This window comes from Ensifer sp. CCNWLY38 (genome assembly GCF_037120565.1).
Taxonomy (GTDB): Bacteria; Pseudomonadota; Alphaproteobacteria; order Rhizobiales; family Rhizobiaceae; genus Ensifer; species Ensifer adhaerens_H.
On sequence record NZ_JBBBBO010000018.1, the window covers coordinates 1 to 57,400 of the forward strand.

Annotated in this window: 52 protein-coding genes and 3 pseudogenes (1 of these 55 cut by a window edge); 23 read left to right on the forward strand and 32 right to left on the reverse strand. The window is 61.3% G+C overall.

Features of this window, described 5'->3' with window-relative positions:
- Positions 1–294: 294 nt before the first annotated feature.
- Both V7S54_RS29630 and V7S54_RS29635 read right to left on the reverse strand, forming a co-directional pair.
- Positions 295–804 carry a PTS sugar transporter subunit IIA gene (locus V7S54_RS29630; RefSeq protein ID WP_065375101.1) on the reverse strand — a complete coding sequence of 170 codons (510 nt, stop codon included), beginning with the start codon at positions 802–804 and terminating at the stop codon, positions 295–297.
- A 565-nt stretch (positions 805–1,369) separates the two neighbouring features.
- Positions 1,370–2,011: a peroxiredoxin-like family protein gene (locus V7S54_RS29635; protein WP_336409642.1), complete on the reverse strand. Its 642-nt coding sequence runs from the start codon at positions 2,009–2,011 to the stop codon at positions 1,370–1,372.
- A gap of 836 nt (positions 2,012–2,847) precedes the next feature.
- Between V7S54_RS29635 and V7S54_RS29640 the strand changes: the two genes are divergently transcribed.
- Positions 2,848–3,024, forward strand: a complete 177-nt coding sequence (locus tag V7S54_RS29640) for a hypothetical protein (protein WP_336409641.1) — start codon at positions 2,848–2,850, stop codon at positions 3,022–3,024.
- Positions 3,025–3,348: 324 nt separating this feature from the next.
- Here V7S54_RS29640 and V7S54_RS29645 read toward each other — a convergent pair whose 3' ends face one another.
- Positions 3,349–3,849 (reverse strand): hypothetical protein, encoded by a 501-nt coding sequence (locus V7S54_RS29645; RefSeq protein WP_336409640.1) that lies wholly within the window; start codon positions 3,847–3,849, stop codon positions 3,349–3,351.
- A 501-nt stretch (positions 3,850–4,350) separates the two neighbouring features.
- On the opposite strand from V7S54_RS29645, the pseudogene V7S54_RS29650 reads away from it, so the two are divergent.
- The 3 genes and pseudogenes from V7S54_RS29650 (at position 4,351) to V7S54_RS29660 (ending at position 6,011) form a co-directional block, all read left to right on the forward strand.
- Positions 4,351–4,553 (forward strand): annotated as a pseudogene (locus V7S54_RS29650) (CsbD family protein).
- Positions 4,554–4,761: 208 nt separating this feature from the next.
- Complete coding sequence (locus tag V7S54_RS29655) at positions 4,762–5,013, forward strand: hypothetical protein (RefSeq protein ID WP_336409639.1); 252 nt, start codon at positions 4,762–4,764, stop codon at positions 5,011–5,013.
- Positions 5,014–5,048: 35 nt separating this feature from the next.
- Complete coding sequence (locus tag V7S54_RS29660; protein WP_336409638.1) at positions 5,049–6,011, forward strand: complex I NDUFA9 subunit family protein; 963 nt, start codon at positions 5,049–5,051, stop codon at positions 6,009–6,011.
- Positions 6,012–6,315: 304 nt separating this feature from the next.
- Here the strand turns inward: V7S54_RS29660 and V7S54_RS29665 are convergent, their stop codons facing one another.
- Positions 6,316–7,173, reverse strand: coding sequence for a LysR family transcriptional regulator (locus V7S54_RS29665; protein WP_336409637.1), 858 nt, complete (start codon positions 7,171–7,173; stop codon positions 6,316–6,318).
- Positions 7,174–7,287: 114 nt separating this feature from the next.
- Between V7S54_RS29665 and V7S54_RS29670 the strand changes: the two genes are divergently transcribed.
- Positions 7,288–8,301, forward strand: a complete 1,014-nt coding sequence (locus V7S54_RS29670) for a zinc-binding alcohol dehydrogenase family protein (protein ID WP_336409636.1) — start codon at positions 7,288–7,290, stop codon at positions 8,299–8,301.
- Between the two features lie 23 nt (positions 8,302–8,324).
- Positions 8,325–8,726, forward strand: coding sequence for a nuclear transport factor 2 family protein (locus V7S54_RS29675; RefSeq protein ID WP_336409635.1), 402 nt, complete (start codon positions 8,325–8,327; stop codon positions 8,724–8,726).
- A 276-nt stretch (positions 8,727–9,002) separates the two neighbouring features.
- On the opposite strand, the gene V7S54_RS33355 is transcribed toward V7S54_RS29675, so the two are convergent.
- The 7 genes from V7S54_RS33355 to V7S54_RS29710 all read right to left on the reverse strand — a co-directional run bounded on the left by V7S54_RS33355 (position 9,003) and on the right by V7S54_RS29710 (position 16,606).
- A complete protein-coding gene (locus V7S54_RS33355) occupies positions 9,003–9,302 on the reverse strand; it encodes a hypothetical protein (protein ID WP_442892630.1) in 300 nt (99 codons plus the stop codon).
- A gap of 817 nt (positions 9,303–10,119) precedes the next feature.
- Positions 10,120–10,689, reverse strand: a complete 570-nt coding sequence (locus V7S54_RS29685) for a type II toxin-antitoxin system VapC family toxin (protein WP_336409634.1) — start codon at positions 10,687–10,689, stop codon at positions 10,120–10,122.
- A 1-nt stretch (position 10,690) separates the two neighbouring features.
- On the reverse strand, positions 10,691–11,038 hold the full coding sequence (locus tag V7S54_RS29690; RefSeq protein ID WP_336409633.1) for a hypothetical protein: 348 nt from the start codon (positions 11,036–11,038) through the stop codon (positions 10,691–10,693).
- Positions 11,039–11,301: 263 nt separating this feature from the next.
- On the reverse strand, positions 11,302–12,123 hold the full coding sequence (locus V7S54_RS29695) for a response regulator transcription factor (protein WP_065375102.1): 822 nt from the start codon (positions 12,121–12,123) through the stop codon (positions 11,302–11,304).
- A gap of 183 nt (positions 12,124–12,306) precedes the next feature.
- On the reverse strand, positions 12,307–13,383 hold the full coding sequence (locus tag V7S54_RS29700; RefSeq protein WP_336409632.1) for a hypothetical protein: 1,077 nt from the start codon (positions 13,381–13,383) through the stop codon (positions 12,307–12,309).
- A gap of 32 nt (positions 13,384–13,415) precedes the next feature.
- Complete coding sequence (locus V7S54_RS29705) at positions 13,416–14,747, reverse strand: HlyD family type I secretion periplasmic adaptor subunit (protein WP_336409631.1); 1,332 nt, start codon at positions 14,745–14,747, stop codon at positions 13,416–13,418.
- A gap of 20 nt (positions 14,748–14,767) precedes the next feature.
- On the reverse strand, positions 14,768–16,606 hold the full coding sequence (locus V7S54_RS29710; RefSeq protein ID WP_336557484.1) for a type I secretion system permease/ATPase: 1,839 nt from the start codon (positions 16,604–16,606) through the stop codon (positions 14,768–14,770).
- Positions 16,607–17,087: 481 nt separating this feature from the next.
- On the opposite strand from V7S54_RS29710, the gene V7S54_RS29715 reads away from it, so the two are divergent.
- The gene (locus V7S54_RS29715; protein WP_065375106.1) at positions 17,088–17,801 is read left to right on the forward strand and encodes a hypothetical protein; all 714 of its coding nucleotides are present in this window, start codon (positions 17,088–17,090) and stop codon (positions 17,799–17,801) included.
- Between the two features lie 63 nt (positions 17,802–17,864).
- On the opposite strand, the pseudogene V7S54_RS33360 reads toward V7S54_RS29715, so the two are convergent.
- The 4 genes and pseudogenes from V7S54_RS33360 to pedF form a co-directional block, all read right to left on the reverse strand.
- Positions 17,865–18,107, reverse strand: a pseudogene (locus V7S54_RS33360) (transposase); the annotation flags it as partial.
- A 91-nt stretch (positions 18,108–18,198) separates the two neighbouring features.
- Positions 18,199–18,783, reverse strand: coding sequence for a hypothetical protein (locus tag V7S54_RS29720; protein ID WP_336409630.1), 585 nt, complete (start codon positions 18,781–18,783; stop codon positions 18,199–18,201).
- 645 nt (positions 18,784–19,428) lie between these two features.
- A complete protein-coding gene (locus V7S54_RS29725) occupies positions 19,429–20,187 on the reverse strand; it encodes a substrate-binding periplasmic protein (RefSeq protein ID WP_336409629.1) in 759 nt (252 codons plus the stop codon).
- Between the two features lie 147 nt (positions 20,188–20,334).
- Entirely contained in the window at positions 20,335–21,021 is a 687-nt protein-coding gene (pedF, locus tag V7S54_RS29730; protein ID WP_065375109.1) for a cytochrome c-550 PedF, read from the reverse strand.
- 149 nt (positions 21,022–21,170) lie between these two features.
- Between pedF and V7S54_RS29735 the strand changes: the two genes are divergently transcribed.
- From V7S54_RS29735 to V7S54_RS29750, 4 genes are read left to right on the forward strand one after another with little or no spacing between them, the layout of a single operon-like run.
- The gene (locus V7S54_RS29735) at positions 21,171–22,364 is read left to right on the forward strand and encodes an ABC transporter substrate-binding protein (protein ID WP_336409628.1); all 1,194 of its coding nucleotides are present in this window, start codon (positions 21,171–21,173) and stop codon (positions 22,362–22,364) included.
- Complete coding sequence (locus V7S54_RS29740) at positions 22,361–23,329, forward strand: YVTN family beta-propeller repeat protein (RefSeq protein ID WP_336409627.1); 969 nt, start codon at positions 22,361–22,363, stop codon at positions 23,327–23,329. Before V7S54_RS29735 ends, V7S54_RS29740 begins: the two co-directional genes overlap by 4 nt.
- Positions 23,330–23,360: 31 nt before the next feature.
- Complete coding sequence (locus V7S54_RS29745; RefSeq protein WP_336409644.1) at positions 23,361–24,077, forward strand: ABC transporter ATP-binding protein; 717 nt, start codon at positions 23,361–23,363, stop codon at positions 24,075–24,077.
- The gene (locus V7S54_RS29750) at positions 24,074–24,865 is read left to right on the forward strand and encodes an ABC transporter permease (RefSeq protein ID WP_336409626.1); all 792 of its coding nucleotides are present in this window, start codon (positions 24,074–24,076) and stop codon (positions 24,863–24,865) included. Before V7S54_RS29745 ends, V7S54_RS29750 begins: the two co-directional genes overlap by 4 nt.
- A gap of 104 nt (positions 24,866–24,969) precedes the next feature.
- Here the strand turns inward: V7S54_RS29750 and V7S54_RS29755 are convergent, their stop codons facing one another.
- From V7S54_RS29755 to V7S54_RS29775, 5 genes are all read right to left on the reverse strand, one after another.
- A complete protein-coding gene (locus V7S54_RS29755) occupies positions 24,970–25,407 on the reverse strand; it encodes a pseudoazurin (protein WP_065375113.1) in 438 nt (145 codons plus the stop codon).
- 222 nt (positions 25,408–25,629) lie between these two features.
- Positions 25,630–27,837: a hybrid sensor histidine kinase/response regulator gene (locus V7S54_RS29760; protein WP_336409625.1), complete on the reverse strand. Its 2,208-nt coding sequence runs from the start codon at positions 27,835–27,837 to the stop codon at positions 25,630–25,632.
- Positions 27,834–29,012 (reverse strand): FIST N-terminal domain-containing protein, encoded by a 1,179-nt coding sequence (locus V7S54_RS29765; RefSeq protein ID WP_065375114.1) that lies wholly within the window; start codon positions 29,010–29,012, stop codon positions 27,834–27,836. Before V7S54_RS29765 ends, V7S54_RS29760 begins: the two co-directional genes overlap by 4 nt.
- Before the next feature lie 82 nt (positions 29,013–29,094).
- Complete coding sequence (locus V7S54_RS29770; RefSeq protein ID WP_336409624.1) at positions 29,095–29,817, reverse strand: response regulator transcription factor; 723 nt, start codon at positions 29,815–29,817, stop codon at positions 29,095–29,097.
- A 75-nt stretch (positions 29,818–29,892) separates the two neighbouring features.
- Positions 29,893–31,659: a PQQ-dependent methanol/ethanol family dehydrogenase gene (locus V7S54_RS29775; RefSeq protein WP_336409623.1), complete on the reverse strand. Its 1,767-nt coding sequence runs from the start codon at positions 31,657–31,659 to the stop codon at positions 29,893–29,895.
- A gap of 499 nt (positions 31,660–32,158) precedes the next feature.
- On the opposite strand from V7S54_RS29775, the gene pqqA reads away from it, so the two are divergent.
- The 5 genes from pqqA to pqqE are packed head-to-tail and all read left to right on the forward strand — an operon-like array spanning position 32,159 to position 35,402.
- Positions 32,159–32,254 (forward strand): pyrroloquinoline quinone precursor peptide PqqA, encoded by a 96-nt coding sequence (gene pqqA, locus V7S54_RS29780; RefSeq protein ID WP_065375116.1) that lies wholly within the window; start codon positions 32,159–32,161, stop codon positions 32,252–32,254.
- Between the two features lie 43 nt (positions 32,255–32,297).
- Entirely contained in the window at positions 32,298–33,209 is a 912-nt protein-coding gene (gene pqqB / locus V7S54_RS29785) for a pyrroloquinoline quinone biosynthesis protein PqqB (RefSeq protein WP_065375117.1), read from the forward strand.
- The gene (pqqC, locus tag V7S54_RS29790) at positions 33,206–33,976 is read left to right on the forward strand and encodes a pyrroloquinoline-quinone synthase PqqC (protein WP_336409622.1); all 771 of its coding nucleotides are present in this window, start codon (positions 33,206–33,208) and stop codon (positions 33,974–33,976) included. The genes pqqB and pqqC overlap by 4 nt, the downstream gene beginning before the upstream one ends.
- Entirely contained in the window at positions 33,973–34,269 is a 297-nt protein-coding gene (gene pqqD / locus V7S54_RS29795) for a pyrroloquinoline quinone biosynthesis peptide chaperone PqqD (protein WP_065375119.1), read from the forward strand. The genes pqqC and pqqD overlap by 4 nt, the downstream gene beginning before the upstream one ends.
- Positions 34,266–35,402, forward strand: a complete 1,137-nt coding sequence (gene pqqE, locus V7S54_RS29800) for a pyrroloquinoline quinone biosynthesis protein PqqE (RefSeq protein WP_336409621.1) — start codon at positions 34,266–34,268, stop codon at positions 35,400–35,402. The genes pqqD and pqqE overlap by 4 nt, the downstream gene beginning before the upstream one ends.
- 383 nt (positions 35,403–35,785) lie before the next feature.
- Here the strand turns inward: pqqE and V7S54_RS29805 are convergent, their stop codons facing one another.
- From V7S54_RS29805 to V7S54_RS29820, 4 genes are all read right to left on the reverse strand, one after another.
- Positions 35,786–36,583, reverse strand: coding sequence for an inositol monophosphatase family protein (locus V7S54_RS29805; protein WP_065375121.1), 798 nt, complete (start codon positions 36,581–36,583; stop codon positions 35,786–35,788).
- 323 nt (positions 36,584–36,906) lie between these two features.
- Complete coding sequence (locus V7S54_RS29810) at positions 36,907–38,424, reverse strand: sulfatase-like hydrolase/transferase (RefSeq protein ID WP_065375122.1); 1,518 nt, start codon at positions 38,422–38,424, stop codon at positions 36,907–36,909.
- A 252-nt stretch (positions 38,425–38,676) separates the two neighbouring features.
- Positions 38,677–39,501 carry a glycerophosphodiester phosphodiesterase gene (locus tag V7S54_RS29815; protein WP_336409620.1) on the reverse strand — a complete coding sequence of 275 codons (825 nt, stop codon included), beginning with the start codon at positions 39,499–39,501 and terminating at the stop codon, positions 38,677–38,679.
- A 34-nt stretch (positions 39,502–39,535) separates the two neighbouring features.
- Positions 39,536–40,522: a LacI family DNA-binding transcriptional regulator gene (locus V7S54_RS29820; RefSeq protein WP_234793091.1), complete on the reverse strand. Its 987-nt coding sequence runs from the start codon at positions 40,520–40,522 to the stop codon at positions 39,536–39,538.
- A 150-nt stretch (positions 40,523–40,672) separates the two neighbouring features.
- Here V7S54_RS29820 and V7S54_RS29825 point away from each other — a divergent pair, with 150 nt between their 5' ends.
- From V7S54_RS29825 to V7S54_RS29850, 6 genes and pseudogenes are all read left to right on the forward strand, one after another.
- Positions 40,673–42,046 carry an ABC transporter substrate-binding protein gene (locus V7S54_RS29825; protein WP_065375125.1) on the forward strand — a complete coding sequence of 458 codons (1,374 nt, stop codon included), beginning with the start codon at positions 40,673–40,675 and terminating at the stop codon, positions 42,044–42,046.
- 74 nt (positions 42,047–42,120) lie between these two features.
- Positions 42,121–43,074: a carbohydrate ABC transporter permease gene (locus tag V7S54_RS29830; protein WP_065375126.1), complete on the forward strand. Its 954-nt coding sequence runs from the start codon at positions 42,121–42,123 to the stop codon at positions 43,072–43,074.
- 1 nt (position 43,075) lies between these two features.
- Positions 43,076–44,176 (forward strand): carbohydrate ABC transporter permease, encoded by a 1,101-nt coding sequence (locus V7S54_RS29835; protein WP_336409619.1) that lies wholly within the window; start codon positions 43,076–43,078, stop codon positions 44,174–44,176.
- 4 nt (positions 44,177–44,180) lie between these two features.
- Positions 44,181–45,245 carry an ABC transporter ATP-binding protein gene (locus V7S54_RS29840; RefSeq protein ID WP_336409618.1) on the forward strand — a complete coding sequence of 355 codons (1,065 nt, stop codon included), beginning with the start codon at positions 44,181–44,183 and terminating at the stop codon, positions 45,243–45,245.
- Positions 45,246–45,295: 50 nt separating this feature from the next.
- On the forward strand, positions 45,296–46,171 hold the full coding sequence (locus V7S54_RS29845; protein WP_336409617.1) for a glycerophosphodiester phosphodiesterase: 876 nt from the start codon (positions 45,296–45,298) through the stop codon (positions 46,169–46,171).
- 265 nt (positions 46,172–46,436) lie between these two features.
- Positions 46,437–47,722: pseudogene (locus V7S54_RS29850) on the forward strand (diguanylate cyclase domain-containing protein).
- 434 nt (positions 47,723–48,156) lie between these two features.
- On the opposite strand, the gene V7S54_RS29855 reads toward V7S54_RS29850, so the two are convergent.
- Positions 48,157–49,458 carry an alpha/beta hydrolase gene (locus V7S54_RS29855; RefSeq protein WP_065375131.1) on the reverse strand — a complete coding sequence of 434 codons (1,302 nt, stop codon included), beginning with the start codon at positions 49,456–49,458 and terminating at the stop codon, positions 48,157–48,159.
- Positions 49,459–49,926 carry a carboxymuconolactone decarboxylase family protein gene (locus V7S54_RS29860; protein WP_336409616.1) on the reverse strand — a complete coding sequence of 156 codons (468 nt, stop codon included), beginning with the start codon at positions 49,924–49,926 and terminating at the stop codon, positions 49,459–49,461.
- A 252-nt stretch (positions 49,927–50,178) separates the two neighbouring features.
- On the opposite strand from V7S54_RS29860, the gene V7S54_RS29865 reads away from it, so the two are divergent.
- The gene (locus V7S54_RS29865; protein WP_336409615.1) at positions 50,179–51,699 is read left to right on the forward strand and encodes a PAS domain-containing sensor histidine kinase; all 1,521 of its coding nucleotides are present in this window, start codon (positions 50,179–50,181) and stop codon (positions 51,697–51,699) included.
- 9 nt (positions 51,700–51,708) lie between these two features.
- Here V7S54_RS29865 and V7S54_RS29870 read toward each other — a convergent pair whose 3' ends face one another.
- From V7S54_RS29870 to V7S54_RS29895, 6 genes are all read right to left on the reverse strand, one after another.
- Positions 51,709–52,902 carry an MFS transporter gene (locus V7S54_RS29870; RefSeq protein ID WP_336409614.1) on the reverse strand — a complete coding sequence of 398 codons (1,194 nt, stop codon included), beginning with the start codon at positions 52,900–52,902 and terminating at the stop codon, positions 51,709–51,711.
- 301 nt (positions 52,903–53,203) lie between these two features.
- Positions 53,204–53,962, reverse strand: coding sequence for an SDR family oxidoreductase (locus V7S54_RS29875; RefSeq protein ID WP_057248352.1), 759 nt, complete (start codon positions 53,960–53,962; stop codon positions 53,204–53,206).
- Positions 53,963–54,020: 58 nt separating this feature from the next.
- Positions 54,021–54,431 carry a cupin domain-containing protein gene (locus tag V7S54_RS29880; protein ID WP_058323728.1) on the reverse strand — a complete coding sequence of 137 codons (411 nt, stop codon included), beginning with the start codon at positions 54,429–54,431 and terminating at the stop codon, positions 54,021–54,023.
- Positions 54,432–54,576: 145 nt separating this feature from the next.
- Positions 54,577–56,064, reverse strand: a complete 1,488-nt coding sequence (locus V7S54_RS29885) for a mechanosensitive ion channel family protein (protein WP_336409613.1) — start codon at positions 56,062–56,064, stop codon at positions 54,577–54,579.
- 144 nt (positions 56,065–56,208) lie between these two features.
- The gene (locus tag V7S54_RS29890) at positions 56,209–57,156 is read right to left on the reverse strand and encodes an MBL fold metallo-hydrolase (RefSeq protein WP_065375137.1); all 948 of its coding nucleotides are present in this window, start codon (positions 57,154–57,156) and stop codon (positions 56,209–56,211) included.
- Positions 57,157–57,270: 114 nt separating this feature from the next.
- Positions 57,271–57,400: the final stretch of an MFS transporter gene (locus V7S54_RS29895; protein ID WP_336409612.1), read on the reverse strand. The gene runs 1,466 nt beyond the window's last position; the window shows 130 of its 1,596 coding nt (coding positions 1,467–1,596); the start codon falls outside the window, past its right edge; the stop codon is at positions 57,271–57,273.

The window sequence follows — 57,400 nt, forward strand, 5'->3', positions numbered from 1 at the left end:
TCACACCCCTTGGCTCAGCGTTAAGGGCTGATACAAGCCGACTGGCGTCTCTTTCCTCCACTGAAGGATCCTACTCTTATTTTCACAGCCTCGGGTACCACTCTCGGGACTGGTCGCGACGACATTTGCGAACCCAATAAGAGCTGCGTGACGTCAGCAGGTTCGTACGCCTCCCAAACCCGCGTCCATGGCCCATGCCTAGCCGGCTACCGGCGCTGGAAACGTATGCCGAGCCAGCCAACACTCGTCGCGAAGCGACGACCGAACGCGCCTCATGCGATTTAGGGCACCGAACTACCGCACGAGGGGGCCATGGAAGGCTGCGACAGTACTTTGTGCACTTGGAGCATATGTGCAAACGGCCGCCGAAATCACGATCAAGGCCTCTGTTTCAGATCGTATCCCCCGCAGTGCCACCAACAACTTCTTTGAGCGAAAGACACGACAAAGCTTGGAGAGGTATTGCAAGAAACCTTCATATTGGCCGTAGGGCCATATCACCGCGAGAAAGACATCGACTGGCTCGTCGTCGGGTGCGTTGAACTCAATCGGTTCGCGCAGGGTAACAAGGACTTTAGCCGGAGCTACCAAACCCTGAATAAGCGCGTGCGGCAGGGCAAAGCCTTCCCCGAAACCCGTCGAACCAAGAGCCTCCCGGTCAAGCAGGCCGTCTAGAATGACACTGGCTGGGACGAGAGTGCGCTGCGCCAGGTGCGATGAAATGGCCTGGAGAACCGCCCGCCCGCCACCCGCCGGCACGCCGAGCATCAAGTCATCTTTAAAGCAGAGTTTTTCATCATTCATGTTCTCCTCGCCCCCGCTTCTCTCTGGCCGGCAAAGATCGCGCTGGTTTCACTCCATATTGCCGAATTTTGAACTGGTGCCTTGTGCCGCCACTTTCAAGCAACGTCGCATGCAGCTCACGCTCAATTGTCGGCCAGACACGTGGAAGCAGGTCAAGTACCAGTCGATACATTATGCGACCTTTTTAGCACAGAACAGGAACATCCGGCTGGTTCTCGCCACCTAGAGCCGGCTCGTCCTAGACGCGCTACGCGCGATGAGGAAGGTGAAGAATCGACCCAATCCTGACCTCCCACTTCGCCAAGGAAAATCAGGAAAGGGTGTGGAAACTTGCCATATGGCGCGCCCGTCGGACCGGCGTGACTGCGGCAAGGAGGGGACGTCGCCCCGCCCGTGCGCGAGGCCTGCTCACTCTAGCGTCTGGTCGCTCCGCGGCCGTTGAATGGAAATCGCTACGAGGCCCACGGGCAGACTTTAACCCTCTGCGAGCATCATCTAAATTTACAGAATCACCACCGGACGGTGGTCGTCGAGCGATTTTTCAGCAGCCTATTTCCGCCGCCTATTAATGTGTAACTTGGGAAGCTGCCGACATCAATTCCTCAGGATTCGGTGCCCTGAACGTATTGAGGCCAGCCTCCAGAACTTCAGTGAAGCTCCAGCGTACGATGCCCCGTCGGTCGATCAGGAACTGACCGACAAGCTGCCCCTGGCTGGAAGCCATCGCCTGCTGATCGGCTTCCGTAATCTCATATCCTTCCTTCTTGTTGAGAAACTCGTCCATTGCCATGACATCCATAGGCTCGGGCAACTCGCCCGGGAGATGGACCCGTATCGCCATGACCGTGCCCATCCCGACCTCGCGCAAGCCGAAAGCACGGTGCGAGGCCCGCTCCGGGTCGGATGCGGTGAGAAGATCGGGCGCCGGGTGGTAACGGAAATAGAGCCGCGCCCGCTCGACCGGCGTAATGACGACTGCTAGGCATTCGACGCCTTTCTCACGCAGAGCCGGCTTAAGTTGCGCCATCGCCGCGACATGGCGCCGGCAGAACGGACAATGCAGGCCGCGAAACATACCGATCAACAACGGGTTACGGCCTCGAAAATCATCGAGCGCGATCTTGCCGTCGCGCGATATCGCATCGAGTTCTATATTCGGGGCCTGGTCGCCCGGCTGCAGCGGGCGGTCGACACTGCTCGTGGACATGGACTACCTCCTCGCCCTGGATCAGTCAGGAAAAGGCAGCACATCCAGCTTCGGCGTTGGACCTATGCTGGGGACGTAAAACTTCCTGCGCCAGAGCAAAAATAGCGTTCGGCCTCTGCCATATTGTCGAAGGTCGTGATTACGCGCTGCAAACCCATCATAACACGAAAAGAGCATCCGCGGGTCGCCCGCTAGCCGTCTCGCGCGCCGCGGTAAACTGTGGGTCGTCTCATCCGTGCCATGGGACGATACAGCGGCGAGACCGATTTGGATCTTCCACATACGCACGTCCTAGCGGCGTTCAACGTCTTGAAACTTGGGCGGCCCCGATGTGACCGGACACGAAATGTGGTGAATAAACCCAGACGAGCGCACGCCCGAATGCTCTTAAGCTGAAGGTCAGGTTTCGACCTCGTTTATGACGTTCAGTCTGCAACGACCAAGGTTGTCAACGGGGTCGGATCACCACACTCGCAATGTCAGACGATGGCGCTGCCTGCACGTTCCGATCGGAAGGCAGAAAACCACCCCGACTGAGACGATCGGAAGCCGGCAACGTGCCGCCCAGTCGGGGATGTCGACTCTTATCCCTCGCCTTGAAGGGATCCGAACCGTCGGCACGGGAAAAACGCGTTTCTCCGCACCTGTGCCAGTAGCGCCCGGTGTTGCGTACGAAGTTATGCCAATGGCGAGAATCGCTGAGAATACGGGTCTTTGTCACCGTTCATAGGTATCTGAGGCCACCTGATGGCCCTATGTTTTTTTGCTTTGATGCAATGGTTGCATAATGGATCCATTGCGCAACGGCACTGGGGGAGATCAAAGACCGAAACGACATGAAGTCGGCTGCCTATAAGGCGGCGAACGAAAAGCAGTATGACGTCAAAGCTATGCAGGCCACGATCACGATAAGGCGCAAGAGCCGGGAAGACGATGGCGCGCGCAAGCTTGAGGAACATGAACGCAAGGTCGAAGAATATCTCGACAGCTTGATTGAAGGCGGCCAAAGCTAAAGAGCGGGTTTTCCGCAGGCTCCGGCAAACCCTTCGGCGCAATCGGATAGCGCGGGTTGCCTCCGCCCGCTCCGCTCGCCAGACGGCTCGCTCCGGACGCTGACGCCCCGTATCACGGGGCTGTGGCTGGAAAACCTTGCATCTCCTCCCATCCGGCAAAAATTGGGCCCCGTGGTCGACGGGGCCCAAGCATGCATTGCAACGGGCTCCACTCCAATGGGGACAGAACAATGGAGCCCCGCCTTGATCCGCAGGGGTGTGGATCGTTGGCGGTATCAAAACCGCTATCGATGCGGAATGTTCCCCGTTGCGGTGGTGTGGCGTTTATGCGTCTGGGCGGTATCGGGCGGCGTCGGTATTCTTCTCCAGCCACATGGCGTTCTCGAAAAGCGCTGCCTCGTCGCTCAATCCCTTGCGGAATTGATCGGTGATATGCCGGGCTAGCCGATCGGCGCGCTTGCCGTAGCGCGGGATACTGCACCAGATGCATACTCGATCGAAGGTCCGTTGAAGCATGTCGAGCTCATCCGGGCTGATCTGAGCGCCCTTCTCTCGTGAAATATGCAGCATTGAGACCTCCTCGACGAGTGGGCGCGCGTTCTGCCAGGGGCGACTTGCTACCGGCTCGTCGAGATAGGCCAGGTACCTGAGAGCAACGCTCTCGCGGACGCCGCTTAGGTAAAGATCCATAAGTCGTTTTGCGATGGCTTCGGCCGACTTGCACTGCCGAGTCAATCCGCGTTCGCGCAGGACTTCTCCGAAGATCTGTTCGATTTGATTCATTTCGTGAGGGAGGAGTACCGTTGGGTTCGTCGCGAGGTACATCGCGCGACCTCCGGAGTTGGGGCGAAAGCGCGATGATCTTCCAGCCGCCGGGGCCCGTAGCAACCGCCCAGCGATGGCGCAGTATGCGCCAATCCATGGACAAAACAAGGCACGCGCGAGGTAGGCTGCAGCGGGTCCGCGGTTACTGGCGTCGTGTTAGTGCCGTGTGATCGGCCAGTTGATGTCGACGAACCTGCCGATCGACCGGAGGTAGTCGATGAACTCCAATTTCAGAGGATCGCGGTCGCCGTGCTTCCCTCCTGGGGTCAGGAAAAGAAATGGCCCTCCGGGAGGGGGGCCGGAGGGCGGCGTTGCGTGAAAGACTCCAATCGGCGGGACCTATCGATGGAGCTAAGCCGCGATCCGCGGGGGCATGCGTCGGCGATCAAAAACGCGTTCTGACCGCAAAAGTTCCCGGAACTAAGCGTCACCACGGCGGTTGGAGTGCGGGCTCTAAAGAGAGCCGCTAGGCCCTCTTTGAAAAGTTAGAGGAGACTTACAATGGACTGGGAACGTGTTGAAGGCAACTGGAAGCAGGTAAGGGTATGATCAAGGAACAATGGGGGCGTCTGACGGACGACGATTTGGATGAAATTGCTGGGAGGCGCGACCAACTCGAAGGCAAGATCCAAGAGCGGTATGGGATTGAGAAGGATCGCGTGCGCCAGGATATCGACGATTGGTATTCGCAACAGACGTGGTAGCCCACACCGCACTCCACATGTCCTCCTTAGCTGCCGCTACGTGGGGCGGCACTGGAAACCGCACGACAACCCGGTCGCCGCCCCGCAAGGCGGAACCCGGAGACAATACCCTTAAGGGCGATGTGGCGAACGATGCGACGAACCAAGGGCGGAGCGATTCCTGGCCATCGCGGTCGGGTGAACAAATAGGACAGCAGGAGATCTGATCATGGTCGGCAGGAAGACGCACGAACAGCAGCAGCGCATAATTCAGGGCCGCGAGAAGACTTCGAACGCGGGCAAGGATTTCAATGCCGAGGCGGACCTCAAGCGCTCCGACGCGCTGCGTAAGGCCCAGGGCGATGGACAGGACCTGGACACGGCGCATGCAGATGCGCGTGAAGACAATGAACGCAAAATCGTGAGAGGCGAAAATCAGGAAAGCAGACACCACAGGAAGAGCGGTAATAGTCCAGGGTGAACACGTCGCCTGCAGCATTTCACGGAAAGGAATGATTGATCAAGAACGCGACGGCCGTCGCTAACCAGGAGAGCCTTAAGAGCACGATGACTGACCACGAGAACATTGTGACGGTGTTCGGCGGAACGGGGTTCCTTGGACGGCGGATCGTGAGCAGGCTTCTCGACAAAGCTGTCGATGTTCGTGCCGCCTCGCGTCATCCGCACAAGATTTCGGGCGGCGCATCCGGCAAGTGGCCATCTCAGCAGATCGAGGCGGACATACTAGATCCATCCTCGATCGCCGCTGCCGTGGTTGGATCTCGCGCGGTGGTGAATGCGGTCAGCCTCTATGTTGAGCGCGGTGAGCAGACCTTCGAGCGCGTCCATGTCAAAGCTGCGACCGATCTGGCGACCGCATCGCGCGATGCCGGCGCCGAGAGGTTCGTCCAGATTTCGGGCATCGGCTCGGATCCGCAGTCCCGTTCTAACTACATCCGCGCCCGGGGCCGCGGCGAGGAGGTTGTGAAGGCGGCATTTCCAGGCGCGATTATCGTCCGTCCCGCTGTCATGGCCGGCCCCGGTGACACATTCATCACAACGATCGCGAGGCTGGTACGCCTCCTCCCGATTTATCCGCTGTTCGGCGACGGCCGCACTCGCTTGCAACCGGTTCATGTCGAGGACGTGGCGGAGGCCGTGAGCCGCTTGGCCGCGGGGCAGAATGCCACGAGTGCTTCGATCTTCGAGTGCGCCGGTCCGCGCATTTATGCCTATCGGGAACTCGTCCAGGAGATCGCCACTCAGCTCGAGACGCGGATCAGGCTGGTGCCGGTGCCTTTCGCGATGTGGAGCATGTTGGCGACTGCTGCGGAGTTTCTTCCGGCCGTGTCTCTGACGCGCAACCAAGTCGACCTCATGCGTCGTGACAATGTCGCGGCAGTTGATCTGCCGGGCCTGGAAGAACTGGGCATCCAATCGCGCGGCATCGAGGACGTCATCCGAATGCACGAGACTTGAGCCGGAACCGATCGCCGCTCGCGCGGTTCGTCGGACTGAACACGAGGACTACAGCCATGGCCAGATGCTACCTGTGCGGAGTTTCGAATGCGCCATCCAGAAACTCGCTCCGACTTTCCACATTGCGGCGTTAGGATTATCGGGCATGGTGTCGAGCAGGAGGGAGCCGACGCTCTCACCGATCGCGCGCCTTGAGGCCGTCACCGTGCAGCCCTAACGGACCAAGAATTCATCAAAAAAGCCCAGCGTTACCTTTAGGAAGGTGACGGCTCCCCCAGCCCGGGCTGGGCTGTCCCGGCGCGACTTAGTTCAGCGCCCTCGCACGACCCTTGAAGAGTTCGACGAGAGCATCCGCCACGGCGCGGACACGCTGGGAGCGGCGAACGTCGGCGTGCAGGAGGAGAAAAATTGGACGATCGGGGGGCTTCACTCCCCCGGTTGCCTCCACCAGCTCGGGTGCGGTTTGAGCAAGAAAGCGGGGAAGGAGCGCAATGCCCCAGCCGCTCTTCGCCGCCTGCATCATCGTCATCATGTCGTTGGAGCGGAGGCAGTAGCCGCGCTCACCCACATAGTCGTCGAGCCAGAGTTTTTGCGGCAGATCGGGCATGCTGTTATCGAAGCCGATAAATGTCTGCGCGCTTTCGGCCCGATCGACCATCTCGGGCGCGCCGTAAAGTCCGTAGGAGACGTTCCCCAGTGCGCGTACGACAAGCTCTGAGTCCTCCGGTCGTCCCAGTCGAATTGCGATGTCGGCTTCACCACGTACCAGATTGGCCTCACGGCGCTCGCCGACGAGTTCCAGCACAATGCCGGGGTAGCGCGTGCGGATTGCATCCGCTCCGGCCAGGATGAAGTGGCTGATGAGGATGGGAGGCGCTGATATGCGCACAGTTCCGGACAAGGCGCTGGTTCCGAGGGCCACCCGCTGGAAGGCGAGGGCCTCGTCCTCGATCAGACGCGCGCGCTGGTGGAGCTCCCGGCCTTCCGGTGTGAGAGTCCAGCCGCGTGGCAGCCGGTCGAACAATTTCACCTGGAGCTCGCTTTCCAGATTGCCAACCCGACGCGAGACCGTTGAGTGCTCGACGTCCAGAGCGCGCGACGTCGCCGAAAGAGAGCCATGGCGCGCGAGTGCCAGGAAGTAGCGAACATCATCCCACTGCATTGCGTGATCTTCATCCGGTTATTTTTGCACAGATCATGCCATAATATTCCGAATTCCGGTCGTCGATAGCCAAACGTATCTTCCCGCGCAAATCCGCTGTGGGAGCCTTAATTCTTGAAAGCCATCGGACACTTCAAAGCTCTGCCAAACGACCATGTTGAGGCATTGATCGATCTCGAACTACCGCGACCCGTGCCGGGGACGCGCGACCTCTTGATTGCCGTGGAGGCGGTATCGGTGAACCCCGCCGATTATCGCGTTCGGGCCCGGAAGGTTGATGATGGGCAGATCGCGGTTCTCGGCTGGGATGCGGCGGGCACGGTTGTCGACGTCGGCGGCGACGTGGAAGGATTCGCGATCGGAGATGCAGTCTATTATGCCGGCGATCTGACGCGTCCGGGAACAAACTGCGAGTTTCAAGCCGTCGACCACCGCATCGTCGGACATCGTCCGAAGAGCTTGTCCGCCGCCGCGGCTGCCGCCTTGCCGCTGACGGCCCTGACCGCATGGGAGGCGTTGTTCGAGCGCCTGGGCCTGTCGCCCGAAAAAGCGACCAAGCCGAAGACGCTGCTCATCGTCGGGGGCGCCGGCGGAACAGGATCGATGGCAATCCAATTGGCCCGGCTCGTCCCGGGCCTAACCGTGATCGCCACGGCCTCGCGGCCAGAGTCGCGCGCATGGTGTGAGAAGCTCGGCGCCGACGCCGTCATCGATCATTTTGGCGACATGCAGACGCAGCTTGCGACCCTCGGTCAGCCAGGGGTCGATTTCATCCTGATCCTCAACGACCCGGACCGGCACTACCCCGTACTCGTTGAGATCCTCGCGCCCCAAGGCAAGATCTGCTCGATCGTGCCTTTCACCGCCTCGCCGGACATGAACCTCATCATGCGCAAGAGCGCTAGCTTCGCCTGGGAGTTCATGTTCACGCGTTCGATGTTCGCAACGGCAGACATGGCCGAGCAACGCATTATCCTGAACAGCACAGCAAAGCTGATCGACGAGGGAAGGCTTATCTCACCCTTCTCCGAGAACCTCGGGTCCATCAACGCCGCCAACTTGCGGACGGCCCATGCGCGCCTGGAGGCGGGCCGGACAATCGGCAAGCTCGTGCTGTCGGGCTTCTAAACCAGCCACAGAAAGGAATCATCATGACAAATGGCACCGCAACAGTGGAGGCTTTCCTCGGCCACATTTTCTCCGGCGCGATGGACAAGGCTCTTGAGCTCGTTCACCCGCAGGCGAAGTTCATTTCGACCCGACCGACGCCGAACCCGAACAATCCGCTGCACGGCACCTTCGTTGGCCCGGAGGGAGCCAAGGCGTTCTTCGGCGGGTTCGCCGACCTTTTGGAGCCGGGGGAGTTCAATGTCGACGCTCGATTTGCGGAAGGCGAGCATGTCGCCCTCTACGGCACGCTCCAGCACAAGAGCAGGGCGACGGGTAGGGACTTCGCCAGTGATTGGGCGCTGATCTGCAAGGTCGAAGCCGACAAGATCGTGCTCTATCATTTCTATGAGGATACGGCAGCTCTTGCCATTGCTATCGCGTGAGGTCGTAGACGCGCACAAACACCTCTCGCGCGACGACCGCGGCGAAATCCCTTGGCGCGGTATTACCGAGTCTCGTTCATAACAAGATCGAATACTTCGCTGCGAGAGGTGCTTAAACAAAACTTCCCCGACGACAAGGCCGAACGCAGCGACCGTGACGTATGCCGTCGCTTCCTCGATTGTCGGATGATCGTGCTGGTTCTGGCGTGACATGCCCCACCACCATCTTCCCATGTGCCGCCCGAGAAACGGCCGTCGGTGATCAGGCCGACGCTATCACCAAGGCCGCGGCCGATGATGGCGGCGCATCTCCGGCATGCCCGGACCGCCCTTCGGGCCGAGATAGCGCAGCACCAGGATAGCGCCCGGCCGGATTCTGTCCGAGAGGATCGCCTCCATTGCCGACTGCTCGTCATCGAAGACGCGCGCTGGCCCGGAGATGACCGGGCGCTTGAGACCGGTGATCTTGGCTACCGCACCGCCTTCGGCGAGGTTGCCCTTGAGATGGCGAGGTGCCTCCGCGATGGGGCGGATGACGTCCTGATCGGAACGCGGTTTGTCGGGAAACTCGGCCAGTTCCTCGGCGAGGCTGCGCCCCGGTGATGGTCAGGCAGTCCCCATTGAGAAGACCGGCATTGAGCAGGATCTTCAGAACTTGCGGGATACCGCCCGCCTGATGCAGGTAGACAGCCATTTCAGATGGATGCGAACTCGTTAAGCTCGCCTACCGTGCGCGCCGGATAGCCCTCTTCAAACGAAAGCCGACTTCCACTCGATACATTATGCGATCTCCTTGGCCCAGAACGTGAACATCTGTTGAACGACAGAAGCTCGGCCGCGAGGCGGTGCAGTCTCTTACGACCCGACGGGGCTCTTGCCACCGTGCGCGTCCCTATGCGCCCCGCAGCAACATCGCGGCTTTGGTTCGGCGAGGTCCCTGAAAATTGACGCAGTCGCAGCTAGGCCCGCCGGCACATGCGCCGTTCGATCGGTCGACTAACGCTCCCAGGCGTTTCTCCAGCCGCCTGCAACTCTTCGAGCTTCTGCCGCACTTCCGCCAAATGCGCCGGGGTTCGGCATGGGGTGCGTCCGGATGCCGATCATGCTCGTCGGCCCCTCGCGCTCCATTCCGGACGGTCATTCGACGTCATCACGCTTAGCGCCCGATAACTCTTACCGCCTACACCGGCCACGCTTCGAACGTCCCCTTATGTAGTCATGATCAGGCACATCCAGAGACGTCGGCAAGCCACGCCTGCGGATCGATATCGTTCCGGAGATTGTCCAACAATCGAAATCCTACCGGCGAGCGGACGTAGTCGCTTACTGCTCCATTTCGCCCTCAGCCGGAGCCCCTTTGGCGGAGTGCCTGCTAGACCAACAACAAGACCATTCAAGTCGTGGAGCGGTAGAACAGAACCCGCCCAGTCGGTATAAGTTGCAGCAGGTAATCAAAGTCGCTGACGTTGGCTGTAAGAACGGCAAGACCCAGTTTTTGCGCCTGGAGAAACAGGACACAATCGTGAAGAGCTCTAAGCCGAGCATCGCGTTGATAGCCCTGAAGCCGACACAGCATGCCTGACAAGAAGGCGGCGCGGCCCAAAACGTCCGCATCAGGCGTGAAAACGCGATGGGCCGGCATTGCTTTAACCGTGGCTCTGATCTGTTGAATAGCTGTTTTCGTGCTTTTGTGGGCCGGGTCAAGCACACCGACCGTGTGCATCAACTCCTGGATGGCGATGGTAGAATGATTGCTGTGGCGGATATCAAGCAAGTCCCCCACAAGTTCCGGGGCTCGCCCTTGCAAACCATCGATGTAGACGCAGGTATCGAGTAGCAGTTCCAGCCCGGCTTCAGCGGGCTCGTCGAGGAAAGGTAGCTCTCTGTCGCTGCGCCTTGGAAGGGTCCGTCCGGGGTCGAACCTTCCCCAAAGAACCGCGGCATCGAAATCAAAATCCGACAAGTCAGAATCCAAGTTTCAGGTCAGGGTCGACCGTGCCGCGGATCTTGCGAAAGGCAGATCCGAAATCGTCATCAAGGGCGACGGTCGCCAAAGCGAACTCGATCAAATCAGTATCGGTTTCAATGCCCGTGTGCTTCTTGGCTTGTTCGATAAGAGCGGGGCTGATCCTACCGCCGATCCTTTTACTCTTTTCGCCCAGCAGGCCCGAATGCTCAGCCGCTTTCATGACCGCATCAATCCGCGCCTTGCTGCTAGAAGTAAATTTGCCGACCTTCGCATTGCGCACGGCCTTTGCAAGCAGCGGTTCTTTTGCCGCTAGCCGTTCTCCCGTTCCACTTTGCTTTCCCATGACGGCCTCGTGTCAGACAAATCTAATTTTCGTCCAACATAGTGCCGATCCTCTTGGATATCAAGCTGGAGCTATGCGATCGAGATCGTGACAACGCTGTTCGGTGAAGTCTGCCTCACGCGCCGTTGGGAACGGATCGGAACCCTCGGGCTGCAAGTGGATTTCCGGGCAAAAACTGGATCGGGCGACGAGGAGCACGTCAGCACGTCAAAAAACCGCAGGAGCGACCTCAAAACCGGATAAAACTTGGGGTCAAGAACGCCTCAATTCATCGGAGGGCGGACAAGACTCATGGCGGGGCGATGATCCGAGAGCGCGGAGCGAAAGTCATCCATCATGTTGCCTTGCGCGGCGAGGGCGACTTCGGTGCGGTTTGTCGCATTCAACTTGCGCATGATGTTCGAGATGTGAACCTTTATTGTGTTCTCCGACAAGTTCAGCTTTTTGGCGATGACTTTGTTCGGTAGGCCGCGCTGCAAGCTTGCCAGCACCTGTCGCTCGCGTTCCGTAAATGCAACACGTGATCGGTCGCTACAGGAGGCCGTCTCACCAGCCTCGTCGCCCGCCGGCAATTGCAGTGCACCGCTATTGTCAGGCAAGACGGAGGCTGTGGTCATGCAGCCTTCCCCGCCTCCAGTCGTCGATTGCGGAAAGTGGACACCGCCGCCCATGACAAGCCGAAGGCACGACAGGACGAGTTCAATAGGCGCATTGCCCGTAACGTAGCCCCTCACTCCAGATCGGGCGACCTCGGAAACCATTGAATCCGATATCGTCGATGCATCCCATTGGGTAATTAGGACGATCGGGACGTCGGCCAGCGATCGCCGAAGAGAGGCCAGCTTTTCCCGCACAAGATCTACCGTCAAGCCGTCGCCCTCGATATTGAGAACAACCAGACCGATCGGCCCAATTATGTACTCCAACTCGTGCGTTGTAGCTATGTCCAGGACGCCGAAACCTTGGAATTCGTGTCGAAGGACACGAGAAAGGCAACTTCGCAATAGTAAAAAGCGGTCAACGATAACAATGGATGAACGCTCACGATTGAATCCATACTGCTGGTCTGCTGTCGAAAGAGGCATGTCTACCCCCTCTCCAGTCGTTACTCAAACACGCCCGCAGCCAAACCCTGTCCCGAATGTACTATACCAAATAAAAACACCAAGGCTATCCTAGTATTTCGTTATATTCGGAAATTCTTATGGTAAACAACATCAATCGTGGAAAGGCGTGCCTGCGACTGCAGGCTACTCCGTGCTCTAATATTATGCTACGGCGAAATCCACTAGCGCGATAGTTTGCTGATCGACGACCGCAGCCTGCACAGCGTCAACGGCCACGTCAATTTCGTCATTTGAAAATGCAATGTCGATGCTGGCTTGCTGAGCGACGGCGACTTCCTGAGCAACGCCGATTTCCACTTTGACGACGTAGCGCTCTTCGAGTCCGTCCTCGATGTCGACATCGATGTCGATATCTTGTTCAAGCTCGATGTCCTGATCCACCTCGACGGAGCCACCAGGTGGCCCGTTGCCGAGTTGCAGGTCTATTGAGGTATCCTGCTCGATCTCGATCGAGTCATGCAGGAAAAGATCGATGTAGAGGACCCCGTCCGCGTCGAAGATTTCGAGATCAATTTCGATCTCTTGGCCGATGTACATGTCCTGATCGACCAGAATGGCAAAGTGCCCGCCGCCGTCGGTAGTCAGGGCTATGTCCACGTCTTGGTCCAGCACGAGGTTCTGCTCAATATGCAGGCGTGCAACCACCTCACCCGGATAGCCGTTGACGATGATCCGCGCGTCCTGTTCCGCAATGGCGGTCTGCAGCACGCTGACATCATGCCCGTGTTCCACATCGTTACCGGCATCCGGTAGGTCGGCGTGGCCCTCCGTTTGGCTCGCATCGCCGCCCCTCCCGGGCTGTCCCGTGGAGCCGCCTTCGCGGTGCCCGTCGCTTTCTCCTCCACGAGTGCCCCCATTGGATTTCGGTTCCAAGGACGTTGGAGCAACCGAAATCGAAAGGTAATGAGGAGTGTTCGCCTCACCCACGGGCGCTTCCGGAGCACGGACCATGTCGCTCGGCGTCACCGATCCCTTGACCGCAATCATCTCCGCGTCCGCAAAGGAATCCTGGGTGGGCCGCAGGTCGCCGCCGGCAGGCGTCTGCGGTGAGGTGCCTGGAAAGGCAGCCCCGCTCGCCGGATCAGCGCCGCCGGTAGGCGTGAACGCTTGCCCGAGCATTTCTTCCGCATTGTCTTCGATGGGCAGCAGCAGGTCACGCGTACCCCCATCTGCAAGAATATCCGGCCCCTCAGTTTTCAGATGCAAGTCCGCTCCCATGAAACGTCTCCCACAGGCCCTCTATGCGTTGCTCAGTCCTCTCGGAATGCGCGGTTGAAGCTCTCCAGAAGAGGGCGCAAGATGTAGTGGGCCACGGTGAACTGCCCGGTCTTGATCATCACCTCAGCCGGCATACCAGCCATGATCTCCACGTCCGGTAGCGCGCGCAGGGACGCGTCATCGATCCGGACACGGGCAACGTAATAGGCTCGTTCCGTCTGCCTATCGACCAGGCGGTCGGCGGAGATATAGGTGAGGACACCTTCGACCGGCGGAACCCGGCGATGCTTGTACGCAAGAAGACGCACGCGGGCCTCTAGGCCGGGACGAACCAGGTCGATGTCTTCTGGCTTGACCTGAGCCCGCACGATCAGCCGATCCTGGCGTGGAACGAGATCCATCAAGGCTTCGCCGGCCGTCACCACGCCTCCGAGCGTGTGGATTCTCAAATCTGTGATTGTACCGGCCTGGGGCGCACGAACCACCGTGCGTGCGAGGACGTCGCTCGCAGCCTCAAGGCGCTCCAGAAGCTCAAAGATCCGTGACTGGGTGTCGCGCAGACTTTGGGCGATCTCGGTTTGCTGGTCGCTTTCGAGCTTGAGGATCATCGCCTGCGATTCGCCGATTGCTTGCTCGGCACGCGAAACTTGAGCAAGCGCGTCACCAAGCCGTCCGTCGATCTCCGCCTGCTCGCGCTCGAGCTGCAGGAGGCGAACGCGCGTCTGCAGCCCCTTGGCAACCATCGGAACAACGGTCGCCAGCTCCTTCCGTATAATCGCCGCCCGTTTGGTTGCTGCATCCACCTGAAAACGTAGCGCGGCGATTTCCTGTTGTGTCTGCGCTTTGCGCTGTTGAATGACCTCGATTCGCAATGATTGAAGCTCGCGGCGTGTATCGAAGATCTTCACCTGTCCCGCGAGAATCTCCGCCAAGGCAGGGTCGCCCCGCGCGGCCGACCTGAGGAGGGCCCCTGGAAACTCGATCCTCTCGCCTTTGTTACGCTCGGATAGCAGGCGCGCCTCCATGGCTTGGGCGTCTCGAAGCTGCGCCTGAAGCACCTGGACGGTCGCGCGGGCCCTGGTATCGTCCAGCCGGAGAAGGGGTTGTCCCGCAGCAACTTCGTCACCGTCGTGCACAAGGATCTGCCTGATAATTCCGCCCTCCAGATGCTGAACGGTCTTACGGCTCGATTCTGCCTCGATGGCGCCGGCGGCAATAGCGGCGCTTTCGAGCGGAGCGATGCTTGCCCAGGTGCCGAAACCGATCACGAACACACCAACGAGCCCGAACGCTCCCGCCGCGAGCAGGCGCAGGGATTGGAACGGCGTGCCCGACGGCATTGGAATAGTCGCAAGATCCGGCATGGCAATGCGTCTTGCCCCTCTCACGGCACCGGCCTCCCGGATCCTTCCCCGGCTATGAAGCCTTCCTGCGTCCAAAGCGGGGACGGTTTCGAGGCGCCACGGCCGCCCGGCCGGTCTTGACCCCGGTCAGCAACGACGATCTGCTGGGGTTTGACAGGAAGGCTGGTGCGCCCGGCCCTGATCTTGCCGGCGACGTCCTTGCGGCTCCCGAACGCATCCATTGCGCCGTTGTCGAGCACAAGTATCTTGTCGGCCATGTTCAGGATGCCTAGGCGCTGGGCGATGATGACGATCGTCGCACCCCGATGGCGCATCTCCTGGATCGCTTGCCGCAAGGCCGCTTCACCTTCGGTGTCGAGACTGGCATTCGGCTCGTCCAGGACGATGAGACGCGGATGGCCGAACAGGGCCCGCGCCAACCCCAGCCGTTGCCGCTGTCCGCCGGAGAGCCGCATGCCCCCCTCGCCGATGTCGGTCTCGTATCCCATGGGTAGCCGCATGATCATTTCATGCAGCCCGACCATCGCGGCCGCGCCGATCACATCGTCCGGCTCAGCCTCCTGCAGACGGGCGATGTTGTCCCGAACCGTTCCGCCGAAGAGTTCGATGTCCTGTGGAAGGTAACCGAAGTGCCGGTGGCCACCGGAGGCAAGCCATATTCCGATGTCGGCGGCGTCGAGGCGCACATGGCCGGCTGTCGGGGCGATGGTGCCGGCGATGAGACGACCGAGCGTCGACTTGCCGGCCCCCGACGGCCCTATCACGCCGAGGACTTCCCCTGGGTTGATGACGAAGGACAGTCGGCGGAGGGTCGCCGTGTCGGCGCCGGGCGGCATGAACGTTACCTGTTCGACGGAGAGCTGGCCATTTGGGCGCGGCAGTTTCATGACTTTTCGAGGTTGAGGCGCCGCCGCCATGATCTTGCGGAGGCGGCCATAGCCCAGGCGCGCACCGCTGACTGCCCTCCAAGTGCCGATTGCGCTCTCGACCGGGCCGAGGGAGCGCCCGAGCAGGATGGTGGCGGCGAAGATCGCCGCCGGGCTGATGTCGTGCAGGATCACGAGCCAGGCCGCGCAAGCCATGACGATCACCTGAGCGAGAAGACGGATGAAACGCGCTAGCGCCTGGATTGCGGACGCTCGCGCGGCGGCGGAGAGTTGAGCCTCCTTCGCGACCACCTGGTCATCGTTCACCAAGCGAGCCACACCCGGCAGCATGCCCATCGCGCTGATGGCCTCGACGTTGCGCAGGAGCGATTCAAACCGGTGCTGACTTGCGACCCAAGCGGCGCTGGCGCGAGCAAACGGCCTGCGTGTCACGATCTCGTTGAGCATAGCCAACCCAAACAGGACTACCGACGCCAAAAGGCTTATCGCGCCGAGCAGCGGATGCACGAGGATCATCGCGAGAATGAATATCGGCGTCCAGGGGAGGTCGAACAGTGCCGTGCAGGCGCTACCACCGAAGAAGGAGCGAAGGCCGCTGAGATCACGCCAGGCCTGCGCGGCCGCCGCCGCATCGCTGCGCAGGGCCGACTGGACCGCTGAAATCAGAACAGAAGCTTGAAGGCGATCGTCGAGCCAGACACCAATGCGGGCAAGCATAGCCCGCCGCAAGGCTTCGAGCGTGGCATGGACGGCCAGCGCCGCGACCACGATCAAGGTCAGCATCACAAGCGTGTCGATGCTGCGGCTCGCAAGTACATGGTCGTAGACATGCAGAAGATAGAGCGGGACCGTCAGGGCCAAGAGATTTACGAAGAAACTGAGCACGAAGACGACGGCGAGAGACGCCCGGCAAAGCATGAATGCCTGCTCGACTTCCGTTCCTGCGCGGGAGTTGGTTCGGGAGGAGGCCATGGGGCGACCACCGCGCGAGCGAGCCGCGGCGGACGAACGCCCCACAGCGATTAGAAGGTAAAGGCGGCGCAATGCCTGCTCGAGTTCCGCTCCTGCGCGAGACCTCATTCGGAAGAGCATGAGGCGACCGCTTCGCGAGCCAGCCGCGGCGGACCGACGTCCCGCTGCTATCAAGAGGGAAATACGGCGCAATGCCTGCTCGATTTCCGTTCCTGCGCGAGACCTCATTCGGGAGAGCATGAGGCGACTGCTTCGCGAGCCAGCCGCGGCGGACCGACGTCCCGCTGCTATCAAGAGGGAAATACGGCGCAATGCCTGCTCGATTTCCGTTTCAGTGCGGGAGCTAATTCGGGAGAGCATGAGGAGACAGCTTCGCGAGCAAGCCACGGTGGACCGACGTCCCACCGCGACCGCGAGGCAAAGGCGGCGCCACGCTCGCTCTATTTCCGTTTCTACGCGGGACATAATTCGGGAAAAAGCCATGGGGCGACAGCCTCGCGAGCGAGCCACGGCGGACCAACCTTCCGCCGCGATTGGCAAAGGCGGCGCTCGGACTTATCCGGGCGCCTACTTTCGGGGAGATCGTTCAGGCCACATCGAAATCGAAGTCGATATCGATGTCCGCGTGCTGCTCGGCGTACTGATCTTGGTCGACATCCACGTCGACATCCTGATCCTGATCGACGGTCACGTCGTTGTCATTGTCCTGATCGGTGTCATTGTCATTCCGGGCGTCGCCGTCGGCATCTGCGTCGGCATCCGCGTCGCTACGATCGTCGGCGTCGGCATCGGCGTCGGCGTCATTGTCGGTGTCAGCGTCCTGATCAGTGTCGTTGTCATTGTTGTTGTCGATATCGACATCGGAGTCCTGGTCGGTATCGGTGTCTACGTCTTGATCCTGATCCTGATCGAGGTCCTGATCGATGTCGGCATCAATGTCTATGTCGAAATCATTGTCTTTAACGTCGGGCATTTCGTGCACTCCTCCGGTTGCTTTCTCAACGCATCGATGGCTGTTTGGATTATCGATCATGACGATCAACTATCCTCACGGATCCTTCGTCCAGCGATCGATTGCAATAAAGCATCACTGTTTCCGGCGCCGGAAAACAGTTGCCAATTCGGATTGACTAAAGGGATAGTTGCGGGAGGGATATTCTTCTTAATTTGGAACGAACTATATCTGATAGGTTAATTCGTTCGTTCATTTGTCTAGTTGCAAAACATGCAACCAGCCCAACCTAGATGAGCCTCATTATTAAATGGCGTTACTATCTCTTCTAGGAATGCCCTCCAGCGTTGCATTGACGAGCACCATCTCTGCCGGGAGCTTCTTAAGGCGGGCGTTCGCATTTTGCTGCGCCTGAACACGATGGCCGCCGCTAACGTCGATGCTGCCAAATCTGGCCTTCCACATGTAGATACTCGATCTGCTCACGCCATGCTTTTGGCCTGTTTCGGCAACAGGAACGCCCTCCTGGGGTTCTCTCAAAATACCGTCTCTGTTCTTCGGTGAAGCTGTTGCGTCTCATTTGCGGGTCCGCAACTGGACCAGATCGTGTATCTGCCGAACCTCATCCGGCGAGGCAGTCTCACGCATCGTTTACTTCGACGTCCACGCCGATATCGCCGTCGGCGACGGCTTCCTCATACAGGGCGACAGCGATATCGCCGTGATCATCCTGCTCGTACGCCCCCCTTGCCAGGGCCTCCAGTAGGGATGTGACGTCCACGTCGACTTCGGCGTCGAGGTCATCACGGACTTCCACGTCGATATCGATGTTTCCGTCGTTTTCAGTGTCCTGATCGAATTCGACGTCAAGACTATCTTCGTCGTCGGCGTCGATGTCAGCATCGACATCGCTCTCGATCTCGACATCGTCTTCCACGTCCATATCGATTTCGACGACGACAATACCGTCGTCCTCGCTTACTTCGACATCCACTTCGATCCGCTGATCGACCTCCGGCCGTTGATCAGCAGTCACGTCAATGTCCCTGGTGCCCAACTCCTCTAGGTCGCTGCCGATGTCTGTCTCCTGGTCAATTTCGCCATTCTGGTCGACCTCGGCGTCGAGCTCGACGACGGCAGCGGACGGCGAACCAACGTCCACCTCGATATCGGCATCGTCTCTGAGTTCCGAGTCCTGACCCAGGTCGATCTCATCCGTGCCCATGATGCATCTCCTTGTGAACAGCGCCAGCTTGCTCCTGCGATCGAGAATCCCACCTTTCGAACGACAGGGATAGACGCCAACTCGGGCGAAGGACGGCAACGAAGAACCAAAATGACAGACGTCAGTGCTAGCCAAGGCGAGTCCGAGATCAGGCTTCTCACGCCGCCGCCACCAGAAATGATTAACATCAATGTATGTGGGAGCGTTTGATCGTCATGGGCGAGGGAAGGCACAAGAAGCCCTCATCACCGAAAGCATCGACAAGAGAAATTCCGGCAGGCTGCCGTCTTGCCCCTGTTCGGTGCGGAGGCACAGTTTGAACGCGATCTGATCCGGGGAAGAACCCAGGCAGGATCGGCAGAGGAGCGCGGGCGATGTGGGGGCCGGAAAGCCGCTGCTATCCCCTCCGAAAAGGCTCGCCAAAACCCAGCGCAGCCGGCGGCCGGCTCGAACGTTCCAGGGGATACATTATGCGATCTTAGCGATACAAATCAGGAACTCATTTGGACTTGTTGGGATCATCCGACGAAGATTGCGGTCCACTTCACAGGATGGCAACGGTCCGTCCTTCGCACGCGACGAAGTTCCCCCGTTTACGCCTGTGGGCGCTAGTTTGCTTCTCCGGCCGGGCCACGCCTGAGGCTGCTATCTCGACGGCGGTTGGAAGGTCACGCCCTGGCTCTTGAAGATCGTCGCGATCCTGCCGTCTGCCAGCGCCGCGGCGATGGCATCATCGACGGCATAAGCGAGATCCTTGTGTTGAAAGTTGACGCCGACTCCGAGCACCCATTTGCTCCGTTCGAAACCGACAAGCGCCGGCTCATGCACCGCAAGGCCGGCACTGGGGTGTGCTTTGATGCTTGCCTGAAGTTGGGCGCGCGCGCCCATGGCGGCCATGGTCTCTCCGGAGGCGAGCCCCTGCATGGCAAGCGCGGTGCTACGGTAGCGGCGGATCTTGTCCACGGGGCCTAGGAGAGAGGTCAGATAGAAGTCGGAAATGGAGTCATTCTCCACGGCAACCGCATCATACCGGAAGAACGTTGGCGTTGGGCCTTTTTCGGGATAGGTCTTCTTGTCGTAGGCGATCGCAATGGTTTCGGTCGCGTACTGGCCGGTAAAGCTTACCTGCTCGATCCGGCAGGCATAGTCTCGGTCATAGGGCACGTGCAACATCACATCGCTGACGTGGCCGCCGATCGCCGCGCCTTTCCAGACATAGTTGAGGAGGTCGGCGTCGAGCGTTTCTCCGGCCTGGACCCGCCGGAAGCGAGCCTGGACGCCAAGGGCCGCGGCGATCATTCGCCCGATATCCACATCGATCCCGCGTGTCTTGCCGTTTACCTCATAGGACCACGGCGGGAAATCCTCATAGACCGCGAACTCGATCCATCCTTCTTCGAGCACTCTGTCTAAAGAGCGCCCTACATCCTGGGGAAAGGTGTTCTGCGGTTTGGGCTGCGGCCCGTAGCCCTCGCAGCGAGCGAAGGCTACGGCCGGTAGGACGGCGCAAGTCACTGTTGCGAGCGCGATCGCCCTGGAAGGATGCATGGCTCACTCCGTCGCCGAAAGCCCGACGGTCAGGATTTCACTTGCCTTCTTCCAGCTAGCGGGTTTGTCACTCAGGATCCGGGCTGCCTCATAGGCGACGCTGTCGGCGACCGGCGCACCGGAGGCCGTCTTCACTTCGGCGGCGATTTTCTCAAGCTCGGCCTTTAGCGCATCGGGGTCGGAAACCTTTGCCGCCGAAAGTTCGTTGCGCACATCGTGCAGTCGATCCGAATGGGCATCGAGCGCCCCATCTTCCGGCCGTGTCTCGACGTAAGTGCGGATCGCCCAAGCGGCCTTCTGCCCGAGAACATCGCCAAAGGCCGGCATCTTGGTCGTGCCGTCCTGGGTGTAGCCGTGGCGGAATCGCTCGATGAACCACTCGTCACCATATTCCGCCGCTTCCAGGAAGCGAAGGTCGGGGGCAAGGCCACCGGATACGGCGCCGAGCCCGTGACAGCGGGCACAGTTCTGGTTGAAGCCGGATGCCCCGATATCGACGGCCTTCAGCCAGACGTCGCGCCCGGCCTTCGCCTCCCGGTAGGGATTCTCCGTCAGCCATTCCTCACCTATGTCCGGCAATGCGTCGGTGTTGACCGGCTGGGGTGAGACGTCGCCATGCGCGACGACTATCGTCGCTGTTGCCAGCAGTGCGAGGCCCGCAAGCCCGGCGCGGATACGGTTTCTGGACATCTTTCCTCCTCCACGATCTCGCTGCGGTTTTTCTAACGCCAATCGCAGTGGCGGCGGAATACGACCTAGGTCGCGGCCCGGCATGGTACCTAGGTCGTATTCCCCCCTCCGTGACCCCGCCTTAACGTCTTCGGTGGGAGGAGTGTCTAATGCCGAATATCCGCATCAGACGGGCAATGTCCGGATGCCTCCTGGTCGCGCTTCTTGGCGCTGCCGGGCCGGCTGAGGCAGAGATCAGCGTCGCTTTGACCTACCTGCGCCAGGAGGAGAAGGCGCCGCCAGTGCTTTCCAATCTCGATCCGATCCCCGCCGACCTCGGGATCGCCGGAGCAAGGGTCGCTCTCGCTGATACCGAGACGACCGGCAGTTTCCTCGGTCATCACTACACGCTGAACCTCATTTCCGTTGACCCAGGAGGCGATCTTACGGCGGCGGCGAAAGCGGCTTTCGCCGCCTCACCCATTCTTCTCCTCGATGCTCCCGCCGAGAGTATCCTGGCCGTCGCGGACCTAGCCGAGGCCAAGGGCGCACTGATCTTCAACATCGCATCCGGCGAGCGGCGCCTACGCGATGGCGACTGCCGGGCCAATCTGCTGCACACGATCGCAGAGGATGCGATGCGCGCCGATGCGTTGATGCAGATGCTGAAGGCGCGCCGCTGGACCCGCACGGCGCTGGTCGTTGGCCCGCGACCGCGCGACGAGGGCTTCGCTGCGATCTTGCGAGCCGCAGCGGCAAAGTTTGGCGTCGAAATCGTCGCCGAAAAGACCTGGACCTTCGACACTGATCTGAGGAGAGCAGCGGGCAGGGAGGTGCCACTATTCACGCAGGACCTCCCCGACCACGACGTGCTGTTGATTGCCGACGAAGCCGACGATTTCGCTCGTTATGTCGCCGACAACACCTGGCTGCCACGCCCGGTCGCCGGCTCCGACGGGCTCCGCGGCGAAGGGTGGGCGCCGGTTCTGGAACAATGGGGGGCCGTGCAGCTGCAAAACCGCTTCGAAACCACTGCAAAGCGGGAGATGCGGCCGCGCGACTACGCCGCCTGGGCAGCGCTGCGCACGGTCGGCGAGGCGGTGACGCGGACAAACTCGGCCGACCCGGTGAGGCTCCGGACTTACATTCTGTCGGATGCCTTTGCTCTCGACGGCTTCAAAGGCCGCTCGCTCAGCTACCGAGATTGGAACGGGCAATTGCGTCAGCCGATGCCGGTGGTGAATGCCCGCGCACTCGTCGAGCTCGCGCCGCTCGATGGTTATTTACACCGGGAGAACGACATGGACACGCTCGGCCTCGACCGTGCGGAAAGCGCCTGCGAGGCTTTCGGAGGGGTGAAATGAGACGGCTCTTCCCTTTCCTAACAGCGCTTACCGTGGCCGCGCTCCCGATCGCCGCGTCTGCCGGTGAAATCTGGATCACCAACGAGAAGGACGACAACATTTCGGTGATAGACACCGCGACGCTTGAAGTCGTGCGTACGATTGCGACGGGCGAGCGCCCGCGCGGCATCACGTTCAGTTCCGACCATTCGCGCGCCTATATCTGCGCATCCGACAGTGACGCTGTGCAGGTCATGGACGCTGCGACCGGCGAAATCCTTCATGAACTCCCTTCGGGCGAAGATCCGGAGCAGTTCGTGCTCGCACCCGACGACAAGCATTTGTGGATCGCGAACGAAGACGACGCAGTGACGACGGTGGTCGATGTCGATAGCCGGGAAGTCGTGGCGCAGATCGATGTCGGCATAGAGCCCGAAGGCATGGCCGTTTCACCTGACGGCAAGATCGTGGTGACCACGTCCGAGACGACCAACATGGCGCATTGGATCGATACCGCGACGATGAGGATTTTCGCCAATACGTTGGTCGACAGCCGGCCCCGCCATGCGCAGTTCACTGCGGACGGCCGCGAGCTTTGGGTATCCTCCGAGATCGGCGGCACGGTGACCGTCTTCGACGCGGCAACGCAGGCGGAGAAGGGCAGGATCGCCTTCGGCATCACCGGGGTCAATGCCGACCTCATCCAGCCCGTCGGCTTGGAGTTCGCGCCAGACGGCAAGACTGCTTTCGTCGCGCTCGGCCCGTCCAATCATGTCGCCGTCATCGACATGAAGACATTTGCGGTCGAGCAATACATTCTCGTCGGTCGACGCGTCTGGCACGTGGCCTTCTCCCCGGACAACAAGCAGCTTTTCACGACGAATGGTGTTTCCGGCGACGTCACCGTGATTGATGTGGCATCCCGCACGCCGGTCAGGTCGATCAAGGTCGGCCGCTTTCCATGGGGGGCCGCGGCCCGTCCGTGAGAAGCAAGCGATGGTCGAACAGCGGACGGGCGTGAGCGGACTGGCAGTCGAGTCGATAGCACACATGTGGGGGGCGAAGCAGGCACTCGAAGATGTAAGCTTTACGGTCGGGCGCGGTCAGTTCTGCGCGCTGCTCGGGCCGAACGGCGCAGGCAAATCGACTCTGTTCGGCCTGCTGACGCGGCTGTTCACCCCGCGGGCCGGGGCCATTTCAGTCGCCGGTTACAATCTTCAACGCAGTCCGCGCAACGCCCTTCGGCACATCGGCGTCGTCTTCCAGCAACAGACCATCGATCTCGATCTCACGGTCCGGCACAATCTCCTGTACTTCGCTGCACTCCACGGGCTTTCCGGCCGGGAGGCGGAGATACGTGCGACGGCCGTACTCGAGCGGCTCGGCATGGCGGAGCGCGCCGGCGAAAGGGCGGCGACGCTGAATGGTGGCCACCGCCGACGAATGGAGATTGCTCGCGCCCTCATCCACAAGCCTTCGGTCCTGCTCCTCGATGAGCCCACTGTCGGGCTCGACGCGGCGACGCGTTCCGCCATCGTGAAGCATGTGCACGGGCTTGCTACGGACGAAGGCCTTGCCGTCCTTTGGGCGACGCACCTGGTCGACGAGGTCTGGCCCGAGGACCGCCTCGTGGTGCTTCACCGTGGTCGCGTGATTGCCTCCGGCGAGGCCGGCGTGATCGGCGGCGCCGACCTTGCCGGCCGGTTCATCGCCTTGACAGGAGGGGCGTCATGAAGGATGCAGCGATCGCACTGCGCGCCATCCTTCGACGGGAGGCGCTGCGCTTCCTGGGTCAAAGGGGCCGCCTGCTTGCCGCGCTTGTGCGACCGCTCGTCTGGCTGATCGTGTTTGCCGCCGGTTTCCGCGCCGCGCTCGGCCTCTCGATCACGCCGCCCTACCAGACCTACATCCCCTACGAAGTCTACATCACGCCCGGCCTGGTCGGCATGATCGTTCTGTTCAACGGAATGCAGTCCTCCTTGAGCCTCGTCTACGACCGAGAGATGGGCTCGATGCGCCTGCTCTTGACAGCTCCTTTGCCGCGCTGGTGGCTGCTCACATGCAAGCTGGCTGCCGGCAGCCTGATTTCCATGCTGCAAGCCTATCTATTTCTTGCAGTCGCGGCGGCCTGGGGGATCCGTTTCACGGTTGCCGGTTATCTGTTCGCCCTGCCCGCCATCATGCTTGCAGCGCTCATGCTCGGAGCACTCGGGCTCGTTCTTTCCTCCCTCATCCGCCAGCTCGAGAATTTCGCCGGCGTCATGAACTTCGTCATCTTCCCGGTCTTTTTCCTCTCTTCGGCGCTCTATCCGCTGTGGAGGATGGCGGATGCCTCGCCGCGCCTGCGTGACATCTGCGCGGTCAATCCGTTCACCCATGCCGTTGAGCTGATCCGCTTTGCTCTCTATGGACAGCTCGATCCGCTCGGCCTCGCCGTCACGCTCGCCGCACTTGCCGTCTTCGGCGCCGGGGCGATCTGGGGCTATGATCCGGCGCGCGGGCTGGCAAGCCGGAAGCTCTGAATCGAAGACGGTCGCTGTTGAAACGCGTTCCAGAACCCCTTTAAAGCGCAGGCGCCGCGCATCCGATCAGATACGCGGCGCCTCAGCCTTCCCCAAGTTGTTGTTCAAGGGGCAAGAGCGGCGGCCAGAGCCGCCTTCATCCGTTCGTCAGCCTTCGCCGGCAGCTTCGTGACCTTTACCAGTTCGACATTGGCCGGCACCTCGCCCACTTGGATCAGCGCCACCATGCCCATTGAAAAATGCGGCGAGCACTTCACACCGTATAGGCCCGGCACGCTCACCGTCATCACAAATTCCTCGTTGACCTTGCTCTTGAAGCGCTCGACGCCGTCGGGAAGCATGCCCTTGATCGACTCGACATTGTGGCCCTTGTCCACGGGCAGGAAGCGGATCGTATCGCCAGGCGCGGCTTTCACAAAAGCCGGCTCGAAAACCATGGCCCCGCTCTCGCCCTTGTTCAACATCTTCACTTCATGCTCCCCGGCGAAGGCCCCGCTGGCCATAAGCACGATCGCCGTCATGATACCCGTTCTTCTCAGCATTGCTCTCTCCCTGCTGTGGCAAACTAGAAAAAGCTAACATTGAAAGTGCAGGGCGACGCAATGCGACCTTGGTGCCGGGCGATATGGTCTGGAGCATGAAGATGATTGATTCCAACAAGTTGAAGGGCGAGACGTGGACAATGCCCATCCACAACGGTGCCGGTGGGCGCGGGGCGGCCGAACCCCCAGTACCGGGCGTTTGCGCCCATCTACCGCACAGTCTCATCCCGCTCTGGTTACGAAGGCTTCAAGCACTGCCAGGTCAATGGGTTTGTAGATGATCTCGATCGCCACGGCGGCGCAGGCCTCGCGCAAACTCGGTGATCGGTCGGCGGTGATGATCCTTGCCGGCCGGTCCCCGTGACGCATCTTGAGCTCGGTCAGGGTCTCGATGCCGCTCAGTCCGTCGCCGAGCTGCTGGTCGACGAGATAGAGATCGGGCACGATGCCCATTTCCTCGACCAGCTCCAGCGCCTCCTCGCCGCTTGCCACTTCCAGCACCGTGATGCCGCGCCGTTCCAGGCGCAGGCTCATCGCGTGGCGCAGTTCCTCGTCGTTCTCGATGAGAAGCGCAATCCGGTCGCCGCAGGCGCTCGTTGAGCCGTCGTCCGAAGAAACCGTACCAGGGTAACTCGCCGAGGCGCGAGAAGGTGCCTGCTCCAGCTCGATCGCAAAGTATGTGCCATGTCCGAGCTTCGAGCGCAGCGTAAGTCGGTGATTGAGCAACGCACAGGCGCGCTCGACGATGGCGAGGCCGAGTCCCAAGCCTTCCGAAGCGGATGTGCTTGCATTGAGCCGATGGAACTCGCGAAAGATTGCCGCCTGCTCCTCTGCGGGAATACCAGGACCGGTATCATGCACCTCAATGCGCACGCCGCCGGGGATGCGCCGCGGCCCGACGAGCACGCGGCCTGTGCGGGTATAGCGAATTGCATTGCCAATGAGGTTTTGCAGGATGCGTCTCAAATAGGCCGGGTCGCTGTAGACCGTCAGCGTGCACGGTAGAATGGCAAGTTTTAGTCCCTTGCGTTCGGCGATCGGCGCAAACTCGTCGGTGAGCTGTGCGATCAGAGGCGCGAGACGGACCGGTGAGATCTCGACAACAGCCTCGTCCAGCCGCGAGATATCGAGCAGAGCACCGAGGATCGCTTCGACGCTTGTCAGCGCCTTGTGAGCCTTGTCGAGGGTACCGCCAGCGTGCTCATCTTCCGTTTCGTCACGGGCGGAAGCAACGAAGAGCTTGGCGGCAGAAAGCGGTTGCAAGAGGTCGTGACTGGCCGCAGCGACAAAACGGGTGCGGGTGGAATTGGCGCGCTCGGCCTCGGCCAGTGCGGCGCGCAGATCTTCGGTGCGGGCCGCCACACGCGCTTCCAGTGAGGCGTTGGCGCGCTGCATCGCCTGGATCGCCTGCCGTTCGCGCGTCACGTCACTGAACGACATCACAAAGCCTCGATCCGGTGTCTCCTCAGCGAAGACGACGAGGATCACGCCCGAAGCGCGGCGGATCTCCAGATAGAGGGGGGCCCGTGGCGTTTTCTGGAGAGCCCAGGTGGAAAGTGCCGCAGGAGATATGGAACTGACCAGCTCGCCATCGCGGTGGACCCAGCGCTGCAGCGTGTCGAACCCGGTACCCGTGCGCAGGACAGTCACGGGAATATCGAGCAGCCGGCGGAGCCGCTCGTTCCAGCCGACCAGCCGACCTGCCGCGTCGAAGATGCATATTCCCTGGTTGATGTGCTCCAGCGTCGCGCGGATCAGCTGAGCCTGATCGTCCAGCATCCTGCCACGCTCGGTTCGCTCCATGCGAATAATCTCGGTCACATCTGTCTGAAGGACGACCGTACCGCCATCAGACGTGGGCTGCTCGCTCACCTGCAGCCAGCGGTCGCCGGCAAGCGCCACCTGGAAGACGCTGCGCACATGATGGCGCTGCATCCTCGTTGCCATCCAGTCGGCCGGCGCCTCGCCCTTTGGCAAATCGAGAAAGCGGGATCGGCTACAGGCTTCGATGTAATCCGTAAACGACAGGCCTGGATGAAGGATGGCGCGCACGTCCTGGAGCTCGCGGCAAAATCGTGAATTGTACATGACCAGGATTTCGCCGGCGTCGAAGAGGGCAAAGCCCTCTTCGACCGCCTCGATAGCATCGGCCAGGTTGCGGCGGGCGCGCTCGGCCGCGCGGTTGGCCTCGGCCAGGCGCGCATTCGTGTCGTTCAGTACCTTAAGCGTCGCTTCGAGATCGGACGTGCGCTGCCGCACCCGCTCCTCCAAGAGCGCCGCGCGCTGGAACTGCTCATAGGCGATCCCGCGCTCCCCCGATGCCTGCTCGACCTGGCGCATCAGCACCTCGGCGATTGCCAGAAGCTTCTCGGTATTGCGCTCTGGGTTGTCGGCGGGATCGATCAGGCAGTCGGAGATGCGGGACATCATGGGACCTTTTCGGGAAGCACGGTGCCTGGCGGATAGATCGCGACGCCCGTCATCGTCTGATTCACGTGCATCGGGCCGAACTGCTCGCCATAGGTGGAAAAGCCGACGACGCTATAGCGGCGGAGCAACTCGGAGAGGGGGCCGACGATCTGTTTTTCCTCGGCCTCCAAACGGCGCAAGATGCAATCGAAGGCTAGGATCGCCGTCGGGCGTTCCGGCATGCACAGGCGCGCGAGCTCACGGTCAAGCTGGCCGACCAAGTCTCCAGGCTCGGTAATCGTCAGCACGACACCCTCGTCGATGGCCGAGAAAAAGATGAGATCGCCGTTATCCATCACTTGACGGATGGCGCGCACGTGGTGCCGCGCGCCCATCCGCACTGCAACAGGATGCGCGGCGAAGGTGAAAGGGCTGAGCTGCTGCGGATCCTTGCCGGCGAGACGAGCATATTCTCGAGCGGCAGGTTCGGCGTTGATCTGGCGCACGATCCGGCGGCGCGGATCGGCCTCGGTGACGACCATCCGTATGTCGGTGGGAACGAGGTGATCGAAGTTGAAGATACGGACCGGACATTCCGTGCGCACCAACGCCAGCACGGCCGCATTGCTTGAGAGTCGATGACCGTCGAGCACGAAAGTCCGGCCGAAGTGCACTCCGTCGCCGGCCGAGCCTCCGAGCATCGGCATTGCTCCAAGGCCCGCCGCAAGTGCCGAGGTCAGTTCGTCCTCTTTCTGTGAAAGCCCATCAACCAGCAGCATTGCGAACTCATGCGCGAGCTCGGGGTAACGCTGGGCCATCGCAGAGCGCGTTCGAACGAGATCGGCGGCGAGAGCAGGCGGATCCAGCCCATTGAGATCGGATATCGTCAGCGTGTCGACGCGGAAGAGCTCAACCGGAAGAGCGAGTGCGACGATGGTGCCCTCGTCATAACCCGCGTCGGAAATCTCGCCCGCTGTGGTGCAGCCAATGACCGGGGTTTCCCCGAAGACGCGCGCGACCTCCTTCGGCAGACCTTCAAGGTCGGCCGTCGGCGAAGCGAACAGCATAATCAGCGAAAAAGGTCCTGCCCCCAGTTGCTGCGCCAGGGCTTCCATGGCGTTTGAGTCGCTCGCGTGTGCGCAGGCGCGCGGAACGATCAGGTCGGGCGCAATGTCTCCTCCTGCGAATACCTTCATTGCGTCCTCCTCCGCGCACTACAGTAAAACTGTAATCGGTCCGGAATCCAGGGCTATAGCTTGAGGCGGCGGACCGGAGATCTCATTCCTCCGGCGTCAGTGCCGTGAAGCGTGCCTCCTGTGCGAACAAAACGGCTTGCATCCGCGTCTGCACGCCGAGTTTGCGCATGATCGCAGTGACATGCGCCTTCACCGTCGTCTCGGCGATTGATAGCTCATAGGCGATCTGCTTGTTCATCAGACCGGCGCAGACGAGCTGCAAAATCTTGGCTTGCTGACGCGTCAACAGTCCTAGACGGGCAATTGCCTCGTCGGACAAAGAAACGCTGCCCGGCTCAAGCGCCATCTGGGGGGCGTAGATTTCGCCTCGCGCGATCGCTGCGAAGGCAGCGCGAAATTCGTCCCGAACCGCATGTTTCGGCACGAAGCCGTTGATTCCCACCTTGAGCAAGGCTCGGATGATCCTCAATTCGTCGAGCGACGAAACAACCACGATCGGGATCCCGGGAACCGCCTGTCTAAGTCGCACGACACCGTCGAGTCCATTGACGTCCGGCAGATTGAGATCGAGCACCACGACGTCCGGCGGCGTATCTCCGTCCAACCGTATAAGGGCGGCTTCCAGCGTCCCTACGGATTCAATGGCTTCGATGCCGACAAGGCCGGTCAAGGTCATCGCCAACGCATCGCAAAATAAGGGGTGATCGTCCACGATCAGCGCCGATCGCAACTCGACGGGTTTGAGCAGGGGCTGCACCGGTAGGTTCGGACGCGGTGCCTGGAAGGAATTGCGGATGATGATCATGCAAGAGCGCTCCGCATTGTTCTGCCGTTGCCACGACGGTCGAGGGCCGGGCTACCAACGCCCGGCCCGTTCTTCCTATTGTGCCGAAGCCAATTGTTTTGGCAAACGAAAGGTCCACACCATTCCACCCTGGTTGAGGTAATTGACCTTCTTGGCGACTTCGCCGCCCCAGAGCGGAACAGCACCGCCCCATCCGGAGATGACTGACACATATTGCTCGCCATCCTGTTCCCAGGTGATTGGCTGCCCGACGACCCCGGATCCGGTCTGGAAGGTCCAGAGGACCTCCCCGGTCTGGTCATCGAGCGCCTTGAATTCCCCCTCGGGCGTCCCGACGAAGACGAGGCCGCCCGCCGTTGCCATCACCCCACCCCAGAGCGGCGCGGCATTCTTGTATTCCCACTTGATCTCGCCGCTGTTCGGGTCGATCGCCTTCAGCGAGCCGATGTGATCCTCAAACAGCGGCTTGATGGTGAAGCCGGCGCCGAGATAGGCCGCGCCCTTCTTAAAAGAGATCGGTTCATTCCAGATGTCCATGCCCCATTCGTTCGAAGGTATGTAGAAGAGCTCGGTTTTCTGGCTGTAGGCCATCGGCATCCAGTTCTTGCCGCCGAGGAACGACGGCACCGCGAAAACCTGCTGTCCCTTGCCGCCGTCGGCCGTCGCGGTAGGATCTCCGGGACGGTTTTCCTCCACATAGATCGGACGGCCGTTCTTATCGATGCCCTTGGCCCAGGTTATGTTCTTGACGAAGGGATAGGCGGCAACAAACTTCCCGTCTTCACGATTGAGAATGTAGAAGAAGCCGTTTCGGTCGGCGGTCGCGAACAGCTTCCTGCCATCCTTGGAGACGAAGGGAACAACCTCGTTGACACCGTCGAAGTCCCAACCTTCTCTCGGCGTCGTCTGGAAATGCCATTTGATCTCGCCATCCTCGGGATCAATTCCGAGGCGGCTTGCCGCATAGAGATTGTCGCCTTTGTTGCCCGCAATCGGCTTGCCGGCATCACGCAGATGGCTGTTCCAGGGAGCGGGGTTGCCGGCGCCGAAGACGAGCGTATTCGTGTCAGCATCATAAGATCCGCCGAGCCAGGTGGCGCCGCCGCCGGTCTTCCACAGATCGCCGGGCCATGTCGCATTCAGCGTCCCGGTCATGGTACTTTCCTTGCCCTTGTAGGTGCCCATGTGCCCTTCAATGACCGGGCGCGTCCAGACAAGCTCGCCAGTCTTGGCGTCACGCGCCTGCACCTCGCCGACAACGCCGAACTCGCCGCCGGAGTTGCCGGTGATGACGAGGCCGTTCACGATCAGCGGCGCGGCGGTGTAGCTGTAGCCCTCCTTGTAGTTGGCGATCTTCTTGTTCCAGACCACATCGCCCGTCTTGCGGTTCAGCGCGACCAGACGGGCATCAAGCGTTCCGAAGTAGATGTTGTCGCCATAAATCGCCGCACCGCGGTTCACCACGTCGCAGCAGGGCAGGATACCTTCGGGCAGGCGAGCGTCGAACTGCCAGAGCTCCTTTCCGGTCTTGATGTCGATGGCGAAGAGCCTGCTGTAAGAGGCCGTGATATACATTATCCCGTCATGGACGATCGGCTGGCTTTCCTGCCCCCGCTGCTTTTCACCACCGAGGCTGAATGCCCAGGCAGGCACTAGGTTCTTGACGTTCTTCTTGTTGAGCGTCTCGAGTGGGGAGAAGCGCTGCAGCCCTCTCCCCATGCCGTTCGTCAGCACATCGCCGACCGTAGTGGCGTCCTTGGCGAGGTCTTCCTCCGTCACCCCCGCCTGGGCTAGTCCCGCCAGTGACAGGACCGTCACGGCAGTCAGCATCAATCTGTTCATATTGATCTCCTTCCCTCGCAATCCGTCGCGTGAGCCGCAACCGTCTGGCGGCTTCGATCATCCTCCCGAGACAAAGGCGCGGATATTGCACCTTGGTCGTAATGCTCACGGACGCCCCGGCGCGGTCTCCATGCGAACCGAAAACCGGATGTCGATTGTCCCTAGGTCGTATTGCCGGCGCCCGCATGGTTGCTACCCTTCGTGCAAGGAAAGGGAGGTTCCGCGATGTTTGTCAGGCAGATTTCCGGAAGTCGCCAGCCTGCCCGCGGCAGCACCCTTACTCATACGCCGTCAAAGAGGCGTCTGAAGTGAACCCGATTTGCGAAAAACCCGGCGACAGCGCCACCGCCGGGTCTTGCCGGTACGGCACAGACCGTCCCGGCTCTTCAACCGAGCAACGCTCCTTGGGAGCAAAGCTTGTTTCGTGTCCGCCTCGGCTCAGAGGCGCCCTGGAAATGCTGGAGCGGGCACACCCATCTCGAACGCGACTGGAGAAAACATGTCCTGGCATAAACCGAAATTCATTGAAGTTAGCTGCGCCATGGAAATCACCCGCTACGTGCCTGCGGACGGGGATGAGCCGATCCTCTTCTGACGCTCCGCCCACGATGGTCGGCACATAATTCGGAGGTGTTCCGGTGGAAAAAACGTCCGATCTTCGTATCATCGTTCTGGGGGCCGCCGCGGGCGGCGGTCTCCCGCAATGGAATTGCGGCTGCGTGAACTGCACGACGGCGCGCGATCCAGGCTCCGCACTCGGGCCGCAAACCCAATCATCGCTTGCGGTCAGTCTCGATGGCGAAGCCTGGGCCGTTTTCAATGCCTCTCCGGATATTCGCCAGCAGATTGAGGGCAATCGGCACCTGCAGCCGCGCCGCCTGCGCCATAGCCCGATCAAAAGCGTGGTGCTGACCAATGGTGACATCGATCATCTGGCGGGACTGCTCGTCCTGCGGGAAAAGCAGGCGTTCACGGTCTTCGCAACCAAAGCCGTCAGCAAGATCATCGACGAGAACTCGATCTTCGGCGTCCTCGCTCCGGACGTCGTTTCAAGGAGGAGCGTCGCGATCGAGGAAGCTTTCTCGCCGCTTCCCGGCCTCGCGGCGCGGCTCGTTGCCGTACCCGGCAAGGTTCCGCTCTTTTTCGAGGACGGCGAACCGGATCTGAACGTCGAGGGCGAGGATACGGTCGGAATAGAGTTGCGAGCCGGCGGCAAGCGCGTTTACTACATTCCGGGTTGCGGCATGATCAACGCTCCCCTTGCTGCGCGCCTCCTAGATGCCGATGCGTTGTTCTTCGACGGCACGCTCTTTCACGACGACGAGATGATCGCAACCGGTACGGGTCACAAGACGGGCCGCCGCATGGGCCACATGCCGATCGCCGGCGAAGGCGGCAGCCTCGACGCACTCGGCGGCCTGAACATTCGAAAAAAGATCTACGTCCACATCAACAACACGAACCCGATCTGGCGGTCCGGCCCCGAACGCGAGCGCGTTGAGGGGAGCGGCTTCGAAGTCGGCTTCGACGGCATGGAGGTCCGCCTGTGACGACGCCCGTTGACAAGCAAGCTTTTCACGCCCGCCTTTTGCGGATCGGAGAGGAACGCTATCACGACAAGCATCCCTTTCACGCGATGCTCCACGGCGGCCGTTGCACGATGACCCAGGTGCGCGCCTGGGTCATCAATCGCTACTACTACCAGAGCCGGATCCCGATGAAGGATGCGGCCTTCCTGTCGCGCTGCGACGACCCCGACCTGCGCCGGGCCTGGCGGTCCCGCATCGAGGACCACGATGGCGGTATCGCTGAGGGTGGCGGTATCCGCCGGTGGCTGCGTCTTGCCGCGGCAGTCGGCCTCGATCCCGCCTATGTCGCCTCGACCAAGGGCGTCCTGCCTGCGACCCGATTTGCCGTCGACGCCTATGTGTCGTTCGTCCGGGAAAAACCTCTCCTCGAGGCGGTGGCATCCTCGCTTACCGAGCTTTTCGCGCCCAAGATCCACTCGGAGCGCATTGCCGGACTTCTGGAGCACTATGCGTTCGCAGATCACGACGCGCTCGCTTACTTCCGCGAAAGACTGACGGAGGCGCCCCGCGATGTCGAATTCGGCCTTGCCTATGTGCTCGATCACGCAGACACGGCCGAGAAGCAGGAGGCCGCCGCCGCGGCACTCACCTTCAAGACGGATGTGCTGTGGTCCCAGCTTGATGCGCTTTATTCGGCCTATGTCGCACCCAGGCGGATTCCGCCGGGCGGATGGGACGGCCTTGAAGGTATCGTCGGAGAGACGATCGCGACGGAGGCAGCGGAATGACCATCGATGCACCCATGATTTCAGGAGCCAGCGTCGTCAAGCTGGCGCGCGGCGTGTGGCTACGCGAGGATCCGGTTCGCGGTCATACGGTGCTGTTGGCACCGGAACGGGCGATGGCCCTTGACGATATCGCCGTCTCCATCGTGCACGCGCTTGACGGCAAGCGGACCCTCGATCGGATCGCAGACGATTTTGCCGCTCAGTTCGATGCCCCCGCCGCCCAGATCGCAAGCGACGTCGGGGCTTTCATCCACGAGCTTGCCATCCGCCGCATGCTGGAGGTCGTCGAATGAGCAACGGCCTCGCCTCCGCAACCCCTGCCCCAACCCCTGCCGCAGCCCATGTTGCGCGCGCGCCGGCGCCGATAGCGATGCTGGCAGAGCTCACGCATCGCTGTCCGCTGGCTTGCCCCTATTGCTCCAATCCAATCGCATTGACGCCGGCGGGCGAGGAGCTTTCGACCGAGGAATGGATCGGCGTCTTCAGGCAGGCCGCCGATCTCGGCGTGCTGCATCTGCATTTTTCCGGCGGGGAGCCGGCGGCGCGAAGGGATCTCGTCGAGCTGACGCGGGCGGCCGTTTCACTGGGACTTTACACCAATCTGATCACATCAGGCGTGGGGTTGACCGAGGCCAGAATTAACGACCTGGCCGAGGCCGGTCTCGATCACATTCAGCTCTCCATCCAGGGCACTTCTCCGGAAACCGCCGACCGGATCAGCGGCTACGCGGGCGGCTATGAGCGAAAAATGGCCGTCGCCAACTGGGTGGCGGATGTCGGCATTCCCTTGACCATCAATGCTGTCTGCCACAGGCAGAACATGGGCGAGATCGACGCTATGATCGAACTGGCGATACGGCTCAAGGCGCGGCGCATCGAGATCGCAACGGTACAGTTTCACGGTTGGGCCGAGTGCAACAAGGCGGCTCTCCTGCCCACGCGCGAGCAAGCCGAGCGCGCCACGCGAACCGTCGCTGAGGCGCGGGATAGATATCAGGGTATCCTGGTAATCGACTATGTGCCGGCCGACTACCATTCCAAATACCCGAAGGCCTGCATGGGCGGCTGGGGTCGGGTGGGCCTGAATGTAACGCCCTCCGGCCGTGTGCTTCCGTGCCACGCCGCGGAAACCATTCCGGACCTGTCCTTCGAGAATATACGGGAAGGCTCGCTCTCCGAGATCTGGTACGACAGCGATGCGTTCAACGCCTATCGCGGAGAGGACTGGATGCCGGAGCTCTGCCGGAGTTGCGAGCGCAAGAAGGTGGACTTCGGCGGCTGCCGGTGCCAGGCGATGGCGCTTGCCGGCGATGCCAGCGCAACGGATCCGGTTTGCGTACGATCGCCGCTTCGCGGCCGGCTGTCGCGCGAATCAGATCAGCTTTGGGAGCCATCTTCGGCTCCCATAAGCTACCGTGGCCGGTAAACGGGGTTCACAAATCGGATCGCGAGCGCGTCGACGCTGCTCAAGGGGGCCGCTGGCTGGGATCGACGTCGAATTCATATCCACCGGTGACAAGGGACACCAGCGGTAAGCATCCGCGCGTTGTGGCGAAGATCGTGGCATAACCGTCCCACCATCATTCGACCAGGTCGATGTCAAACAGGCTTCTAGGTTTGTCTTTCTTTCCCGCCGACACACTGGTGGCGCTGACGCCGAAAGGGATCTCATTGATCGACGCGATGCTCGCCAAGCATGTGGAAAACGAACGCTTCGCTTTGGCAGGACTAACGATGACAGAGCAACAGCAGCTCAATGCGCTGTCCATCACCAACAACTTGAGTGTCAGGCAAATAATTGCGACAGGCTCAACGGCCGTGGATTGCCAACAGATCGGCAAAGGCCGTCGGATTGCTGGCCAGCACTGGGTGGGCCTCCAACAGAGCCTCGCCCTCGGCCGGGAAGGACAGATAGTCGCCGCCGGCTTCCTTCACCAGGCAGTAACCAGCCATGCAGTCCCAGGCGTGCATATGTGGCTCGTAATAACCGACCAGACGACCCGCCGCGACATAGGCGAGCATCAGTGCGCCGGAGCCGTTGCGGATGAAGTTGCCGCCCATGCGGAGCAGCGCGGCGATGATCTGGCCAACCCGCTCCGGTTCTACATAGGTATTGCAGCCAATGCCCGTGATGGCGTTCTGGATGGTACGAGACGGATCGAGGTTCAATTTCTTTCCGTTGAGGCTCGCGCCTTTGCCAGCGGCCGAAGCATAGAGTTCGCCGTCGCACGGCGCATGGATCATGCCGATCACCGGCACGCCGCCATGCAGAACCGCGATCGAAACACACCACGTCGACATACCGTTGACGAATGGCGCGGTACCGTCAATCGGGTCCACAACCCAGATATAGCCTGAAGCACCCTCCATGTGGCCGAATTCCTCGCCGAGGAACCCATCCTCCGGAAGCTCCGCGGCGACGCGCTCCCGGATCAGTCTCTCGACGTTTCGGTCGGCAATCGAGACGACATCCTGCGGGTCGCGCTTGGTCTCGATCACCAGGGTATCGCGCTTGTTGAAGTAGTCGAGCGCGAGCGCGCCCGCCTCCTCGGCAATTGATTTCGCAAGTGCAAATCGCCGGTCGAGACCCGCTTCATGCATGCTCATAGGTCTTTCCTTTTCGTAATGAGAGAAGTGTACTTCGTGATCAATGCAATGCCCACGATTCTTCAAGCCCGGTATGACATCAGCGTTGGCCAAAAACGTCGGTCTATATTGAAAGCGTGCCGACTTCGGTCTCCACCCCATGTTCGACATGGTCGCCGAGATCGGCCTTCCGACGAGACGACCTCCGCACTCGACCTACTTTATGGGGGAGGTGCTGGCCCTGATCCGGGCAGTTGGCCGAAACAGACCGTGACCATGAGTAGCTCAACGCGTTCCAAGTTGAATCGGATTGGGCGAACGGCAGTTCTGACAAGCGCCTTACGTTACTGAGCTTCGATCCCAATACGTGCGAAAGCTTCGCGTGGAGCATCACTGGCGCGCATGAGATCCCGCATGAGACGCGTCATTGCCTCCTCGATCTCGGGGGAACAAAGGGGCGTATTCTGCCCTGGATCATCAGCGAGGTCGTAGAGTCGGGTTTCACTCTCAAGGAGCGCGCCGGGACCGTAGTTGTCGAACATGGGCGACCTCTCGATCACCGGGATCTTGAGGACCGGCGCTCCCTTCGTGAAGGACATCGGCTGTGCCAGCGAGGCTCCCGCGAGTTCCTCCGGCGTGAACGGCTCCCAGATGTGAGTCGGCATCAGCGTGTATTGATAAAGCTCCTGGGAGCGAGGATCGGGCGGGAAGCGATGATAGGTATAGCGTCCATCTGTCACGTTGATCGCACCGCCGAAATAGCCGAACAGTGCGCCGCGCCGCAGCGAACGATCGGCGCCGAGCAGCGGCAGGAGGGAGTGCCCCTGCATCTCGGCAACGGTCTCCACGCCGAACAGATCGAGGAATGTCGGAGCGAGATCGATGGTCTGGGTCAGAGCGGACCGGCGGGTGCCGGCTCTTCCCGGCCGGCGCGGATCGTGCAGGAAGAGCGGGATGTGCACGATCTCCTCATACATATTCATCCGGTTCTTCGCCCAGAAATCGTGCTCGCCTAGAAGAAAGCCGTGATCGGTGGTGACAACGAGCGCGGTGTCGCGCCAAAGATCGTGCGCATCGAAATAGTCGAGAAGCTGTCCGATGAGGAAATCGCAAAGCGCGATGACGGCGTAGTAGTTGGCGCGGAGTTCTTCGCATTCCTCCGGCAGCTCGTCGACCCGGCCGTAGCGCGGCCAGTCGCGAACCGGACCGTTCCAGCCCGTCCTGAATGCCTCGCGAAACCGCTCGGGCGCGGTAAAGGGTTCATGCGGGTCGAACGTCTCGATCTGCAGGAGCCAGTGGTCGGCGGTTCGGTTCCGCTCGAGGAACTCCAACCCGGCGGCGAAGCAGCGCACCGATGGGAACTCGTTCTCGTCCTTGATGAACTCGCGGTTCACGATGTTGCGCCGAAACTTGTCGCGGGCCGACGGGCTGAATTGGCGCTCATGATACATCTGGCGCAAGCGCTCCCATGGTGGCTGCACCATTGCCTTCCACGGGTCGCCCTCCTGACCGCGGATGAAGTCGTAGCTGTCATATCGGGTGTGATAGGTGGCACCGCCGTCCTCGAAATAATGGAAGTGGTCGGTGACGAGGTGGCTGTAGGAGCCGGCCCGGTGCAGCAGTTCGGGAAAGGAATTGTCGAACGGCTCGAGCGGCCCCCAACTCCTGTGGAGAAAGCCGAGCCGTCCGGTCTGCAGGTCGCGGCGCGCCGGCATGCAGGGCAGGCTGCCGACATAATGGCGGTCGAACATCGCGGTGCGCTCGGCCAAGCGGGTGAAATTGGGCGTCGGCACCCGCTTTCCGCCGTACGGGGCGAGCACGTGTCGGTTGAGCGAATCAAACAGTACGAAGACGGCCTTCATCGACTCTCGGCCCTCATTCAGAGCTGCCCATGCAGCTTGTGTGAGCGTTTCGAACGGTCCCCGCATTCATCGGCTGGCCGTTCAGAAGGGCACCGGCACCTATTTTCGCCGAAAAGAGCGCGGCCGCAACTGGATTGTACCCAGTTCCGAACACCAGCCTGCCCGCCCCCACGAGACTTCGAATCTGTGGTCTGCCTCGCTCACTATATCCCATGCACGCCTTCGACCATCGCCGAGAGCTGCTGTGTCGTCTCACCTTGGGGAGGCTGAGCCGGTGCGACCGGCGCGGCTGACGAGCATGGCGATGAAGGGCACGTCATCACCCGAGATCGTGTCGATGAGCCCGTCGGCGATCCATTGCATGAGCTCCGGCAACGGATCGCGTCCGCCGCGCCAATACTCGGCGAGAACATCTGGGCGAGGCACGTGTACGCGGTTGCTGAAGCCTGCTGCATGCAGCGCCTTCGCACCGTCGGGGCGGAACATGTCGAGCTCGATCGAGACCGAACTCGCGCTGCACGCCTTCAACACCCCGACTAGGTCGGCGTGGCGAGCATGCGTAATGGCTTCGGTCCGCAGGCCCGGATGACGCTCGACCGCGCGCTTCAGCACCACATGGTCGAAGCTGATGACAATGACCCGATCGACAGTTCCCGTCGATCTCAGCAAGGCTGCCACGCAATCAACAGCGATGTCCGGCCGCTCTGCCTCCTTGATTTCGAGCACAAGCCCCATGTCGTCCGCCTTCGCCCAATCGAGCGCCTCCGCCAAGGTCGGTATCTTCGCTCCGGCGAAAGCGGGATGAAACCGAACCCCCGCATCCAATTTGCGGATCTGCTCGAGGCGGAGGTCTGCCGCAAAGCCGTGTCCATCTGTCGTCCTGTCGACGGTCAGGTCGTGCAGAATGATCGGCTCACCGTCTGCGGTCAGCACGACGTCGATCTCGACCGTGGTCGCCCCTGCAGCCTTTGCTGCTTCGAATGCTGGCAGTGTGTTCTCCGGATAATGAAGGCTGTAGCCGCGGTGGCCGCAGACATGAGTACGTCCCGCGTCGCGGGCAAGGAAGCTGAAGGCCATTCGATATGCTCCTCCATCGTAAGGCGCGACTTCTCTACAAGCGCGCTCTCACTGTTTCGCGAACGACGAGTTCGACCGGGAAGTAGACGGAAATCGGCGGTAAATCGGGATCGGCGAGGCGCCGGTCGAGAATTGATACGACCTCCCGGGCAATCCGCCGGGGATCTTGCCGCAGGGTGGTCAGACGGTAGGAGGACCACGCTGCGACCGGCACATCGTCGAAGCCGATAACGGAAACGTCGTCTGGTACACGCAGGCCCGCGCCGCGAATGTGATCGAGTGTTCCGAACGCCATGAGATCATTAACGCAGAAAACCGCGTCGGGCGCCGGGCCGCTCGCCAGCAGCTGTCGCGCCGCCTCTTTTCCGCCACCATAGTCGGCGCGGCCGACCCGAACGATCTTCGTCTCGAATCTGGAAGCGGCGGCAGATTCAACAAAGGCGTGCTCGCGGGCGGAGAGGCTCGGGCTTGGATTCGCCCTGTTGATTACGGCGAAACGGGAGGCTCCAGCCATGCGCAGGGCCTCAAAGGCCTGCTGCGCGCCGTCCCTGTCATCGCAATGGACGCTGTCGAGGCCAGTCTCGGCTCGATTCACCAATATCAGCGGCTGTCCGTTTCGTCGCGTGACCTCGACAAGGCTTGCCGGCGGCGAGCCAGAGAGGAAGATGGTCGCCTCCGCCCGATAGCGCAGCAACTGCCGGCTGGCATTCGCAACGTCCTCCGATGTTGGCCCGATGTTGATGATCGCCGGCACGTTGGAGCGCTCGATCAAGGCGTACGAGAGGGCCGAAATCATCTGGGCCCGGAACGGTGTATCGGCGTCGGAGGTCACGAGTCCCACCAGCCGGCTCCGATTGGCGAGAAGCCCGCGGGCGAGATCGTTGACCTGGTATCCGAGCGCCGCAGCTGCCTCTCGCACCCGCGCCCGCGTTGCAGGTGCGATGCTTGCGCCAGGGGTGAATGCCCGCGAGACCGCCGATCGGGACACACCCGCAAGCTCGGCGACTGCCTGGGCGCTCACGAAGCGGCCCTGGTTGCTGTCTCTGGTATCCGACACTTGCTTTGACCCCGCTGGACATTCTCCGAAGCGCATTCATAATCGTGTTGCACAGCATTGCAACAACAATGACGACACGATGAAAAGCGTGCCGCGGAACGGGAGGAAATCAGGATGAATCACTGGAAAATCGGAACTGCTGCGCTTCTCTGCGCGGCATTAGCGGGCGGCAGTGCGGCGTTCCTTTCCGCGACGCCACTCTTCGCGCAAGAAACCGTGAAGCTCGAGCTCTGGTCGCGTCAGGATCCTTCGGGGCCACTGCGCCCTGGCAATGTGGTCAAGGCTGCCGAGCGGCTGAACAAGGAACTCGAGGCCGAAGGCTCCCCCAAGCGCGTTGAAGTTGCTGTGCGCGAGAGCCCCGCCAAGGGCTTCGACGACGACGCACTGCAGCTTCTTAAGGTATTCGGCATCGGTGAAGGCCCCGATATATTCATCGCCGCACACGAATGGATCTGCGCCTTCCAGGAAGATGGCTTCGTTCTCAAGCTCGACGACTATATCTCCAAATACCCTCAACACTTCGGCACGATCTTTCCGTCGCTCTGGTCATCGGCGAAGTGTCCCGACGGCACCTACGCAATTCCGCAGGACGCCGAGGCGAGAATGTTCTTCTACAACAAGAAGCTCCTGCGCGAGGCCGGCTACGACTCTGCCTTTGTCGACGCCATGCCGGAGCGTGCGTTGTCGGGCGACCTGACGATGGACGAGGTACTGGAGATCGCCAAGCAGGTCGTCGACAAGACAAAAGCGCAATACGGTGTGCTTCACCGGCCGAACAAGGGTCCGGACTACATCATGGTCTTCCAGGCCTACGGCAGCGGCTTCGTCGATCCCGAAACCGGCAAACTGCTCCTGGAGCGCGACAAGCTCGCTGCCGCCTTCGGCTGGTTCGAACGCGGGGTGAAGGAAGGGGTCATCCCGGCCAATAACACGGCGATGGAATTCGATGCGCTGCGCAAGGAATTCTACACCGGCAACGCCGCATTCTGGATGTACGGCATCTGGGATCTCGGCAGCGTCGGGTTCCCGACCTACGGGCTGCCTCAGGACGAAAAGGCCTTCTTCGCGGATTGGGGCTGGATCGCTGGGCCTGCACCCCAGAAGGGCGGTTCACCGGTCAGTCTGACGCATCCGATCGTCTATGCGATCGCTGCCGACACGAAGGAGCCTGAACTCGCCGCCCGCCTGCTTGGCCACGCTTCGGCGGCCGACCTCAACACCGATCACGCGGTCACAACGACGCATCTCGGCATCAAACCCGAACAACTCGAAGACCCGCGTTATGCCAAGGCCTGGCCGCTCGCCAGGGCAACCGACCTGCTCAAGATCACCAAGTTCCTGCCGAACAACTCGCAGTTCGGCGAACTCAACGGCATCATCTATGCCGGAATTCAAGGCATAGAATCGGGGCGGTTGTCAGCTGAGAAAGCAGCCGATTTCGTCATCGAGGAGGCTTCGTCCACCCTCGAGGACGTGATCGTCAAATAAGTCCGATCGGACTCGAGTCGTCGACCGGGCGCGCCCGGGTCGGCGGCTGCGAGGTCCGCCGTAAGAGCCAAACGATGACCACGATAGCAGATGAACTCACGATCGAGCGGCGCGGCCATGCGGGGTCGGCGGCGCGCAGACGCACGAACTTCGTGATCTTTCTCGGCCCGGCGATCGTCCTGACGGTCCTCTTCTTCGGCGTCCCCGTGATCATCGATATAGTAGTGTCGTTTACCGACCTCAGCCGCTCGCTCCGCATCAGCGAGTTCACTACCGAGCAGTACGAGAAGGTCCTTCGAACTGATCGCCGGTTGTCGCAGGTCATTGGGCTGACCTTCATCTACGTCTTCGGCACCCTCGCGATCTTCAACGTGACCTTTGGCCTGATCCTCGCTATCACCACCACGGCGATTAGGAATGTATCCGGCAGCTTCTTCCGGGGCGTGTGGCTGCTGCCGCGGATGAGCCCGTCAGTCCTCTACATCCTGCTCTGGCTCTGGGCGGTGAGCCCCACCGAAGCTGGCCTCGTAAACCAGGTCCTGATGCAGGCGTTCGGGCTCGACGCGCCGCTTGATCTTTTGACCTCGGCGCCGATCGCGCTCATCATCATCTCGAACGGGTTCATCGGCGCTTCGATGGGCATGATCATCTTCACCGCCGCGATCCGCGGGATCCCGGAGCACCTGTTCCACGCCGCGGCAGTGGACGGCGCCGGGACCTTCGCAAAGATCCGCTTCATCACCCTGCCGGCGTTGCGCTGGCCGATTAGCTTTGTGACGATCTACCAGACACTTTCGCTGCTGGTCAGCTTCGAATACATCCTGCTCCTGACCAAGGGCGGTCCGTTCTACGACACGACTGTCTATGCACTTTACGTGTACCGCCGCGCCTTCGAAAGCGGCCAATATGGCTACGGAGCCGCGCTGGCACTTTTTCTCATCGTTATCGGCGTCGTCGTCGCGCTCATCGGCTGGCGCTTCTTTGATATGGAGCGCCTGCTGCAGCGCCCGCGCATCGAGGTGCATTGAGATGGCCGCGCAAGCGATCCCCGAGGTGTCCACGGCGGCATCCGAACCGCCAGTCGATTGGGATGCAGTGGCAGCGCGGGCGCGTGGCGTTCGGCGCGCCAAGGCGGTCGTCCTCTACGCGTTCCTGATCGCCGTGTCGCTGCCAATCATCCTCCCCTATTTCTGGCTCGTCACGATCGCCTTCTCGGCCAGGACCGGCGTTGCCGAGACGGCGGTTCTGTGGCGCTCGATGGCCGTGGTCGTTCCGTCCGTCGTCGCTTTCTGGCTCACTGCCGCGCTCGCGCAGAGCCGGCGCCAGTTATGGATCGGCCTTACCGCAGTCGCCGCGATCGCTATCTTCGCCTTTGCCGTGCTGGTCGGCCCCGACCTGCACCTCGGCAATTTCATCTTCCTGTGGGAGCCGGACTTCGCCTCGGTGGTGAGGTCGCGGATCGGCGAAGTCAAAGGCGCGGTCCAGTTTCCCAACGTCTGGCATGCCTTCGGCAACTCGATCCTGATCGCCGGCGCACAGACTGCCATCGTCGTCACCGTCGCCTCATTGGCAGCCTACTACCTGTCGCGCTTCCAGTTCCCCGGCCGCTCCTCGATGCTGCGCTCGCTTCTGGTGCTCCATGCTTTCCCGGTGCTGACGCTGATCGTGCCCATGTTCCTGATGCTCTACTGGATCGGGCTGCTCGATACGCTTTCCGGCGTGATACTTGTGCTTGTCGCCTTCGAACTGCCATTTGCGATTTTCATCATGAAGGGCTTCTTTGACGCAGTCCCATGGGACATCGAGATGAGCGCGCTGACCGACGGCGCGTCGCGACGGCAGGCATTCGTGAGCGTGGTGCTGCCTCAGGTCAGGAACGGCATCCTCGCCATCGCAGTGTTCACCTTCATCCGCGGCTGGGAAGAGTACATCTTCGTGTTCACGTTCCTGATCAGGAACAGCAATTGGACAATGAGCCTCTACATGTACTGGGTGCGCGATGATGTCATGGGAGTGGACTACGGCGTCGTCTCTGCGGTCGGAGTCTTCTACCTTGTCCCGAGTCTCATCCTCTACATGGCCGCGCAGCGGTATCTCATGCAGATGTCGATCGGCGGCGTGAAAGGCTGAGGAGATGGCGAAGATCGAGTTCCGTAACGTGGTGAAGCGCTTCGGCGCCGTCGAGGTGATCCCCGATATGAACCTCGTCATTGAGGACGGCGAGTTCGTCGCGCTTCTCGGCCCCTCCGGCTGCGGCAAGTCGACGAGCCTGTTCATGCTCGCCGGTATCTATCTTCCGAGCGGCGGCGATCTCCTCTTTGACGGCCACATCGTCAACGAAGTAGAGGCACGCGACCGGAATGTCGGCATCGTCTTTCAATCCTACGCGCTCTACCCGCACATGAGCGTGCGCGACAACATCCTGTTTCCATTGCGCTTCAAGAAAACGCCACGCGACGAAGCTCTCGCGAAGGTGAAGACCGCCGCGGACCTTGTCCGTGTTGCGGAACTGCTGGACCGTCGTCCCAGCGAGCTTTCCGGTGGCCAGCAGCAGCGCGTCGCCCTTGCACGCGCCCTCGTGAAGGAGCCGCAGTTGTTGCTCCTCGACGAGCCGCTCTCCAATCTAGACGCTTCGCTTCGCCTTTCGATGCGCACCGAGATCAAGTCGCTGCACGCGCAACTCGGCGTGACGACCGTCCTCGTCACGCATGATCAGATCGAGGCGACGACAATGGCCGACCGTATCATCTGCATGCGCGCCGGCCGGATCGAGCAGGTCGGGACGCCGGACGACCTCTATCTCAGGCCATCGAGCCTGTTCGTTGCCGGCTTCATCGGCTCACCGCCCATCAACCTCATTGCCGGAGAAGCCGAGGCCGGCACGATCACCGTGAATGGCGCCAGATTTCCGGTCGAGGGCGCGTCCGGAGCGCTGACAGTCGGGCTGAGGGCGGAGCACCTCAGAATCGGTGATACCGGCTTCGCCGGCCGTATCGTGCAGATCGAGCCGATGGGCCGCGAGATCCTCTATGTCGTCGAAACCGGCATGGGCGCCGTGCGCGTGCTTGAACAGGGTTCGTCCGCCGGGCACTCGACTGGCGAGCAGGTAAAGATCGGTTTCCTGCCCGAGAACTCGCTTGTGTTCGAGACGGCGCGACAGAAGCTCATTGGGGGTGCGCATGTTCGCGCACCGGCGTGACACGATCGAGCGACAGCCGCCCCATTTCTCGGTGGGGAGAGGAGAAGGGCGTGCCAGTGGCAGCGTTTGAGACGAGCAACCAGACGTCGAACGCGCCGGTGGCCGTCGAGGGCCCATATGGCCCTGTCCGGCTCAAGTGGCACAAACTGCGCACGCACCTCGCCGAGGCGCCCTTCAAGCGGTCGAACCTCGTCCTCGGCTGGCAGCTCGGCGCGAGCCTCGAGGTCGACATACTCGGAACCGCCGATGGCCGCTTCGCCGTTCTCCACGATGCGACGCTCGGTCCATCGACGACCGGCCGCGGCCGCGTTCCGCGCACGCCGATCGCATCGATGGCGGGGCTTTTTCACCGGGACGCAGCAGGCGCCCCCGATCCCGATGCGCCGGTCCTGTCGCTCGCCGAACTCGTGGCCCCGCTTCAAAGACTACCGAGAGCGCCATCGGCCAACCTTCAGCTCGATCTCAAGCTGCTCGAAGGACACACGCTTCCGGATTCGGCGGTCGCCGATGCCGCAGCGGCCGTCACCGGGCTAGCGGACGCCATCGTCGTCGGTTCGCATCATCTGGATGAGGCACGCCGTCTCGCCGCGGCCATTCCCAGAGCCCGGCTCGGCTACGATCCGATGCTGGCGGTTTCCCGCCAGCGAGACCTGCGCGATCCAGAGCGGTTGCTGCGCCACATCGAGCGGCGCAGCACCGGCGTAAGTCTCGCCTACCTCCGGTTCGACGCCATTGTTGCCGCAGAAAACCAGGGCTTTCCCCTCGTTGCGCGCCTGCTCGACCTCGGCATTGAAACGGACGCCTGGACGGTCAATCCCGGCCGGGACATCAATGACCCCATCCTGCGTACGCTCGTGGGGGCGAAAGTGCGCCAGATCACGACCGATGTTCCGAGTGAGATCTTCCGCCTGATCCGTTCGCTTTGAGCACGGCTCATCCCGGGCGTTCCGTGCGAACCACCGGAGCGGGGTTGGGTGCTCCATGGGTTCTACCAACCTGAAAAGAGCCGGCGCAGTCACCGCGTGCTAATGATCAGATGTCTTCCGCCGAGAGCGTCACCAGCGGCAAGTCAGACACCATGTATCGAACTGAAACGCTGCCGCCCGGCTCATTAAGTCAAGTCGGTAACGCCCATCACAGTCAGGCCGCACATTCTTGCCATTGTCTGATCCGCCCCTAGATGGCCAGAGCATGGATACACAACGAGCATCAGGCGTTTCACGCGCGAGTGAGGTTTCAGCGCCACCAGCCGCCCAACGATTGCCCCCGACGGTCGCCAGCGAAGTCGATCGTCTTCTTGCGGGACGCACACGCGATATTCGCCTTAATGCGGAACTTGCCCGGCTCTTCCACGCGCGGTCGTGGCCACAGGCGTCGAAGATTATCCGTGCCTGGATGGTGTGGGTGGTGGTCCTCGACATCCTGACGCTAGCAGTCAATGCCTACCTGCTTCCGTCTGAAATCGTCATGAAGATGCTTCTGCCGGCGTCGATTCTGCCCCCGGCAGCAATCCTCACTGCGATCGTATTTCAGAAACCGCGCGGGACGTGGATCGAGGGCGTAGCGCTCCACATAGGTGTGTTTTTGATCCTGCTTTCGGTCGCGCTGGTCGGCGTCAATTCGGGAGGCGAATATTACGAGCGACACCTTACGATCATGCTTTTTGTCGCCGTGACCGCGATCATCATATTTCCCGTCCCGCTCGAATGGTCGATTGCAATCGCCGTCTTAGCGCTCGGTCAATATCTTGTCTTCCAGATGCAAAACCCGGAAATTACCGCCGAGAATGCTCTGGCCGGTGCGCTCTTCTTCGCAAGCGGGGTAGTCGCGACCGTTGTTGCGCACAGGACTGCAGGCATCCTGGCGCACAAGACCTTTCTGCTCGAACTACGCGACCGGTCTCGTCTTGGCGAACTGACGGACGCAAATTCGCGGCTCGAGCTGCTCGCCCGAACGGACCCACTCACCGGTATCGCAAATCGACGCTGGATAATGGAAACGCTCAGTCGCGTGTGGAGCGACGAGATCGCGCAAACCCAGGGCGCAGCAATTCTGATGTGCGATATCGACCACTTCAAGCAGCTTAACGACAGTCTCGGCCACGCCGAGGGTGATCGGTGTCTGGTAAAGGTCGCCGGCATTATTCAGAGCTGCTTGCGTGACGATCGCGACCAGGTCGCGCGTTATGGCGGCGAGGAATTTCTCATCCTTCTTCGGGATGCCAATCAGGAGGATGGCGTGTCGCTGGCGGAGCGAATTCGACGCCGCGTCGAAGCTGCGTCATTGCCAAACCCAAGATCAACCGTTGGCGCTTATGTCACAGTCAGCATCGGACTGGCAGTGCTGAACCACGGCGATGCAACCGTATCTTCAGAGGGGTTGCAGCGAAAGCGGACGAAGCACTGTACGAGGCAAAGAAGAATGGACGCAACCAGGTGATCATCTATCAGCCGGCCCTCACAGCACTTTCAACATGAGCGCGCTTGAGTAGCCTCGCGCGTGTCGGCATGCCATCGGGCTTTCGCAATCGTCAGGGCCGAGTTTGACGGCGGCGCGACGCGTTCGGCCGGCGCTCACAGATGTGGTCCGCCATAGTGTCCACTTAACGATTGGTGGACACTGTCCCACCCCAGGGCGGCGCCGGTAGGCGGCCATCAGGTGCGCGCATGATGCTTGCAGCCATGGAAGCGATTGTCCTAAGCGCATGACGGTCGGGGCGAGATCAGTGACCCGAGTGATGGTGAGGCAGCCGGGCCGCGCCTCCATTCACCGCGCAGCCCTTTCTGACTGAGCAAAAGCGCGCGAACAGCGGCCTCGCACCGCCAGAACGCTGGGGTCCCAACATTTCAGCCGGGACGAACGAGGCAGCCTAGTCTTGGGGTAAACAGTAACTCCCGACGCGTTGCAACCATCATCGCGCCGCCTGTTGAGCATCCGACGTTCGCCAGAATGGGCGCTTGATTTCCACGAGCTGGCGTCGGGGGTCACCGGCCTTGGCTCTGTCGCGGATCAGCGCAACCAGGTCTGTCTTGATCGTAGCGTCGGACAAGAAGTAGCTGTGGCCGATAAAGCCGCTGCCGCCGGAATACTCAACGAAATCGACCAGCCCTCCCATGTGCGATCCTGCCCATTTGGACGCCGCCTCGCTCCTGTCACTGGGAAGGTTGCCGACGGCGAGCTGACCAAGCCGCAACGCGCTGCCGGAGATCAGCGTCGAGGCTTTCAACGCCTCATCCCTTGGAGACGAATAGATCGTAAGGTGCATGGAGCCTTGCGAGGGCAATGCGCTTGGGATCGATTTGCTTCCGAAGGCAAGGTCCGGGTCAGAGACCCAGGCAAACAACTTGGAAGACGCGACATCGAGATCGATATCGGGAGCGAAAAACACGGCATTCGCGATCTTGTACCGCTGCCAAAGCGAGGATCGGCTGACATACGCTTCGATGGCAAGCTGCTGGACGACACTCGCCAGCACGTCGGTTCCACGGCTATGGGCCAGGAGGTGAAGCCTCTCGACACCCTTCGTTCCGGCGATGATGCGAACGGCCTTCTTGAAGTCCGCAACCGCAAACTCGCTCGACTCGCGGTCAATGTTGTAGCCAAAGAACGAACCGCCGGCGCCTCCGGCGGGCCATGTCAGGACAATGCAGACAAACTGGTTTTGCAGCGATCGGCAAATCTCGTCGGTGGCGAGTGCCGCATCTTCGAAGCTGTTGTTGTATCCGTGAACGAAGACGACGACTTCCTTGCGTTCGGCCGTTGCGAGACGCCGGCCAATTTCGGCTTGCAGCGACGCGACGGCCTGTTCATGCGCCGCGACCGCCTGCGGAGTGCGGCGTAGTCCGTTCGCCGTCGCGACGACGCCGTAGGGCGTTGACGGAAACCGGCCGGCCTCGGAAACGGCGTCGACCCGGAATTCTTTCCTGCCGGCAGAAGCGTTGCGTCTTGGGGCGATCGATACCGATCCGAAGCTCAAGTAGATCGCCCGCTTTGCACCGTAGGACAGCCGGTTGCCGGAACCGGCGGTCGGCTCTCTGTCGGTGATGTACAGGAGGTCTTGTGCCCCGGACCCTTGTTGCGTTCGAACAGGCTGGCCGCCTTGCAACGCTGGTGATGTGGCAACGGGCTGCGCTGTGACCTCGGCCCGCTGCGCGGCACAGCCGACAAAGCAGGCAAGCATAAAGAGGCCCGCCATTGCCCGACAGATATCCATCTAGAGACCGGCCTTGTCCAACCCGTAAGCCTTGTCGGCGGAACCAGGAACGGCGCGGGCCGCGACACTGATGCGGTTCCAGGCATTGATCGCCATGATCCGGAACGTGAGATCGGAAATCTCCTGCTCGGACAGTTCACCCCTCACTCCGTCGTAAACTTCATCGGGAACGCCACCGTCGGCGAGCTTCGTCAGCGCCTCCGTCCAGGCAAGCACGGCCCGCTCTCGCGGCGAGAACAAGGTGGACTCACGCCAGGCCGAGATATGGAACAGGCGCAGCGGCCGCTCGCCATGGATGATCGCTTCTTTGGCATGCATATCGATGCAGAACGCACATCCGTTCATCTGAATGTCGACGAGGATGAGTATCGTCTCTTCGATCGAGCCATTCCTGATCTCGTTGCCGAGCGCCATCATGGCTTTGACCATGCCGGGCGAAAGCTTGGAATAATTGAACCGCTGGGTCATGTTGCTTCGTCCTCCGCCTGACATAACCGACCGTTATGGTCGCTTGCTATCGTGCCGGAAGCGCGCCGCGTGCGGCAGCTATACATCCGTTTATGCGCCGCACGATCGCGGGCCGCCCGCCTCCAGCAGGTCAGATTGAAAACGAGGGCCTTCGGGATATAATGCGGCCATCCATTCACCAAGGCTGCCGGTCCGCCGCCGAGCTTCGGCGTGAAGTCCTTTTGTTGACCGTCGTCTTCTGCGGAGCGACAGATGTCCAACGACGACGGACTAAGGAAAGACGCCGCCTTTCGCGAACATACTCGCAACAGCGCCGAGTTCGCGCTTGACCTTCTCGACAACGTCCCCGGCCACATGTGGTCGATGGATCCGGCCGGCCGGTTCATCTATCGCAACCGAAGCATGGACGCATATTTCGGCAATGGCCTGCAAGACCACGGTGCGTGGCTTGAACGCATCCACAAGGACGATCAGCGATTTGTGGCGACGACCTGGCGGCGGAGCATGGACGCCGGCGAGCCGTTTGACAGCGCGCACCGTCTGCGTGGCGCGGACGGCGCGTTTCGCTGGTTTCGCGCGTCGGGCAGACCGTCAAAGGACGCACACGGTCGCGTTACGGTCTGGCATGGGCAGACCATCGACATCGAGCACCAGAAGAAGGCCGAGGAGAGCCTGCGTGCTCGCTCGGTCGAGCTATCCTTGCTGGTCGACATGGTTCCGAGCAATCTTTGGCGCCTGACACCCGACGGCACCACTACGCTCGTCAACCGGCGCATGGCGGACTATCTGGGTCTTGATCTCTCAAACGTGAGTGACGTTGCATCCGTCATGGATACGATTTTCCATCCGGACGACGCGGACGCTGTTTATGCCGAGCTCACCCGCTGCCTTGCGAACGGGGAGCGATTTTCGATGCGGTACCGGTTGCTTCGGGCAGACGGCGTCTATCGCTGGATGTCCGGCCGTGCGGAGCCCATGCGGGATCAGGACGGCAACATCGTCCAGTGGTTCGGCCTTTGCCACGATATCGAGGATCAGGTGCAAACAACGGCTGCCTTGCGCCGTTCGGCCGAGAAGCTTGCGCGGGCGACCCAGGCGGCCAATCTGTCGCAGCTTTCCGCTTCAATCGCACACGAGGTCAACCAGCCGCTGGCGGCGATCGCCGCCGACGCTGACGCATGCCTGCGCTGGCTTTCGGCCGAGCCTGCGAACATCGAGCGCGGCAAGCGCGCAGCAGAGCGCATCACCCTGGACGTTGCGGCGGCCGTCGAGGTTGTCAGCCGCATCCGAGCGCTTTTCAAACACCAGCCGCAGTCACGGGCGGTCGAAGACGTGAACCGCCTCGTTTACGAGGTGCTTGATCTGATGTCAGATGAGATCGCGGCAACGACGACCCGCATCGACCTGGTTTTGGACCAGCATCTTCCCAAAGTGGCGCTCGATCGGGTTCAGGTTCAGCAGGTCCTGGTAAACCTCATCCGCAACGGCATCCAGGCCATGGACACGACGAACCCCCTGCGTTCACTGAAGATCATGTCCAGCCACGATCACCCCGACACCATCAGGATCTCGGTCGAGGACACCGGAAGCGGATTCAAGGATCCGGAGCGCGTGTTCGAACCGTTCTTTACGACGAAGGGCAACGGCATGGGCATGGGACTGCCGATTTGCCGATCGATCGTGGAAGCCCATGGCGGGAAGCTATGGGTGGCCAACAACGAGACATTGGGCGCGACGGTCACCTTCGCTCTGCCCGTCGCCTCGGCGACCTAGGATATCAACCTAAGCCGCCGAATTGGGGAGGCGGCCGACCAGGCGACGTCCGTTGAAGGCGCGGGCGACGACGGACACGGCAAGGGCCCAGGCAGCAATCGTCATGCTGACGCAGACCGCCGCGAGGCTTGCATACCCCGACGCTGCAATCACGGCCCCTGTAAAGACTGGCCCGGCGGCAAATCCGAGCAGATACGCCGACCCGGCTGCGGCCGCCCAGCGCCCGCTTTGGTCCAGCGCTGCGGCCAGGCCGAAAAGATACGGCAGTGAAAAGTAGTAAAGAACGGCGGAGACGATGACCGCAACACTGTAAGCAACCGCGTTCTCCCAGAGACAAAGGACGAGCGTCACCACCACGTAGCCAAGGCAGAATGCGGAGATCGGGATCATTCGTCCCCAGCGAACGTTCAGTGCCGTCGCCGCGCCCGCCCCGGCAAGGCCAACTATGGTCGACACGGTGAGGATGTATCCGACCGCGGCCGTGTCCAGACCGATGCGCTCGCCCATCGGTCCGCTGAAGGCAAAGAGACCGGCGGAGACCGCGACGTAAAGAACAATCGCAGCAAACAGCAGGCTTCCGAAAAGCAGCACAGACGGTGGCGTCCGGGTGACCGGATGCTTCAGGGTCTTGAGATCCGGCATGAGAAGAAGAAGCGGAGAAAGGGCCAGCGTCAAACCCGCCAACAGCGCAAAAATCCCTCGGTGGCCATAGGCTGCTGTCACCTCGCCGCCGATGCCAAACAGCGCCACGCTGCCGATTGCCCAGACGAGCTGGAACAGACCGAAGATCCTTTCGGGATTGCGGCAATGCGACGCGACAAGGCTGAGCGACATGGCATAGAGCGCTCCCTCACCGATGCCCGCAATGCCGCGCAACAAGACCAGCGAAGTCCATCCGTCCGGTACGACAGAGGCGGCCTGGGCCGCCAGGGTCACGACAAGCGCAGACATCCCGGCGCGCCGGCAGGATAGTCGCGGCAGCACTGGCGCGACGAGGATAGCGGTGACGGCCAGCGCCAGGAGTTCGACCGACGCGATAATACCGGCGTCGCGCTCGGACAGCGCAAGACCGTCAATCAGTCCCGCGACCACAAAAGGCGACATTTGCGGAACGAGGCCACCGATCACCTGGCAGGCTGTTGCACCGACCACAAGTGAAAGCGGGTCGCGAGACGCGGCGGGTTCGATTGAAAGATTGGCCATGGCCCGGTCTCCCGACCGTTTCCTGTTCGTCGAAATAACCTTGGCATTTCATATCATGTGCGCCGGCGATTTGCCGGCACGGGTCCGGTACGGGCCGGGTTTCTGTCGAACATCAAGTCTGCGCGAACCAGCCTCTGCGAGCTTCGAGACGGTCGCCGGCTGCCATTTCCATCATGACCGATGAAGACGTGGATCGTAAACCTTGGATTCTCTCTTTGCTTCGAGCGCGTGGCCGCACCGGAGACAAAGGCGTCGGGGCCGGTGCGCGTCTCGTCGCCGCATCGACCCCGACGGAAAGATCTCAGGCTGCCGCCTGAGGTTGTTGGGCATTCCATGTCCTGAAGTCGAGTTGACCCAGCTTGGCGGATCCGAGAGGAACCAGTGACTGATCGTCGACGCGCGTGCCGAAGTACTTGGCGTCCGGGTCGGCAACAACCTTTCGGCCATCGCCGACAGCTGCCAGATACTCGGAAATGAATTCGCTCATGGGCTTCTTTTCGGGCCCGGCGATTTCGATCGTCTGGTTTTCAGGCTTGCCGATCGTCGCTTCTGCGACGAAAGTCGCGACGTCGTCTGCGGCGATCGGCTGGAACGCGCCGGACGAGACCCTGGCGGTCCTGTCCACCGTTGCCTCATCGGCAATGCCGCCGAGGAATTCCAGGAACTGCGTCGACCTTACGATGGTGTACGGAACGCCGCCCTTCTTGATCAGGGTCTCCTGTGCGACCTTGGCGCGGAAATAGCCATTGTCGGGCGACCGTTCGATACCGACGATGGAGAGCGCGACGTGGTGTCCGACACCGGCCGCCCGCTCCGCCGCAAGCAGGTTCGAGGTCGACCGTTCGAAGAACGAAAGCACGGCGCTCGGTTCGAAGGATGGCGAGTTGCTGACGTCGAGCACCACCTGAGCGCCGGCGAGCACCTCGGCCAACCCTTCACCAGTCAGTGTATCGACGCCCGTGGACGGCGCCGATTGCACGACGTCGTGGCCCTTGCTTCTGAGGCGCTCTGCGACTTTTGACCCGATGCGGCCGGTCCCGCCGATAATGACGATTTTCATGGTTCTGCTCCTTGCAAGCTCGTCTATGGATCACCGTGTTTGAATGGGAAGAAGGGCTTTACTTTGCGGGCAGCACCATCTTCGTTTCGGTCGTATCGAGAACGAAAACAGCCAGGATCTTCGCCGGCTCGCTATCGCTGGCGTTCGCGCTTACGCGGTGATGATCGCCTGGGACTTCGATCCAGTTCTCGCCGGTCTTGTAGACTTTCACCGCACCGTCGTTGATCTGGCTCTTGATGCTGCCCTCGATCACCGTCGCATAGATAAAAGCGCTCTTGGGGTGGGTATGTGACGGGTTATGGCCCCCCGGGCCGTACTCGACCAGAACGCCGCGCATGCTCTTGCCCGGCACATTAGGAAGGGCGTGGTCGAACACCACTGTGACCTTGGCATTATAGGGCTCGTCGGAGGCCGCTACCGGTCCGGTGATCAGCGTCGCAAACAGCAAGCCAATCGCTAGTTTTCGCATGGATTTCTCCTCCATTCACGTTGTTGGCAATGCGTGGGATCGTATGGTCGGCCTCCGGAGAGAAACAGATATACGTAGGTTTGCCGCAGCGGCGATTTTGTCTCGGCAGAAGTTGTGCCCGCGTGCGAACTGCCGCGTCTCCGCTTCAACCGTTCGCGCTTTCACGCTGGCTTCGAAAGATGGATCGGATCGCATGAAGCAGGTCCAGCTTGCGTCGCTCGCGCTGGTTCGCTGGCAATTCCGAACTTGCTCCGATCGCCTCCCGTTGCGCCAGGTGGATTGCCAGATCCTCCGCAATTTCCGGGCGCTTCGACAAAAGCGGCGCGAATGCTGCCTGATCTACTTCATAGACCGTAAGGCGGGTGACGGCATGGAGGTCGTGTTTCTCCTTCACTCCGGCCAACAGGCCGTCCTCGCCGAAGAAATCACCGGGGGCCAGGCGCGCGATTTCCACATCGCCGCTCTTCATCGACACCACGCCGTTCTTGATCATCATCAGGCTTTCGAGCGACCGGCCTTCTCTGACAATTTCGGCCCCGGCGGCAAAGCTGCGTTGCGTCGCCGCGGCCGCAAGCGTATCGCGTTCTTCCTGGCTGAGATTGGAGAAGATCGGGATCGCGTCGATCAGGTCCTGTGCCGGCGCGACGGCGTGCTGCGGGTCGGATATGCGAAGGTCCTGCATCAGCGGGCTCTCGGCAGGCAGGGCCAGTTGCACACCATGCGCCCTGCAATGCCGATAGACCAGGTCGATGATTTCGTTGCGCGCTGGGCCGCGCTGCGCCGGGCTGGTGACCCGAAACTGGAGCTCCACCGTGATCGCGCTGGCATCGATCCCCACAAGCCCGACGGTTGGAGCCGGCTGCTTCACGATCGCGTTGCAACTGTCGAGGACAGCATGCATCACGTCGACGATCATGTGCGGCATGCGGGTTGGAGCGACGCGAACCGACACGACGATCTGGTGGTTCTCGTCGGGCTGGCTGATGTTGGTCAGCCCCACCTTTGCCAGGACACTGTTGGGCAGGACCACGAGATTGTGGGCCGCGGTCAGCAGATGCGTCGACCGCCAGTTGCTTGAGACCACCCGGCCTTCCGTTCCGTCACTAAGACAGATCCAATCACCAAGGACATAAGGGCGACCGAGGGTCAGCGCTATGCCCGAGAAGACGTCACCCAAAGTGCTCTGCAACGCGAGGCCGAGAATGATCGCAATGACGCCCGACGTCGCCAGCAGGCCCCCTATTGGCACACCGAAGACGAATGCCAGGATAGAGAGCAGCACGCCGAGATAGACGACGGCGACCACCAGATCCTGGATCAGTCGCGCTTCCCGCGGCCGTCCGTCGAGGACAAGGTAAAGCCGGACGAACCCGATCACCGCCCAGGAGAGATGAACCCACCAGAGCGTCTTTGCCGTCACGAGCAGTGTCTGCGCGCCATCGAGATCGGTCCGGTCGTAGCGAAACGGATTGAGGCCGCCGCAGGCGAGCGCTGCCGTCATCGATGCGAAGAAGGCGATCTGCACGACCAGCCGCGCCGTTGGGCGCGCCCTGCCCTGCAGATGCCAGACGACAATTCCGGCGATGCCCAGAACACAGACGAGGACGGGAAACAATTGCGTTTGCTGGTCCATTTCCACTCCCGTGGCGAGGCAGCGTTTCTCCCTCCGCTACGGCCGGCTAGCGGCACCTTGCTCTGAAAAGGACAAGGGCGAACCCGCCCTTGTCGCCATGCACGCGAACCGATGGTTCTTGCGCCACTCGCTCAATTGGAGACGTCAGTAGTCCCAGAATACCGGAACCCACCGGAAGCGATCGCCATCGATCGCCACATGTCCGACGGACGGGAAAGGCAGGTGCGTGGCCACCAGCGACGATCCTGTCTCGGCCAGTTCCTTCATGAGACGCACCCGAACGCGAGCAGCCTCCTCGGGGTCGTGCTCAAAGCCGTTGTACCAGTCGGGATGGTCGAAGGCGACGGCGAACAGGGCATCGCCGGCAAACATCAGCCGGTCGCCTCCCGAGGCCACGCGGACCACGCAGTGCCCGGGCGTATGGCCGCCCGTGCGCTGCGCAACCACGCCCGGCGCGACCTCGCACTCGTCCTCGAACGGTCGAAGATGGTTGCGGTACTCGTTCGCGAAGCGCTTAGCAGTTGCCCGGAGCGCGTCCGGGAAACCCTGCGGCATGACCGCGTGCGAGAAATCCGGCGATTCCCAGAATTTGATCTCGGCGGCCGCCACGTGGATCCGCAAGTCCGGGCGCAGTTGCTCCTTCACGCCATCGACGAGCAGTCCGCCAATGTGGTCCATGTGCATGTGGCTAAGAACCACGTCGGTCACTGCTGCGAGATCGATACCCGCAGCCTCCAGGCGCCTGATCAACTGACCCGCCCGAGGCAGGTTCAAGTCCGGATCCATGCCGAGCCCGGCGTCGATGAGAATGGTTTGGGCACCGCTTCGCACCACGACCACGTTCAGCGACCAGTCGAAAGCATCCTGCGGCAAGAACATGTCTCCAAGCCAGGCTGCCCGATCGGCCGGGTCGGCATTGTGTCCCAACATCGTGGTTGGCAATGGCAGCACCCCATCACTGACTACCAGCACCTCTATGTCACCGACCCGCACCGCGTAGCGCGATGGAACCAGCTCTTCTGGAGCCGACCGACCGGGCGGCGCGGGCTCCAAAGTCGTGTTCGTATGGGATCTTGCTTCTAGCGGCGACATGACGCCCTCCTGTTTGCCTGATCGAAGAGTACTGTTCACAGTTCACGGCTTGGACTCTAGGTTCGAGCGATGTTGACGGTCGAGCTATACCTGGGTTTAGGGCGGCCCGTTCGGTCAACGGTCGGGGTGCGTGTGGCGTGCTTTGGCTCGCCTGGCGAATCCGACCTTGATTGCCACGAGTATGGGGGCTGCGACGACAAACAGAAGTGCCACGGCGTTGAATGCGGTGTCGAAAGCGATCACG

Excerpts from the sequence above, each read along its gene's own strand:
- V7S54_RS29695 (WP_065375102.1), bottom strand. The coding sequence starts at position 12,123 with ATGCCTCTTTCGACAGCAGACCAGCAGTATGGATTCAATCGTGAGCGT.
- V7S54_RS29875 (WP_057248352.1), bottom strand. The coding sequence starts at position 53,962 with ATGAAAATCGTCATTATCGGCGGGACCGGCCGCATCGGGTCAAAAGTC.
- V7S54_RS29840 (WP_336409618.1), top strand. The coding sequence starts at position 44,181 with ATGGCGAAGATCGAGTTCCGTAACGTGGTGAAGCGCTTCGGCGCCGTC.
- V7S54_RS29720 (WP_336409630.1), bottom strand. The coding sequence starts at position 18,783 with ATGGGCACGGATGAGATCGACCTGGGTCAGGACTCGGAACTCAGAGAC.
- V7S54_RS29690 (WP_336409633.1), bottom strand. The coding sequence starts at position 11,038 with ATGGGAAAGCAAAGTGGAACGGGAGAACGGCTAGCGGCAAAAGAACCG.
- V7S54_RS29630 (WP_065375101.1), bottom strand. The coding sequence starts at position 804 with ATGAATGATGAAAAACTCTGCTTTAAAGATGACTTGATGCTCGGCGTG.
- V7S54_RS29775 (WP_336409623.1), bottom strand. The coding sequence starts at position 31,659 with ATGAACAGATTGATGCTGACTGCCGTGACGGTCCTGTCACTGGCGGGA.
- V7S54_RS29870 (WP_336409614.1), bottom strand. The coding sequence starts at position 52,902 with ATGGCCAATCTTTCAATCGAACCCGCCGCGTCTCGCGACCCGCTTTCA.
- V7S54_RS29715 (WP_065375106.1), top strand. The coding sequence starts at position 17,088 with ATGGGGCGACAGCCTCGCGAGCGAGCCACGGCGGACCAACCTTCCGCC.
- V7S54_RS29710 (WP_336557484.1), bottom strand. The coding sequence starts at position 16,606 with ATGGCCTCCTCCCGAACCAACTCCCGCGCAGGAACGGAAGTCGAGCAG.
- V7S54_RS29705 (WP_336409631.1), bottom strand. The coding sequence starts at position 14,747 with ATGCCGGATCTTGCGACTATTCCAATGCCGTCGGGCACGCCGTTCCAA.
- V7S54_RS29760 (WP_336409625.1), bottom strand. The coding sequence starts at position 27,837 with ATGATGTCCCGCATCTCCGACTGCCTGATCGATCCCGCCGACAACCCA.
- V7S54_RS29755 (WP_065375113.1), bottom strand. The coding sequence starts at position 25,407 with ATGCTGAGAAGAACGGGTATCATGACGGCGATCGTGCTTATGGCCAGC.
- V7S54_RS29815 (WP_336409620.1), bottom strand. The coding sequence starts at position 39,501 with ATGGCCTTCAGCTTCCTTGCCCGCGACGCGGGACGTACTCATGTCTGC.
- V7S54_RS29805 (WP_065375121.1), bottom strand. The coding sequence starts at position 36,583 with ATGAGCATGCATGAAGCGGGTCTCGACCGGCGATTTGCACTTGCGAAA.
- V7S54_RS29750 (WP_336409626.1), top strand. The coding sequence starts at position 24,074 with ATGAAGGATGCAGCGATCGCACTGCGCGCCATCCTTCGACGGGAGGCG.
- V7S54_RS29770 (WP_336409624.1), bottom strand. The coding sequence starts at position 29,817 with ATGATCATCATCCGCAATTCCTTCCAGGCACCGCGTCCGAACCTACCG.
- pedF (WP_065375109.1), bottom strand. The coding sequence starts at position 21,021 with ATGTCCAGAAACCGTATCCGCGCCGGGCTTGCGGGCCTCGCACTGCTG.
- pqqE (WP_336409621.1), top strand. The coding sequence starts at position 34,266 with ATGAGCAACGGCCTCGCCTCCGCAACCCCTGCCCCAACCCCTGCCGCA.
- V7S54_RS29735 (WP_336409628.1), top strand. The coding sequence starts at position 21,171 with ATGCCGAATATCCGCATCAGACGGGCAATGTCCGGATGCCTCCTGGTC.
- V7S54_RS29665 (WP_336409637.1), bottom strand. The coding sequence starts at position 7,173 with ATGCAGTGGGATGATGTTCGCTACTTCCTGGCACTCGCGCGCCATGGC.
- pqqD (WP_065375119.1), top strand. The coding sequence starts at position 33,973 with ATGACCATCGATGCACCCATGATTTCAGGAGCCAGCGTCGTCAAGCTG.
- V7S54_RS29700 (WP_336409632.1), bottom strand. The coding sequence starts at position 13,383 with ATGGGAGCGGACTTGCATCTGAAAACTGAGGGGCCGGATATTCTTGCA.
- V7S54_RS29880 (WP_058323728.1), bottom strand. The coding sequence starts at position 54,431 with ATGCGAAAACTAGCGATTGGCTTGCTGTTTGCGACGCTGATCACCGGA.
- V7S54_RS29765 (WP_065375114.1), bottom strand. The coding sequence starts at position 29,012 with ATGAAGGTATTCGCAGGAGGAGACATTGCGCCCGACCTGATCGTTCCG.
- V7S54_RS29645 (WP_336409640.1), bottom strand. The coding sequence starts at position 3,849 with ATGTACCTCGCGACGAACCCAACGGTACTCCTCCCTCACGAAATGAAT.
- V7S54_RS29860 (WP_336409616.1), bottom strand. The coding sequence starts at position 49,926 with ATGACCCAGCGGTTCAATTATTCCAAGCTTTCGCCCGGCATGGTCAAA.
- V7S54_RS29830 (WP_065375126.1), top strand. The coding sequence starts at position 42,121 with ATGACCACGATAGCAGATGAACTCACGATCGAGCGGCGCGGCCATGCG.
- V7S54_RS29835 (WP_336409619.1), top strand. The coding sequence starts at position 43,076 with ATGGCCGCGCAAGCGATCCCCGAGGTGTCCACGGCGGCATCCGAACCG.
- V7S54_RS29825 (WP_065375125.1), top strand. The coding sequence starts at position 40,673 with ATGAATCACTGGAAAATCGGAACTGCTGCGCTTCTCTGCGCGGCATTA.
- V7S54_RS29640 (WP_336409641.1), top strand. The coding sequence starts at position 2,848 with ATGAAGTCGGCTGCCTATAAGGCGGCGAACGAAAAGCAGTATGACGTC.
- V7S54_RS29890 (WP_065375137.1), bottom strand. The coding sequence starts at position 57,156 with ATGTCGCCGCTAGAAGCAAGATCCCATACGAACACGACTTTGGAGCCC.
- V7S54_RS29810 (WP_065375122.1), bottom strand. The coding sequence starts at position 38,424 with ATGAAGGCCGTCTTCGTACTGTTTGATTCGCTCAACCGACACGTGCTC.
- V7S54_RS29675 (WP_336409635.1), top strand. The coding sequence starts at position 8,325 with ATGACAAATGGCACCGCAACAGTGGAGGCTTTCCTCGGCCACATTTTC.
- V7S54_RS29655 (WP_336409639.1), top strand. The coding sequence starts at position 4,762 with ATGGTCGGCAGGAAGACGCACGAACAGCAGCAGCGCATAATTCAGGGC.
- V7S54_RS29740 (WP_336409627.1), top strand. The coding sequence starts at position 22,361 with ATGAGACGGCTCTTCCCTTTCCTAACAGCGCTTACCGTGGCCGCGCTC.
- V7S54_RS29865 (WP_336409615.1), top strand. The coding sequence starts at position 50,179 with ATGTCCAACGACGACGGACTAAGGAAAGACGCCGCCTTTCGCGAACAT.
- V7S54_RS29855 (WP_065375131.1), bottom strand. The coding sequence starts at position 49,458 with ATGGATATCTGTCGGGCAATGGCGGGCCTCTTTATGCTTGCCTGCTTT.
- V7S54_RS29635 (WP_336409642.1), bottom strand. The coding sequence starts at position 2,011 with ATGTCCACGAGCAGTGTCGACCGCCCGCTGCAGCCGGGCGACCAGGCC.
- V7S54_RS29885 (WP_336409613.1), bottom strand. The coding sequence starts at position 56,064 with ATGGACCAGCAAACGCAATTGTTTCCCGTCCTCGTCTGTGTTCTGGGC.
- pqqA (WP_065375116.1), top strand. The coding sequence starts at position 32,159 with ATGTCCTGGCATAAACCGAAATTCATTGAAGTTAGCTGCGCCATGGAA.